The organism is Roseateles sp. GW821-FHT09H10 (assembly GCF_059415865.1).
Window position 1 is genome coordinate 163,588 of the sequence record NZ_JBWKOB010000006.1, and the last position, 54,705, is coordinate 218,292.

A 54,705-nucleotide genomic window follows, 5' to 3' on the forward strand; every position below is an offset into this window, starting at 1 on the left:
TCGTCGTCAACAAGATCGACTGCCCGGAGGTCGATCTGCCCGGCCTGCTGGCCCAGTTGCGCGAGGTCTTCGGCAAGGAGTGCTTGCCACTGAACTTGCCCGCCGACGGCGCCAAGCGCGTCGCCGACTGCTTCTTCGCGGCGTCTGGGGACGCCGATTTTTCGTCCGTGGCCGAAGCCCACAGGGCCCTGGTGGAGCAGGTTGTCGAGGTCGATGCCGCCTTCGTCGACCGCTACCTGACCGACGGCGACGTCGACCCCAAGGAGCTGCACGCACCGCTGGAGCAGGCACTGCGCGAAGGCCATCTGATCCCGGTCTGTTTCTGCTCTGCCAAGACGGGGGCCGGCATCGCCGAGCTGCTGGGCGCCATCGAGGCCTTGATGCCCAACCCGGCCGAAGGCAACCCGCCGCCCTTCCTGGAGGGCAAGGGGCCCGAGCCCCAGCCCTACCCCGCCAAACCCGACCCGGCCGCCCATGTGCTGGCCCATGTGTTCAAGATCGTCGCCGACCCCTATCTGGGCAAGATGGGCATGCTGCGCGTGCACCAGGGCCGCGTGGCCAAGGGCGGCATGCTCTTCGTCGGCCATGCGCGCAAGCCCATCCGCGTCGGCCATCTCTTCATGCAGCAGGGCGCCAAGCACGTCGAGGTGGACGAGGCCCTGCCGGGCGATCTCTGCGCGGTGGCCAAGGTGGACGACATCGCCTTCGATGCCGTGCTGCACGATGCCCAGGAAGACGAGCACATCTTCCTGAAGCCGCTGGCCTTCCCGACGCCGGTGCATGGCGTGGCCATCAGCCCGGCGCGACGCGGCGACGAGCAGAAGCTCTGGGAGGTGCTGGCCCGGCTGGTGGACGAGGACCCCTGCCTGCGCATCGAGCAGGCCGGCGAAACTCACCAGACCCTGGTCTACGGCCTGGGCGAGCTGCATCTGCGCCTGCTGCTGGACCGGGTGCGCGAGCTCTACAAGGGCGAGGTCGTCACGCAGCCGCCGCGCATCGCCTACCGCGAGACCATCTCGGCGCCGGCGGAAGGCCACTACCGCCACAAGAAGCAGAGCGGCGGCGCCGGCCAGTTCGGCGAGGTCTATCTGCGCATCGAGCCGCTGGAGCGCGGCGCGGGCTTCGAGTTCGTCGACGCGGTCAAGGGTGGCACCATCCCGGGCCAGTTCATGCCTGCCGTGGAGAAGGGCGTGCGCTCGGCCCTGGCCACAGGCGCCATCGCCGGCTATCCACTGGTGGACCTGCGCGTCGTCGTCTACGACGGCAAGCACCACTCGGTGGACAGCAAGGAAATCGCCTTCGTCACCGCCGGCCGGCGCGCGCTGATCGAGGCCGTTCGCGAGGCCCGGCCCCTGGTGCTGGAGCCCATCGTGCAGGTCGAGATCACCGCGCCCGAGCACAGCATCGGCGACATCACCGGCGACCTGGCTTCACGGCGTGGCCAGGTGAACGGCACGCGCGCCGCCGTGCCCGGCAGCCTCATCGTGCAGGGCCTGGCGCCGTTGGCCGAACTGGCCAGCTACCAGTCGCGGCTGAATGCGATCACGGCCGGCGAGGGGCGCTACACCCTGCTGCTGTCCCACTATGAGCCGGTGCCGCCGAACACGCAGAGCGCCCTGGTAGGCGCGTACAAGGCCGGCGAGGAGGAGTAAAAGCCGCCTCAGTGCGAGGACGACTTCTTGGCCGTCTTCCTGGCGGCCGGCTTCTTCTGGGCCTCGACCTCGGTCTCGGTGTGCATCACGCACTGCCACTCGCCGTCCTTGCGCATCCAGACCGATGAATCGGCCATCTCCTGGGCCACCGGCTTGGCATCGCTGTCGCGCTGGGCCATTTCCTGCTTGACGCGATAGGTCAGCACGGCCGTGTCCTCGCTCGGGTGCATGACCTGCATGTCGCTGAGCTCGAAGGACTTGATGACCATGCTGCCCTTCTCGGCCATCTCGCGGTACTGGGCATGGTCAAACTGCATGGCGCCATGGGAGCTGACCATCAGCGAAGGTTCGGCCAGCATGCCAAGGGCGGTGTCGGTGTCCTCGTCCACCATGGACTGCCAGAACTTCTTCTCGAGGGCGATGAGGGTGGTGTCGGCGCTGTGCATGTCGATCTCCTGATCGGTTGGGATCAGTTCAATATGGGCGCCAACGCGAGCGGCCACCGTAGGAACTGCGACCGCATGCCGGTCGGCGTGCGCCTACGGGTGAAATGCTCTTGGTTAAGGCTCATTTATCATTGCGCCATGCCTGCCGCTCCCCGCGACGTCGCGCAGATCCGATTGGACAACGCGATGCGGCTGTTCGAAGAGTTCGTCAGCGCCACCGTCAAACATGCCGATGCCGCCACCTTGCGTGGCCTGGAGCGGCGCTTTGCCGAACGACTGCAGATCCAGCCCAGCTACTGGAGCCAGATCAAGGGCCGCTCGCGCCAGATCGGCGAGCGCCTGGCGCGCCAGTTCGAACAACTCTGCCACAAGCCGCCGGGCTGGATGGACCTGGAGCACGGCGCAGCCGCTGCGCCGCCCCCGCTGACCAGCATGGCCGCGGCCCTGGCGCCTGCAGCGCCGCCCGCCGAGGCATCGCCCAGCCTCCCGAAGGACGATGACGAGCGCTTCATCATCGGCCTGGTCCTGACCTACTACCGCCGCCACCCGCAGCGCGCCCGCACGCGGCTGCTGGACCTGCTCGGCGAGGTGCTGACGCCAGAACCCGCCGCGCCGCCCCGTGCCGCGCCCAAGGCCGCCCCCAGCCCGCAGGCCGAGCTGGACGAATGGCGCAAGCTGCAGGCGGGAATCGCCCCGCTCAAGCCCAAAAAGCGCTGACGCCGGACCGAGGACAGCGCCTGCGCGCTGTTCGACGCATCCGTCATTGGACGGCCGCATCCTCAACGTTAGGGGTGTTGGATAAAAACCGCTTGCGCAAGAGCAACGTTTGTTTATCATTTGCGCAAGTCGTGACGCAGAAGTCCTCAAGCGTTACGGCGACGCAGCACCCCTCAAGCCCCTGACCGCCCGGCCCGCTTGTCTCGAGCGCAAGCCCCGGGCACTCCCAAACCTCGAATGCCAAAAGCAGGCCCATCAGGGTCGCGCCGCCGCATTGCCCGCCGCCCCCGCGCGGTACCCACCGGAGCACGCCATGCCCCAATTCACCTCCCCCCGCCCGCTGCAGATCAAGACGCTGAAGCCGCGCAATCCACTGGTCGCACCCGCCATGAAACGCCAGGCCGGTGCCCACCAGAGCGCCCACAGCGCCCATGCCCAGCGCCAGCAAGCCCGCCTCGAACTGCGACGCCTGCTGCGCGACCGTTTTCCGGACGACAGCCCCTGACAACAGCGCACCGCCAGCCCCTCGATCCATGTGATGAGGGCCGCCGGCCAGGTGCCAAGGAGACCCTCATGAGATTGATCGAATTGCGCGGCCCCGACGCCGCCGAAACCCACGACGCCTGGGCCTTGCGCTTCAAGCGCATCAAGCGCGCCGCCCGCGCCATCCGCCTGGTGTTCTCGCCGGCCTACCGCCGGCGCAAGGCCCGCAGCCATCTGGAGTTCTATGCCGAAGCCGGCGCGCCCGAAGGGGCGCTCTATATCGACGGCAAGCTGACCGCCCAGCTGGAAGGGGTGCGCAGGCTCTGACAGGCGCCCCTCGTCCACGCTTGCTTCGGTTGAACGCCGGCAAGCGTGGCCGGGACCACGCTGCGGCCAGAGGCCGCAGCGCTTCGGCAGGCATGGCGAGTCCACAGGACTCACCATGTCCGGCCTCAGCCCCCGAGGGGACGGCGATGCTTGCCGGATCAACCGGCAAGCACATCGCCAACCGGGCCGGCTGGGGGCGGCCCGGCGCTCGGCCCGAAATCGAGCAGCCGTCAAAGCCGAAATGGTTGGCAAAACGGGGCCGCCTCCGACGAGCGGGCAGCCCCGCTCAGGCCTAGCATCGGACCATCATGTCCGCCCGCCTGCGCCTGACCTCCCCCCTGTCCAGCCTGGACGGCTGGGTCAACGCCTTTGCCCAGGCTGATATCCCCGTGCTGTCCGAGACCGCCGAGTCGCTCGAGCACATGCGGGCGACCGAGGACGACGTCGACGCCCACGGCCTGGGCGAGATGATCGCCAGCGACCCGCTGATGACGCTCAAGGTGCTGGCCCACGCCAGCGAGCTCAAGCGCAGCCGCAGCGCCGGCCTGCAGGCGGCCCCCGAGACGGTGACGGCCGCCATCGTGCTGATGGGCATCACCCCCTTCTTCCGCGACTTCGGCCCGCAGCCGACGCTGGAGATGGTGCTGGCCGACAACGATGAGGCCCTGCTGGGCCTGTCGCGCGTCATGCAGCGCGCCGAGCGCGCCTCACGCTTCGCTTTGGGCTTTGCCGCCCACCGCGCCGACCCCGACGCCGCCGTCATCCACAGCGCCGCCCTGCTGCATGACTTCGCCGAGATGCTGCTGTGGGTGCACGCACCCGACCTGGCCCTGAAGATCGCCACCCTGCAGGACGCCGACCGCCATCTGCGCAGCACGGCCGCCCAGCGCCAGGTGCTGGGCATCGAGCTGCACGAGCTGGAGCAGGCGCTGATGCGGCGCTGGCGTCTGCCCGAGCTGCTGACCCGCATCACCAGCGAGAAAGACGGCCGCGACCCGCAGGTGCGCTGCGTCCACCTGGCCGTGCGCCTGGCCCGCCATACCGCGCGCGGCTGGGACGACGCCGGCGTGCCCGACGATCTGCACGACATCGCCGAGCTGCTCAACCTCAGCGAAGCCCACGCGCTGAAACTGCTTCACGAGTTCGATTGACGGCGCCGCTGGACGGGCCCACCCCGTACCGGCTTCGCCGGCCCCCTCAAGGGGCGCTGCCGATGGCCTGGCAAAGCCAGTTCCATGGCAGCCGCTTGAGGGACGGCGTCGCTGCGCCCGCCGTTCAACGCTGAAGACGGCGGCGACCAGCAAGCGCAATCATGCCCAGGCCACTCAGGAGCAGCGCCGCACCGGCCGGCTCCGGCACCGGCGTGGCCGTGAAGTTGGCGTTGTTGGGCGCGAAGTCCGAGATGGCGGCCGTGCCCGAGAAGGCGCCGTCGCGTGGCCACAGGTTGAAGGTGTAGTCCAGCTTGTTGGTGAAGCCGGTGCTGGGCAGCAGGCTGCCGCTGATGGTGCCGGTGATGACATTGCCGCTGACGGCGACAGAACCTGCCGGCAGGGCCCCGACGCCGCCGATGGTGCCGGTCAGGTCGGGACGCAGGATGATGACGCGGTCGAAGCGCACGCCCGTGATGCCGAGGCTGGCAAAGCCCGCCGTGCCCGCGCCGCGATTGACGCCCCAGACATAGAAGCCCGTGGCCGTGCTGCCGATGGCGCCATCCAGCGTCGCCGTCAGCGTGAAGATGTCGGTCGTCGGGTTGTAGAAGACGCTGGCGGCCAGCACGTCCAGGTCGTGGCTGGCGCTGCTGCCGGCAAAGGTGGCGAGGAAGTCGCCCCGGGGATCGGTGATGCCGTCCAGGGCCTGGCTGGCCAGGGGCAGGCCGAGCAGGGCCAGGGCGGCGGAAGCGGAAACGAGCAGGCGCATGGGAACTCCGTGGCAAAGGGTTTGCTGCGTGGACGGTGGCGGGGCCGGCGTATTCCCCGGCCCCCTAGGAATGAGGGCGGCGCGACGGCTCCGCGATCAGGCCGCGCAGGCGATCGCGGCCGCGCGACAGCCGCGACATGACAGTGCCGATAGGGATGCCCAGGGCCTGGGCGATCTCCGCATAGGCCATGCCGTCCAGGGCGACGAGGAGCAGCACCTCGCGCTGCTCCTCCGGCAGCGCGGCCAGGGCCTTGTGCAGATCGCGCAGGGCCAGGCGTTCGGCCTGGGTTGCGGCGACGGGAATCTCGGGGACCTGCTCGTCCAGATCGACGATGTCCAGGCGGCCGCGCCGCAGGGCGTCGACGTGCAGGTTGTGCATGATGCTGAACAGCCAGGTGCGCATGTCACCCACGCCCTGCCAGAGCCCGGCGCGCGACCAGGCGCGCTCCAGCGTGTCCTGCACCAGGTCGTCGGCGTCCTCGCGGTTGCGGCGCAGCACGCGGGCATACAGACGCAGGCGCGGCAGCCAGCCCAGCATCGTGCCGGCGTCGGGCGATGGGAAGGGTTGCAGGCTGGCCATGGCCGGTGAATACCGGCCACGCGGTCAATGGTTCAAACCGGCATTGCCGTCGTGTTCTTGAGCCGCTCCAGCACGAAGCTGGTCTTGCAGTCCTGCACGCTGGGGTGCATCAGCAGGGTGTCGCTGATGAAGCGGGCGTAGTGCTGCATGTCCTGCACCAGCACGCGCAGCAGATAGTCCATCTCGCCCGTCAGCGCGGCGCATTCGACGACCTCGGGCCAGGTCTGCACGGCGGCGCGGAACAGGTCGCGCGGGTTGCGCAGCGGGTTGTCGGTCTGCTTCTCCAGCCTGACATTGATGTAGGCCGTCAGGCCCAGGCCGACACGCTCCGGCGCCACCAGGGCTACATAGGCCGCGATCACGCCCGCTTCCTCCAGCCGGCGCACGCGGCGCAGCACGGCCGACGACGACAGGCCGGCCTCGGCAGCCAGCGCGTCATAGGTCAGGCGGCCGTCGGCCTGCAGCGCACGCAGGATGCGGCGATCGATGGCATCGAGATCGATGGAAGCGTCCATTGGATGTATTTTGCAGTTTTCCTGCACAAATTCCAATGTCGACGCCCGAGATTGCATGAAAACTGCGCCCAGCGCGCCGCAGAATTTTCAGCTTCCAAAGCTTTCTTGCGCGAGGTCCGCATGGCCAAGTTCACTCCCTGGGACAACCCGATGGGCACCGATGGTTTCGAGTTCATCGAGTTCGCCGCGCCGGACCCGGCCGCACTCGGCAAGCTCTTCGAGACCATGGGCTTCAAGGCCGTGGCCAAGCACCGCCACAAGAGCGTGACGCTCTACCGCCAGGGCGGCGTCAACTTCATCATCAACGCCGAGACCGACTCCTTCGCCCAGCGCTTCGCGCGCCTGCATGGCCCGTCGATCTGTGCCATCGCCTTCCGCGTCGACAATGCCGCCCACGCCTACAACCGCGCGCTGGAACTGGGCGCCTGGGGCTTCGACAACAAGGCCGGCCCGATGGAGCTGAACATCCCGGCCATCAAGGGCATCGGCGACTCGCTGATCTATTTCGTCGACCGCTGGCAGGGCAAGCATGGCGCCAAGGCCGGCGCCATCGGCAACATCAGCATCTACGACGTCGACTTCGTGCCGCTGCTGGACGCCCAGGGCCAGCCGGTCGACCCGAATCCGGCCGGCCATGGCCTGATCGAGATCGACCACCTGACGCACAACGTCTTCCGTGGCCGCATGAAGGAATGGTCGGAGTTCTACGAGCGCTTCTTCAATTTCCGCGAGGTGCGCTACTTCGACATCGAGGGCAAGCTGACCGGCCTGAAGAGCAAGGCCATGACCAGCCCCTGCGGCAAGATCCGCATCCCGATCAACGAGAGCTCCGACGACAAGAGCCAGATCGCCGAATACCTGGACCTGTACCACGGCGAAGGCATCCAGCACGTCGCCCTGGGCACGACCGACATCTACAAGTCGGTCGAAGGCATGAAGAGCACGGGCGTGGTGTTCCAGGACACCATCGAGACCTATTTCGACCTCATCGACAAGCGCCTGCCGGGCCACGGCGAGAACGTCGACGAGCTGCGCCGCCTGCGCATCCTCATCGACGGCGCCACCCACCTGGGCGTCGACAACGAGTTGCTGCTGCAGATCTTCACCAAGGAAGTCATCGGCCCGATCTTCTTCGAGCTGATCCAGCGCAAGGGCAACGAGGGCTTCGGCGAGGGCAACTTCAAGGCCCTGTTCGAGAGCATCGAGCTGGATCAGATCCGCCGCGGTGTGCTCAAGGACGAGCCGGCCAAGGCAGTCTGAAGACACTGCCAGGCCTCTTCCGAATGGACGAGGCCCATGTGGCCCACGCCATCCAGCCGGTGAGCGCGTGAGCCCGGCAGGATGGCCGTCTCGGCCGGGTTGACGATCTGGTCGCAAGGCGTCCAGAAGCAGTCGACATCGGTCAACTGGGTGAGTTCCTTCACCCAAGGACTACCCAGGCGCATCTGCCTGGCGTTGCGCCCCTGGCCGAAGCGCGCCATGCGCGTGCCGCCATGCGGCGACCCCAGCGTGATGACGCGCGGCGGCACCGCATGCCCCGCGCCATGCATGCGCCACCACGCCCGCAGCGCCAGCCCGCCCATGCTGTGCGCCACCAGCAACGGCGGGCGACCGGTGGCCGCTTCCAGCTGGCGCACGCCCGCCTCGATCTCGTCGGCATAGTCGTCGATGCTGCCGAAGGCCGGCTCCATCGTCGGCGCCACGAAGGCGGTGCCCTGCGCGCGCAGCCGCTGCATCCAGCCGTTCCAGCGCCCGCGGTTGCAGGCGAAGCCGTGCACCAGCAGCACGCCGGTCTGCGCACCCGCGGGCAAGTGGTCCGGCTCGGCCCATTCGCGCCAAGGCTGCCGCCACGAGAAGGCCAGCTCGCTGGCCACCACCTCGCGTCGCCAGGCACGCAGCAACTGCGCCCAGGTCGGCCTCGCCGCGCCGCGGTTGACCCACGGCAGCTGCGCGAACCCCAGCGCCAGCACCACGGCGTGCAGGCCCAGCGTCAGCACGCCCCACAACACGCCGAAGCGCCAACCCACCCACAGCGCCACGGCCAGCCGGGCGATGAACCAGATCCTCTGCAGCCTCCCATTCATCCGACCAGTCTAAGCGGGCAGAATTCCGCCGACCCATGGATCATCTGAGTGCCGAATCCCTGCTGAAGGAGCTGCGCGCCGTCGAAGCCGAACGCGCCCGCCGCGCCGCCGACCCCGAGCTCGAAGCCCGCGTGCAGGCGCTGAAGACCTGGCAGCAGCAGCGCTTCGCCCAGAGCTATGCCGACCTGCTCGCCGACCCGCGCTACGAGGCGGCGACGCGCTTCTTCCTGCAAGAGCTCTATGGCCCCGACGACTACCGCCAGCGCGACGCCCAGTTCGCCCGCGTCATCCCGACGCTGACCCGCCTCTTCCCCGAGGAGGTGGTCGACACCGTCGCCAAGCTGGCCAAGCTGCACGCCCTGTCCGAACGCCTGGACACGCGCATGGCCGAGCATCTGCTGTCCGATGACATCACGCTCGCCGAGTACGCCATCGCCTGGCGGGCCTGCGGCGAGCCGGCCTCGCGCCAGCGCCAGATCGACCTGACCATGGCGGTGGGCCAGTCGCTGGACAAGCTGACCCGCAAGCCCCTGCTGCGCCAGACCCTGAGGCTGATGCGCGGCCCGGCCCAGATGGCCGGCCTGGGTGCCCTGCAGGCCTTTCTCGAAAGCGGCTTCGACACCTTCAAGGCCATGCGCGGCGCGGGCGAGTTCCTGGCCACCGTGAAGCAGCGCGAGGAGGCGCTGGCCCTCACGCTGTTCAACGGCGGCTGAGCTGCGCCCTGTCACCGGCGCGACTTGCGCTCATAGGGCAAGTCCCCTAGCCGGGTTACACGCGGGAACTCAAGATCGGAGACCTTCTCTCGCCGAGGCCTGCCGATGACCGCCGCCGTTGCCGCCCTTGATGACGCTCCCGTGCTGAGCTCGCGTGACAAGCCCTGGCTGGCCAGCTATCCGGCCGGCGTGCCGGCCCAGATCGACACCAGCGTCTATGGCTCCCTGGTCGAGCTGCTGAACGAGGCCTTCCGCAAGCATGCCCAGCGCGACGCCGCCATCTGCATGGGCCAGCGCATGCGCTTCTCGGAGATGGACCAGCTGTCGCTGCAGCTCGGCGCCTGGCTGCAGGCCCAGGGGCTCAAGCAGGGCGACCGCGTCGCCATCATGATGCCCAACCTGCTGCAGTACGGCGTGGCCATCGCGGCCATCCTGCGCGCGGGCTTCGTCGTCGTGAACGTGAACCCGCTGTACACGCCGCGCGAGCTGGAGCATCAGCTCAAGGACTCGGGCGCCCGCGCCATCGTCGTGCTGGAGAACTTCGCCCACACCTTGTCCGAGGTCATCGCCGCGACCGAAGTCAAGCATGTCGTGCTCGCCTCCATGGGCGACCTGCTGAACTGGTGGAAGGGCCCGCTGATCAACTTCGCCGTGCGTCACCTGAAGAAGATGGTGCCGGAGTTCCGCCTGCCGGTGGGCGAAGGCCGCACCGTCGTGCGCTTCAACGAGGCGCTGCGCCACGGCGACCGCCTGACGCTGAAGAAGCCCGAGCTCGGTCCCGACGACGTCGCCTTCCTGCAGTACACCGGCGGCACCACCGGCGTCTCCAAGGGCGCCACCCTGCTGCACCGCAACATCGTTGCCAACATCCTGCAGGTCGAGGCCTGGTTCCAGCCCATGCTGGCCCGGCTGCCCGACCAGAACATGCAGTTCACCAATGTCTGCGCGCTGCCGCTGTATCACATCTACGCGCTGACGGCCTGCTTCATGCTGGGCGCGCGCATGGGCCACCTCAACATCCTGGTGCCCAACCCGCGCGACATCCCCGGCCTGATCGAGACGCTGCGCGGCCACCGCATCCACATGTTCCCGGCCGTCAACACGCTGTTCAATGCGCTGGCCGCCGAGCCGGCGTTCGCGCGGCTGGACTTCTCCGAACTGGCCATCTCCAACGGCGGCGGCATGGCCGTTCAGCAGGCCACGGCCGAGAAATGGCTCAGGGTCACCGGCTGCCCGGTCATCGAGGGCTATGGCCTGTCCGAGACCGCCCCGGCCGCCACCATCAATCCGCTGGACCAGCGCACTTTCAACGGCAGCATCGGCCTGCCCATCTCGTCCACCGAGATCGCCATCCGCGACGACGACGGCAAGGACGTCGCCATCGGCGAACGCGGCGAGATCTGCATCCGTGGGCCCCAGGTCATGGCCGGCTACTGGAGGCGACCCGACGAGACCGCCAACGTCATGTGCGCCGACGGCTTCTTCAAGAGCGGCGACATCGGCATCATGGACGCGCGCGGCTATGTGCGCATCGTCGACCGCAAGAAGGACATGATCCTGGTCAGCGGCTTCAACGTCTACCCGACCGAGATCGAGCAGGTCGTCAACATGCACCCCGGCGTGCTGGAATGCGCCGCCATCGGCGTGCCGGACGCCAAGTCGGGCGAGGCGGTCAAGCTCTTCGTCGTCAAGAGCGACCCGGCCCTGGCCGAGGAAGACCTGGCCGCCTACTGCAACCAGCAGATGACGGCCTACAAGCGGCCCAAGTTCATCGAGTTCCGCGACGAGCTGCCCAAGAGCAACGTCGGCAAGATCCTGCGCCGCGAACTCAGAACCAACACGGCCTGACGCTGACGCGGCCGCCGCAGGCGGGCGGCGTCAGAACGGGTTGTTCTTGGCGCGCGACAGGAAGGCCCTGCCGGTGTCCAGCTGCGCCGTCTGGCCCATCAGCAGGTCGCCGGCCCACATCCACTGCGTCGCGCTGGCGTCGGGCACCAGCGTCTCGGTCGTGCAGTCCTGCGGTGCCACGTCGGTGCGGCAGGCCGCGTCCGTCACGTTGGTGAAGCCGCCGATGGACGGGAAACGCACGCGCTGCTGGATGTACTCGTCGGTCAGCACCAGGGCGATCAGGCGGCCGTCGTTCAGCAGGTTCAGGCGCAGCGTCGTGTTGAAGGCCGAGCTCAGGTCGTTCAGGAAGATGGCGCGGTCGATGTCGGTCTGCTGCAGCTTTTCCTTCTGGCCGAAGGGCGACACGCCGACGTCGAAGATGGTGCTGACGATGACGCGGCCATTGGCATTGGCGATGCGGTTGACCTGGTCGGCCAGCAGCTTGCCGCGCGCCTTGGCCTCGTTGATGAGCGAGTCGCGGCTTTGCGCCGGGAACTGGCGGTACAGCTCGACGATGTCATTGACGCCGACCATGATGCCGACGATGTCCTTGGGGCCGAAGCGGTCGTTGGACAGATGCTGGTCTATCTTGTCGCGCACGTCGGCCACCTTGGCGCCCGGCGTGGCATACATGACACCTTGGGGCAGGGCCACGAAGTCGGTGTTGCACTGCGGGTAGACGAAGCCGAAGGCCGTGGTCGCGAGCAGCTGGCTCCAGATCGGGCCCAACTTGCAGTCCACCTGCTTGGTGTCGGCGTTCACGCCGTTGACCGTGTACTTCTTGCCGCTTTGCAGGATGACGCCGCTCTCGTCGCCGAAGGCGATGGCGCGGGTGGGCGCAAAGGGCTCGATCTGCGAGGTGCCCCCGCCGCAGCCGGCCATCAGCGCCGCAGCCGCCACCGCGGCCAGGCCGCGCTTCAGATTCTTGGAGACAACACGTTGCATGGCGATCAATTCAGGACAGGAGACAACAACAAACTCAATCTTCGAAGGCGGCGGCGGCCCGGCTGAGCCGGTCACGCACACCATCCCAGGCGGGGTCGCGCGGAGGCGCCTCGACCCAGATCTCACGGGCGCCAGCCGCATCCAGGGCTCGCAGCACCGCGAACAATTCGTGGGCCGCTGCCGCCGGGTCGGCCGGCATGGCCTGCCAACGCCAGGCTGGCAATTGGGCGCGTGAATATACCGCCACCCCCTCCAGCCCCCCGCTGGCGGCCCCTGTGGCCAAACGTAAAGCCAGTGCCTGGGCGTCCAGCAGGCGCACATGGGCGCGCGGCGCGTAATGCGCGGCCAGGGTGCCCGAGGCCTTGGGCGCGGTGGCGTCGGGGTCGGCCAGGGCCTCGCCCAGGGCGGCCTCGATGCGGGCGCGGCTGATCAGCCCGGGGCGCAGCAGGGCCGGGCGCTCGCGGCTGCAGTCGACGATGCTGGATTCGATGCCCACCTCGCAGGCGCCGCCGTCCAGCACCATCAGCTCGGGGCCGAATTCCTCGACGACATGCTTCGCCAGCGTCGGGCTGACGCGGCCGAAGCGGTTGGCGCTGGGCGCGGCCACGCCGTCGACGCCCAGTGCCCGCGCCGCGGCCAGCACCGCGCGGGCCAGCGGGTGGGCCGGCGAGCGCAGCGCCACCGTGGCATGCCCACCCGCGGCGGCCTCGGCCATGCCGGGCTGGCGGGGCACGATGACGGTCAGCGGGCCGGGCCAGAAGGCCTTCATCAGCCGCCGCGCCATGGCGGGCAGGTGGGCGGCGAACGGCTCGGCGCCGGCGGCATCCAGCACATGGACGATCAGCGGGTGGTCGCCGGGCCGGCCCTTGGCGGCAAAGATCTTGGCGACGGCCGCATCGTCGTCCGCCCGCGCAGCCAGGCCATAGACGGTCTCGGTCGGCAGGCCCAGCAGTTCGCCATCGGCCAAGCGCCGTGCGGCGGCCTGGATGGCTTCGGGATCGTTGCCGGGCAGCAGCAGCATCAGAAGTCTGTCGGCAGGCCCAGCAGGGCGGCGGCCCGCAGGGCCACGGCGTGGGCGACGGCGGGCGTCTCGGCCGTGATGTTCAGATGGCCCATCTTGCGGCCATGGCGGGCGTCGCTCTTGCCGTACAGGTGCAGATGCGTCCCTGGCAGGGCCAGCACGCGGTCCCAGGCCGGCGGCGTCGGGCCGCCTTCGTCCGAGAACCACAGGTCGCCCAGCAGGTTCAGCATGACGCTGGCCGAATGCTGGCGCGGATCGGGCAGCGGCAGGCCGGCCAGGGCGCGAACCTGAAGCTCGAATTGCGACACGTCGCAGCCGTTCATGGTCCAGTGCCCGGAATTGTGCGGGCGCGGGGCCATCTCGTTGACGACCAGGCGGCCATCGTCGAGCCAGAAGAACTCGATGCACAGCACGCCGACATACTTCAGCGCCTGGGCGACCTGGCGGGCGGCCGAGACGGCCAGCTTGTCGACCTCGGCCGGCACGTCGGGCGCCGGCACCTCGGTGACGGCCAGGATGCCGCCGCGGTGCAGGTTCTGCTGCACGGGGAAATTGACGATCTGGCCGTCGGCGCCGCGCGCCACCAGCACGCTGAGCTCGCGTTGAAGCGGCAGCAGCTGCTCGAGCACGCAGGGCACGCGCTTGAGGTCCTCCCAGGCGCGGGCCAGCTCGGCGGTGCTGGAAACGCGCACCTGGCCCTTGCCGTCATAGCCCATGCGGCTGGTCTTCAGGATGCCGGGCAGCAGGCCGGGGTCGACGGCGGCCAGTTCGATCTCGTTGGTGATGACGGCATGCGGCGCGCAGGGCACGCCGGCGGCCTCGAAATGCGCCTTCTCGACGGCACGGTCCTGGCAGACGGCGACGGCCGCGCCCGAGGGCGCGACGGTGCGCATGCCGGCCAGGGTGTCCAGGGCCAGGGCCGGCACGTTCTCGAACTCGGTCGTGATGGCGTCGCAGTCGCGGGCGAGCTGGGCCAGGCCGAGGTGGTCGAGGTAGTCCGCCTGGATGTGCTTCTCGGCCACGGCGCCGGCCGGGCTGATGGCATCGGGGTCCAGCACGATGCAGCGATAGCCCAGGGCCTGGGCCGCATGGACGAACATCCGGCCGAGCTGGCCGCCACCGAGAACGCCGAGGGTCGCGGCGCCGGGGAGCAAGGGCGTCATCAGCGCAGTTCCTCGCTCATCGCGCGGGCAACTTCCGTCTGTTTCACCCGAAACGCGTTCAGCTTGTCCAGCAGGGCCGCGTCGCCGGTGGCCAGCATGGCGACCGCGAACAGCGCCGCATTGGCCGCCCCGGCATTGCCGATGGCAAAGGTGGCGACCGGGATGCCCTTGGGCATCTGCACGATGGAGTGCAGGGAATCGACGCCCTGCAGATGGCGGCTGGCGACGGGCACGCCGAGGACGGGCACCGTCGTCTTGGCGGCCAGCATGCCCGGCAGGTGGGCGGCGCCGCCGGCGCCGGCGATGATGGCCCTGAGCCCGCGGCCGGATGCGGCCTCGGCATAGGCGAACATCTCGTCGGGCATGCGGTGTGCCGACACGACCCGTGCCTCGAAGGCGACACCGAACTCGGTCAGAATCTCGGCCGCCAGCTTCATCGTCTCCCAGTCGCTGCTGGAGCCCATGACGATGCCGACGACGGCATCAGGGGTCAAAGAGGCTGACGTAGAAGACAAAGCGCGCTCCGAGGCTCAGGAAAGCCTTGAATTGTAGGTGGCGCCCCTCACTCTCCCCTCCGCCATGATCGACATCACCCTCCAGAACTTCGAAGCCGAACTCATCGTCGCGTCCCAGACCCAGCCGGTGCTGCTGGACATCTGGGCGCCCTGGTGCGGTCCCTGCCGCACCCTCGGCCCCATCCTGGAGAAGCTGGAAACGGCCTACGCCGGCCGTTTCACGCTGGCCAAGCTGAACAGCGACGAGGTGCCCGAGATCGCCTCGCAGTTGAGCCAGATGTTCGGCGTGCGCAGCATTCCCTTCTGCGTGATGTTCGCCGGCGGCCAGCCGGTGGACGGTTTCGTCGGCGCCCTGCCCGAGGCCCAGATCCGCGAATTCCTGGACAAGCATGTGCCGCCCGGCGAGGAGCTGGAAGCCGAGGCCGACCTGGCCGACGCCGAGGACCTGATGGCCGACGGCGACCTGGAGACCGCCCTGGCCAAGCTGGCCCATGCCGTGCAGGCCGACCCGGCCAACGATGCCGCCCGCTTCGACTATGTGAAGGCCCTGCTGGAGCTCGGCCTGCTGCAGGACGCCCAGGCCGCCTTCGCCCCGGTGGCGGCCAAGGCCGCCGACACCTTGGTGCCCTCGCCCCGCCTGGCCGCCCTGGCCACCTGGCTGAGCGCCTTCGAGGCCAGCGCCGGCGCCGATCCGAGCGTCCTGCAGGCCACGATCGCCGCCAACAAGCGCGATTTCGACGCCCGCTTCACCCTGGCCCAGATCCATCTGGCCGGCCAGCGCTTCACCGAGGCCATGGACGAGCTGCTGGAAATCATCATGCGCGACAAGGCCTGGAACGGCGAGGCCGCGCGCAAGACCTATGTGGCCATCCTGGAGCTGCTGACCAAGCCGGCGCCGAAGCCGGCCGCCGAAGCCAAGAGCGGCACGCTGGAACTCGCCGGCAAGGCCGCCGTCGTGCACAGCGACCCCCTCATCGACAGCTACCGCCGCAAGCTGTCGATGGCGCTGTTCTAAGTCCGGGCGCCAGACTCGGCGCTCAGGGCACGCCGCTGTTGCCGCGGTTGCTGCGGATGTCGCGCAGCCTCACGCATTCGGGGTCGTTGCGATAGATGGGCTTCTCGCACTGCCGGTCGATGCACCAGGCGCGGGCGAACAGCACGCGGCCACCGCAGGCCTCGTTGGCGGTGCGCGGCTCGCCGGAGGATGCGGGCGTCGAGGCGGGGGCGGGAGCCGCCTTGCTGGACGGCGTCGCCGGGCTGGAAGCCGCCGGCTCGGGGGCCGCGAAGACGGGGCTGCGCGGCACGGGCCGGAAGTCGCCGGCCTTCTCGGTGACGATGGGCTTGGCCGGCTCGCGGCGCGTTGGCGCCGAAGCCGGGCGGGGTGCAGGCACGACCGCCGCGGACGCCGGCGCGGGCTTGACGGGCACCGGCACCAGTGCCGGCGCGGAAGCCGGTTGCGGTGCCGGGGCGCTGGCCACGGGGACCTGGGGTTCGGGTTGGGGCTGCTGGACCGGCGCGGGCGCAGGCGCCGGCGCGGCCACGGACGCCGCGGGTTCAGCCGGGACGGGCTCGGGCTTGTCGGGGCCGCCACGCAGCTGCATGACGAAGAGGCCGAGCAGCACCAGGGCGGCAATGCCGCCGCCGATCATGGCCGGCTTGTGCCAGGCGGGCGGCTGCGCTGCGGCGGGCTGGGCGGCCGGCGTGCCTGCACGCGGCGGCGCTGCTGGCGGAGGCGGCGGTGGCGGCTTGGGCGCGGACTTGCGCAGCGGCACGACGACGGTGGCGCCGTCATCGTCGTCCAGCATCGGGCCCTGGACGGTGTCGGCGAACTCGAGATCCAGCGGCGCGGCCGGCGCCGGGGGCGGAGGCGGCGGCACGAAGCGCGGCGGCGCGGCCTGCAGTTCCGGCACGGCGGCGCGGCCGTCCAGCACCTCGCGCCAGGCGCCGACGGTCTGCGGCCGCTGATGGGGCGCGACGCGCAGTGCCCAGTCCAGGCCGGCCAGGAAGGCCGGCGAATAGCCGGGCACGTCCAGCGGCGCCAGTTCGTCACTCATGGCGCGGGCCGTGGCCGGCGGCGGCGGCCGGCCGGTCAGCAGCTCGTGCATGGCCGCGGCCAGCGCGTAGAAATCGGTCCAGGCCCCCTGGCGCAGCGTCGTCGCCTCGGCGTATTGCTCGATGGGCGCGAAGCTGGGCTTCAGGATGGCCGTGAAGACCTGGGTGCGGTCGCTGATGGCCTGGCGGGCGGCGCCGAAGTCCAGCAGGATGGGCGGGCTGCCGTCGGCCGGCATGAAGATGTTGTCGGGCGCGACGTCGCGGTGCCAGACCTGCTGGGCATGCAGGGTCTCCAGGCCGCCGAGCACGGAGTCGAAGATGCGCCTCACCCAGGCCTCGGGCGGCGGCGTCGGGCGGGCCCTGCGCGCCTCGCGCAGGTTCTGGCCCACCAGCCGCGGCATGGCCATGTAGGCGGTGCCATTGGCTTCCCAGAAGCGGTAGACCTTGAGCAGCGAGGGATGGTCGAAGCGGGCCAGCAGCTTGGCCTCGTTGACGAAGCTGCGCCGGCCGAGGTCGAAGGTCTCCTTCATGGAGACGGAGCGCACCGACACATGGGACTGCCCGTCGCGCAGCGCGAACTGGCTGGGCATGTACTCCTTGATCGCGATCTCGCGTTCCAGGGAGTGGTCGCGCGCCAGGTAGACGATGCCGAAACCGCCCACGCCCAGGGTGCCAGTGATCTCGAGCTCGCCAAAGCGGGTGCCCACCGGCAAGGCGTTGATGGCGTCGTCGTCGCGGGAGTCGGCGGTCATAGGCCGGCGAGGGTACCCCAGCCGGGGCGGGTCGACTCTCCGGAAAAAGCCGGTCAGCGTGGCGGAGTGCCCAGCCCGGCGGCTCTCAGGCGCTCGGCCCAGAGGCGGCGCTGGGCGGCGTCATCGCGCCAGGCGGCCTGGGCGGCGTCGGCATGGCGGGCCGACAGCCCGTCCTCGTGCAGCCGGGCATAGACCTGGGCCAGGCGGGCATGCAGGGCGGCGCATTCGTCGAGGTCGCAATGGGCCGCGTCCTCGGCCTGCACCTCGACGGCAGCCTGGTCCGCCAGCGCGCGGGCGCGCAGCGGGTCGCCGGTGTTGGCCCAGCACCAGGCCAGGTCGGCCAGCAGGCTGATGCCGGTACGCGCCAGGCCGGCCGCCACGGCCTCGGGCAGGTGGGCTTCCAGCAGCGCGGCCGCGGCCTGGAAGTCACCCTGCGCGGTGAGCAACTGGGCACGCAGCAGCGGCGTCAGGTCGGCGCGGGCCGAGCCGCCGACGGCGTCGTCGAAGTGGCCGATGGAGTCCACCCCCAGCAGCACGGCCGGCGCCTCGCCGGGTTCGCCGGCCAGCGCGGCATGGCGGATGCGCAGCGCGCGCATCTGCATCTGGTTGTAGAGCAAGGCGGCCAGGCCGGCGTCGTCGCCCTCGGCGCTGGCGGCGCGGCGGCCCCAGGCGTACCAGGCGGAGGCGGCGGCCTCGTCCTGCGCCATGTCCCAGGCCATGCCGAGGGAGGAGGCCACGCGGCAGGCCGCCGCGTTGTCTGCCGGTGCGGCCAGCACGGCCGCCGCATGGCCGACGAGGCGGTCGATGTCGCGGTCGACAAAGGCCATCTGGGCCAGCCAGGCGTCGCACAGGGCCTGCAGGGGCGGCAGCTTCGCAGCCTGGGCCATCACCAGGGCGCGGCGCACGCGTTCGCGTGCTCCACCGCCAAAGGCACTGAAATAAGCCGTCAATCCTTCGGCCAGATGCAGCCAGGCGGCCAGTTCGACGCGCGGCTGCGCCAGCACGCGGGCCTGCAGCCGGTTCAGCTCCTCGCGGGCCTCGGCCTCGCGGCCATGGCGCAGCCACAGGATGGCGCGCTGGACCTGCAGCACGGCGGCACGCGCCGGCATGGCGGCGACGGCGGCGATTTCCCCGTCCAGCCTTTGCGCCAGGCGGCTGCGCAGTTTCACATTCATGCGGTCAGCCGCTGCAAGGCTTCTTCGTACTTCTGCACGGTGTTGGCGATGACCTCGGCCGGCAGGGCCGGCGCGGGCGCCTTCTTGCCCCAAGGCTGGCCATCGACGCGCACGGCCTCGAGCCAGTCGCGCACGAACTGCTTGTCATAGCTGGGCGGGTTGCTGCCCGGCGCATAGCTCTCGACCGGCCAGTAGCGCGAGGAGTCGGGCGTCAGCACCTCGTCCATCAGCGTCAGCGTGCCGTCGGCGTCCAGGCCGAACTCGAACTTGGTGTCGGCAATGATGATGCCCTTGGTCAGCGCGAAATCGGCGGCGCGCTGGTAGAGCCGGATGGAGATGTCGCGCACGCGGGCGGCGAGGTCGGCACCGATGATGCCGGCGGCCTGCTCGAAGCTGATGTTCTCGTCGTGGTCGCCCATCTCGGCCTTGGTGGCCGGCGTGAAGATGGGCGCGGGCAGCTTGTCGGCGTTGCGCAGGCCGGCTGGCAGCTGGACGCCGCAGACGCTCTGGCTCTGCTGGTACTCGGCCCAGCCGCTGCCGGCGAGGTAGCCGCGCACGACGGCCTCGATGGGCAGGGGCTTGAGGCGCTTGACCAGCATGGCGCGGTCGCGGATCTGTTCGCGCTCCTCGCCGCTGACGACGGACAGCGGATCTTGGCCGGTGAGGTGGTTGGGGACGATGCCGTCCAGCTTGTCGAACCAGAACAGGGCCATCTTCGTCAGCAGCGCGCCCTTGCCGGGGATGGGCTCGCCCATGATGACGTCGAAGGCCGACAGGCGATCGCTGGCGATCATCAGGATGCGGTCCTCGCCGACGGCGTAGTTCTCGCGCACCTTGCCGCGGCCGAGCAGGGGAAGGGACTTCAGGCTTGATTCGTAGAGGGCTTGGGGCATGGCGGCGCGACTCGGGGAGAAGGCCGGGATTTTAGGTGCCGCCTCCATCCAGATAAGCGCGAACGGTGTCCGCGAAGCTGTGGACGTCGATGGGCTTGGTCAGATAGCCATCGCAGCCCGCCGCGCGGAAGCGCTGTTCGTCGCCCGGCATGGCAAAGGCCGTGAAGGCGATGACGGGCAGGTCGGCGAGGTCGGGGGTGGCCTTGATGGCGCGCACCAGGCTCAGGCCGTCGGCGCCGGGCAGCTGGATGTCGATGAGGGCCAGGGCGGGCCGGCAGGCACGCAGCCTTGCCCAGGCCTCGTCCACATGCAGGGCGCGGTCGACGATGAAGCCTTCGGCCTCCAGCACGTATTGCGCGAGGTCGATGTTGAGCTCGTTGTCGTCGACGATCAGGATGCGGTTGCCAGTCATGTCAGCCTCCCCGACGCCGGCCGCGCCGTTCCTGGCGGGCGGCGTTCAGCAGCGCGTCGCGCACTTCGGCCAGTGACTGGGCCTCGCCGCCCTTGGCGATGGCCGTCGCCGAGCGGGTCAGGGCCTCGATGTCCTCGACGCTGAGGGTCAGCGCCGTCCAGACGATGACGGGCAGGTCGGCCCAGCGCGGGTCGCCGCGCAGCTCGTGCAGCACCTGGAAGCCGTCGATGCCCGGCATCATCAGGTCCAGCACCAGGGCTGCGGGCTGCAAGCCCGGCAGGCGCTGCAGGGCCTCGGCGCCGCTGGCTGCCGCGACCGCCTCGACGCCGGCGGCCTGCAGGGCGCCGCACATCAGCTCGCGCGCCGTGAGCTCGTCGTCGACGACCAGCACCGGCCGCCCGGGGCCCAGGCGCTCGCGCAGTGGCAGCAGGGCGCGGGCCAGGGCCGGGCGGCGCAGCGGCTTTGCCAGCACGTCGGACACCGGGAAGGCCACGCCCGCGCTGCCCGCCGGCGGCGTCAGCGCCAGGGCCTTGACGGCGGCATGCATGGAAGGCCCGCCGCTGCGCAGGGCCGCCAGCAGCGACAGGCCCGGCGCATCGGGCAAGCCGAGGTCGATGGCCAGCTCGGTGTAGCGGCGCACGCGGGTCAGGCGCAGCACCTCGCCGGCGGTGGCCGCGGTGTCGGCCGTGACGCCGGCCTGGGACAGCTCGCGGGCCAGGCCGTCGCGCAGCGGATGGTCGCGCAGCGCGATGAGCTGCTGGTGGACGGCACGGTCCAGGGACGGGCTCTCGTCCAGCGGCTGGCGCGGCAGCACTGCGTAGAAGCGGCTGCCGCGGCCCGGCTCGCTGTAGACGCCGACCCGGCCGCCCTGGGCCTCGACGAGGCGGCGCGTGAGCGCCAGACCCAGGCCGGTGCCCTGGTGGCGCTTGGTCAGGCCGTCGTCAAGCTGCTGGAATTCGACGAAGAGATGGCCCAGACGGTCGGCCGGGATGCCGATGCCGTTGTCCTCGACCTCCAAACGCCACAGCCGCGGGCCCTCGCCCACCATGCGCAGCTCGACATGGCCGCCGGTCAGCGTGAACTTGATGGCATTGGACAGATAGTTCAGCAGCACCTGCTTGAGCCGCGCCGGGTCCAGCACCAAGCCCTGCAGCCCGGGCTCGATGGACGCGCTGAGGCTCAAGCCGCGCTGCTCGGCGAGCACCGCGACGGTGGCCATCACGTCGTCGACGACGGCGGACAGCACGACGGGCTCGGCATGGAAGTCCATCTTGCCGGCCTCGATCTTGGACAGGTCGAGCACGTCGTTGATCATGGTCAGCAGATGCCGGCCGCTGCTGGCGATGTGCTGCAGCCACTCGCGCTGGCGCGGCGAGTCGACCGGCTGGGTGCTCATGGCCAGCAGGTCGGCGAAGCCAATGACGGCATTCAGCGGCGTGCGCAGCTCATGCGACATATTGGCCAGGAAGAGGCTCTTGAGCCGGCTGCTCTCCTGCACGCGGCGGTTCTCGGCGGCCAGCCAGATGGACTGCTGGCGGGCCTGCTCGGCGGTGCGCATGGCGGTCACGTCGGCGGCGATGCCGACCAGGCGTGGCGAGCCGGCGTCGTCGTGGGTGACGCGGGCGTCCAGGCGCAGCCAGTGCACGCTGTCGTCCGGCCAGACGACGCGGAACTCGGCATGCCAGGGCCGGTGGCCCTCGGGCAGAGAGGCCAGGCCCGCCTCCACCATGGCGCGGTCGTCGGGATGGACGACGGCCAGCATGCGCTCGCGATCCCAGGCGCCGGTGGCGTCGGGCAGGCCAAAGCATTGGTCGTAGCGGCGCGAGCGATGGATGGCGCCACTGTCCAGCTCCAGCTCCCAGTCGCCGATGGCCGCGGACTCGAGGGCGAAGCGCAACCGCGCCTCGCTCTGGCGCAGGGCGGCCTCGATCTGGCGCTGGTGGGTCAGGTCGCGGGCCGACTTGATGCCGCCGATGATGCGGCCTGCGGCATCGCGCAGCGGCGAGACCTGGGCCGAGATCTCGACGCGGCGGCCGTCCTTGGCGATGCGCACCGTCCGCAGCGGCGGCACATGCTGGCCCTGTGCGATGCGCGCCAGGATGCCCATTTCCTCGGCCTCGCGCTCGGGCGGGATCAGCATCTGCACCGGCTGGCCGACGATCTCCGCGGCGGTGTAGCCGAACATCTTCTCGGCGGCCGAATTCCAGTTGGTGATGCGGCCGTCCAGCGTCTTCACGACGATGGCGTCAGCCGAGGACTCGACGACGGCGGCCAGGCGGCGCACCTCGGCCTCGGCCTCGGTCAGGCGGCCGACATCGCGCACGACGATGGCGACGCCGCGCGGGCGGCCGTCGGCATGGTGGGTCAGCTCGGCGTGCACCTCGACGGGACGCTGGCTGCCGTCGCGGGCCACGCAGACGGCCTGGCGGCGAAAGCCTCCCTCGCGCACCACGGCTATGGGGTTGCGCGTCTTCAGGTCGGCGGGCATGCCCTCGCGCTGGAAGACCTCCCAGACCGGCTGCCCGAGAGCCTCGCGCGCCGGCCAGCCGGTGATGCGCTCGGCCACCGCGTTGATGCGCGTGACGCGCCCCTCGCCATCGGTCGTGATGAAGCCGGCGTCGATGGCCTGCAGCGTCGTGGCCAGGCTCTGCTCGGCCTCCAGCTGGTGGTCCTCGGCGCTGTGCCGGCGGTCCATCTCGCAGCGCAGGGCCTCGTTGGCGCTGCGCATCTCGTCGATGGACGGCAGGGCCAGCAGCGTCGGCATCAGCCGCCAGGCGATGGCGGCCGTCAGCACCGAGGCGCAGGCCGTGAAGACCTTGCCAGCCGTCTGCAACTCGTAGTCGGGGCGCCAGATGGTCCAGACATCCAGCACATGGGTCACGCCGCAGGCGAAGATGAAGACGGCGAACAACGTGGCGATGCTGCCCAGGTTGACCTGGGGACGCTGGCGGGCGTAGCTCGCGATGGCCAGCGGGATGGAGAAATAGGCCAGGGCTATTGCCATGTCGGCGCCGACCATGGTCCAGAGCAGGCCCGGCGACCACTGGAAGCAATAGCCGTGGGGCAGGAAACCTGCCCGCGCGACGATCCCCGTCAGCTCGTCCATCCGACACTCCCGCCCCCTAACGACTGAGGGGTTATGCCGATGCATTGTGACCCCGCGAACGGGGGGTGCATCCGCAGGAATGTGGCTTATTCCCGGGAGTTGATCAGCTCGAAGCCCACATAGCGGGCAATGAAGCGCTCGCGGCCTTCACGCTCGAAGGCTTCGACGTCCCAGGGCCCGGCCATCAGGCGGTCGGCGAAGCCGGCGCGGAAAAGGTAGACCTGGGCCGGCAGCTTGCGGCCATCGGCCAGCGCGACGAGGACGTCGGCGCGCTCGTACTCGGCGCCCTCGAAGGCATCGAGCCGCGCCCAGGCGTCTTCCGTCACGTCCAGGTAGAGCCGCCCCGGCACCGTGCCGCCCACCACGGCGCGCAGGCCGGGGTAGTCCTGGCCGCGCACCGGGTGGCGCTGATGATCGGCCAGCGAGGCCGGCTCGCTGGCGAATTCATGCCCGCAGACGCGGGCCATGATGTCGGCCCACATCAGCGAGCCGTAGGTGAAGCAGTGACGGGTCACTGCACCCTTCACTGGATCTTCTGGGCCAGCTCGCCGCGCGCATAGGCACCGGCGATATCGCTCAGCGTGCGGCCCTTGATCTTGGCGGCCTGGCCTTCGCAGCCGAATTCCATGTAGCGCTGCTTGGCGATGACCTTGGCGGCTTCGCGGGCGGGCTTGAGCCATTCGCGGGCGTCGAACTTGTCGGGGTTCTCGTGCAGGAACTTGCGCACCGCGCCCGTCATCGCCAGGCGGATGTCGGTGTCGATGTTGATCTTGCGCACGCCATGCTTGATGGCTTCCTGGATCTCGCTGACCGGCACGCCGAAGGTCTGCTTCATCTTGCCGCCGTACTGGTTGATGATGGCCAGCAGATCCTCGGGCACGCTGGACGAGCCGTGCATGACCAGGTGGGTGTTGGGGATGCGGGCGTGGATTTCCTTGACGCGGCCGATGGCCAGGATGTCGCCCGTGGGCTTGCGGCTGAACTTGTAGGCGCCGTGGCTGGTGCCGATGGCGATGGCCAGGGCGTCCAGCTGGGTGGCCTTGACGAAGACGGCGGCTTCCTCGGGGTCGGTCAGCATCTGGGAATGGTCCAGCTTGCCTTCGGCGCCGATGCCGTCTTCCTCGCCGGCTTCACCGGTTTCCAGGTTGCCCAGGCAGCCCAGCTCGCCCTCGACGGTGACGCCGACCTTGTGGGCCATCTCGACGACCTTGCGGGTCACGTCCGTGTTGTACTCAAACGAGGCCGGCGTCTTGCCGTCTTCCATCAGCGAGCCGTCCATCATGACCGAGCCGAAGCCCAGGTCGATGGCGCCGGCGCAGACCTTGACGCTGGTGCCGTGATCCTGGTGCATGACCAGGGGGATGTGGGGGTACATCTCTGCCGCGGCCTGGATCAGATGCTTGATGAAGGGCTCGCCGGCGTATTTGCGGGCGCCGGCCGAGGCCTGCAGGATGACCGGTGCGCCGACTTCGTCGGCAGCGGCCATGATGGCCTGCACTTGTTCCAGGTTGTTGACGTTGAAGGCTGGAATGCCGTAGCCGTTTTCGGCGGCGTGGTCCAGCAACTGGCGCATGGAAACGAGAGGCATGGGATGTCCCCGGTGTAGTTGAGAAATCTGGGCCGACTGCGGTAGCCACCCTAGGCTGTAACCGCGTCGTAACTGGTTGGGGATTCTATGGAGTCCCGGGCATGCCCCACCCCCACGGATGAGAGTAGTCAGCACAATGCGCGCTCATGACAAGACTGGTGTTCGACCACCTGACGAACTGGATCACGGCCGCGGCGAGCGAGCATTCGCATGATCTGGCCACCCATATCGAGGAGCGCACCGGGGCCAGCCACCGGGCGGTGCTGTCGGCGTTGAAGCGCCTGATGGACGCCGGCTGGCTGACGCGCACGGGCAGCGGCCGCCGGCCCGTCTACGCGCCCGGCGCACTGCGCCAGGTGGCGCGCAGCTACACCCTCTACGGCCTGCAGGAAGACCTGCCCTGGCAGCGCGACTTCGCGCCCCACTTCGCCCTGCCCAAGCATGTCGAGCGCATGGTCCAGCATGGCTTCACCGAGCTCGTGAACAACGCGGCCGACCATTCCGGCGGCAGCAGCGTCACCGTGTCGCTGCGCCAGACGCCCACCCATGTGCAGCTGCTGGTCAGCGACGACGGCATCGGCGTCTTCGACAAGATCTGCAGCGCCTTCGCCCTCGAGGACCCCCAGCACGCCATGCTGGAGCTCAGCAAGGGGCGGCTGACCAGCGCGCCCGACGCCCATACCGGCCGCGGCCTGTTCTTCAGCAGCCAGCTGGCCGATGTCTTTGACATCCACGCCAACAACACCGCCTACCAGCGCCGCGCCTGGGAAAGCGCCGGCTGGAAGAAGGGCCGAGCCCTGCCTCGCCAGGGCAGCTCCATCTACATGGCCATCGCGCTGAATACGACGCGCACGCTGGACGGCATCATGGAGACCTGGAGCCTGGCGGGCGACGGCATCGAGTTCGACCAGACCCGGGTGCAGCTGCGCCTGCTGACCAGCGAAGGCCAGGCCCTGGATTCCCGCGCCCAGGCCCGCCGCGTCGGGTCGCGGCTGGCCACCTTCAAGCGCGCGGAGATCGACTTCGACGGCGTCACCGACGTCGGCCATGGCTTCACGGACGAGCTCTTCCGCGTCTTCGCCAAGGCGAATCCGCAGATCGAGCTGGTGGCGGTGAATGCGACGCCGCGCATCGAAGCACTGGTGAAAAGCGCGCGGGCTGGATGAGGTTCGCCATCGCGCTGCTGCTGGCAGCTTTCACCAGCGGGGTTCGGGCAGGCAGCGAAGCCTGCACCGAAGACATCGAAGCCGCGCTGCGCGCGGTGGGCGGCAAGAACAGGATTCGCGGCGATGTCGCGGCCAGCGACTGCCGCCCCTGGCCGGCCGGACCGGGACGCACCATGGCGGCCGTGATGGCTTTCCAGAAACCCGGCAGCGGCAGCAGCAACGACACGGCATGGCAGGTCGTCGTCGCCCTGGTGGACCCGGCCCGCGGCAAGGCCCTGAGCAGCCACCGCGTCACGCTGCAGGAGGACGCCACCACCTGGCTGACCGGCCAGAGCCTGAGCCTGGATCTCGCGCCGTATTGGATCAAGGCCGGGGTGCGCGCCCTGGGGCTGCGCTTCAGCAGCGACCGCTCCAACAACGTGGCCAACAGCCGCAGCAGTTCCTGGCTGCGTCTGTATGTTGCCGAAGGCCGCCGCCTGCAACCGGTGTTCTGCCAGGCCATGAGCTGGCAGGACGCCGGGCTGGGCGTGATCGGCCAGGATCCCTGGAACGAGGCGCAGACGAGCCTGAGCCTGCTCGACCCGCAGACCTCGGGCTGGCGCCGGCTGCGCCTCACCGACCAGATCACCCACCAGGCCCCCGCCGGCGAAGCAAGCCCACCGAAGGCCTTGCACCGCGAATGCCGCTTCGACGGCGGCGCCTACCGCTGCGATCCGCCCAAGAGCGACGCCATCACGGCCTGCGATCCCGCCAGCCTGTGAGCCCGCCTCAGGGCTTCCTGAGCGCTGGCACCGGCGGCACCGCGATGCGCGGGCCGTCGTAGCCCTGCACAACGCCGAAGCGCCCGCCATCTTCGCGGGCCCAGTCGAGCGCCCAGGCCTGCATCTCGGCAGGCTCGCGGCCGACGAAGTTCCACCACAGCAGCGGCGGCTGAGCCCAGGGCTCGCCGCCCAGCAGCAGCAGGCGCGACGCGCCGGCGCAGCGCAGCTCGACCGACTCGCAGCCGCGGCCGACATAGAGCAGCGTCCCCGGCGTGATCGTCTCGACGGCGTCATGGCCGGCAGGCGCGGCCTCGACCTCGCCTTCCAGCAGCATCAGCCCATGCTCGAAGCCGGCATCCAGCTTCAGCACCGCATCGGCCGGGCCGTCGGCGACGAGGTCGACGCCCAGCAGCGGCGTGAAGCTGGGCACCGGCGAACGCAGGCCGTCGAGCTCGCCGACCAGCAGGGTGCCGTCGAAACCGCCGACCGAGCAGCGCGGCAGCTCGGGGAAATGCTGGAAGCTGGCGCTGCGCTCGCGCTCGGCGTCCGGCAGCGCGATCCACAGCTGGGCCAGGTGGATGCGATCGGACAGCGACTCCTCGCTGTGCGAGATGCCCTGCCCGGCCGTCATCAGATTGACCTGGCCGGGGCGCAGCACCTGCTCCGAGCCCAGGCTGTCGCGGTGCAGGATCTCGCCTTCGATCATCCAGCTGAAGGTCGACAGGCCGGTGTGCGGATGCGGGCCGACCTTCATGCGCCGCTCGGGCGGCAAGGTGGCCGGGCCGGCGTGGTCGGCAAAGCACCAGGCGCCGATGATGCGGCGCGCCTTGCTGGGCAGGGCGCGCTGGATGGGAATGCCGCCAACGTCGCCGATATGGCTGGCGATGCGCTCGACGGGCACGTTCATGACGTCCTCTGGCGAACGAAATCGACAAAGCCTTGGACGAAGGCCTGCAGCTGCCCGCGCACCTTGTCGTCCACCAGCTTGCCGTCGGCATCGAAGACCGTGCCCGCCCTGGACACCATCAGCCGCCCGCCCATCCAGAAGTCGTTGCCGAAGGCCCGCAGCACCGACAGCAGCGCGTCCTGCGATTGCACGGTGCCGAAGCCGCCGGGCGTGGCGCCGATCAAACCGGTGGGCTTGGCCCCGAACAGCTTGGCGCCCTCGCCGCTCGGACGCGACAGCCAGTCCAGGCCGTTCTTCAGCACGCCCGGGATGGCGTTGTTGTACTCGGGCGTGCTGATCAGCAGCGCATCGGCGGCGCGGATCTCCTCGCGCAGCTTGGTGACGGCCTCCGGGATGCCCTCGGCCTCGACGTCGCCGTCATACAGCGGGATGCCGTGCAGGGTGCGCAGCTCCATCGTGACGCCCTCGGGCGCCATCGCGAGGGCCGCACGCAGCAGGGCCGTGTTGTAGGAGGCGCGGCGCAGCGCGCCGCTGAGGGCAATGATGTGCATGGCAGTCGGAGGGGGCGGGGTTGAAGGCATGATGCCAGCATGCACAGCTTCTCCCTGCCCGACATGAGCTGCGGCCATTGCGTGGCCGCCATCACCGAGGCGCTGAAGGCCGTCGACGCCCAGGCCCGCATCGAGATCGATCGCGAGGCCCGGACCGCCCAGGTCGACAGCGCCCTGCCCCGCCAGGCCCTCGAAACCGCGCTGACTGCGGCAGGTTACACACCTGGCCCCGCCAACACCCCCATTTGAGGGGGGCGGAGACCGATGCCGGGGACATTCAAGGTTAGCGCCTCCCCCTAGCATGCTGCCGATTGCGCCCAAGGAGCCTGTTGTGTCCAATTTCAAGAAAATCTGCCTGACCGCCGCCCTGACGGCCCTGACCGCCCCGGCCTGGGCAGGCCTGACCTACACGGCTTCCGCCACCTACAACGTCGGCAGCTTCACGCCGCCCGGCGGCACGGCCGCCCCCAGCAGCAGCTGCGGCAATGTCTTCGGCCAGGATGCCGGCGACGTGACCGGCTCGGGCGACAACAACATCGCCGTGCGCGCCTATTCCTGCGACGACAGCGCGTCCAATTTCGGCGCCCGCACCTCCGGCGAGGCCGTCTTCTACGCCCAGGCCACATCGTCCATCCTGGGCACCTTCGGCGGCAGCGACGCCACCGACTTCTCCTTCTTCATCAATCCCGGCGAGATCGGTGCCTTCGGCAGCACGGCCTTCGGCGCCGGCGAGTTCCAGAAGGCCCTGCTGACCCTCAAGCTGGTCATCGACGGCACCGTCTACCTGGACCAGGCCTGGAGTGCCGAGATCGGCGCCGGCGGCCTGCTCACCAACAGCCAGAGCAGCACCGGCCTGCTGTCGGTGGGCTGGACCAGCACCGGCGGCGCCGGCTTCTTCAGCTACGGCATCGACGGCGGCGCCTTCTCGGTCGCCCTGGGTTCGCTGCCGCCCGGCCAGGAACACACCATCTCCTATGTGATGGAGTCCACCTCCTCCGGCAACCTGACGTCGCAGGCCGCCTGCACGGGCGTGCTCTTCAACGGCGTCAACACCGAAGGCGAGGCCGGCACGGCCACGCCCGGCTCGCCCTTCGCCGCCTACTGCGGCGCCGGTGGCCGCCTGGGCGACCCCATGCCCAATGCCGACCCGATCGCTCGCGCCCTGCCCAACCAGGTGCCGGAACCGCTGAGCGCCGGCCTGGTGCTGGCGGGCCTGCTGGCCGCCGGTGGCGTGCGCCGCCGCAGCGCCAAGCGCTGAAGCGCAGCTCCCCCAAATGACAAGGCGGGCCCGAGGGCCCGCCTCTTTCATGCCCGCTCGCCTCAGGCGAAGCTGAAAGGCAGCTCGCGCTGGCGCTTGCCGGTCAGCCGCGCCACGGCATTGGCCAGGGCCGGCGCCAGGGCCGGCAGGCCCGGTTCGCCCATGCCCTTGGGCGGATCGTTGCTGGGCACGATGCTGACCGTCATGACCTTGGGCGCATCGGTGATGCGCGGCATGGCCATGTCGTAGAAGTTGTTCTGCTCGACGGCCCCGTCCTTGAAGGTGATGCGGTGGCTGGGCATGGTCGTCGCCAGGGCCATGATGGCCGCGCCCTGCACCTGCGTCTCGACGGCCTTGGGGTTGATGCAGAGATTGCAGTGCACGCCGGCATGCACTTCCTGCAATACCGGCTGGCGGTCCTTGCCCTTGCCCTTCATGCTGGCCACCACGACATAGGCGACGACGGACTCGAAGCTTTCGTGCACGGCCACACCCCAGGCCTGGCCGGCCTTGAGCTTGCGCTTGCCATAGCCGCTCTTGTCGACGGCCGCCTGCAGGGCCGCGCGATGGCGGTCGGCCTTGGCATTGCCCTCCATCAGCTTCATGCGGTAGGCCACCGGGTCCTGCTTGGTGGCAAACGCGATCTCGTCGAGCAGGGTCTCCATGACATAGGCCGTGTGCGTGGCGCCGACCGAGCGCCACCACAGCACCGGCACGTTGATGTCCGGATGGTGGACGCTCAAGTTCATCGGGATCTCGTAGGGATCGCGCATGCCCTCGGTTGTCGTGCCATCCACGCCCTTCTGGTAGCCGAAGCCCTCCAGCGGCGAGCCCTTCAGGATGCTCTGGCTGACGATGCGGTGCTGCCAGCCGGCGATCTTCCCCGTGGCGTCGAAGCCGATCTCGGCGCGGTGCACGGTCATGGGCCGGTAGTAGCCGGACTTGAGGTCGTCCTCGCGGCTCCAGATCACCTTGACCGGCATGGGCTTGCCGGCCTGGGCCAGCGCCACCGCCACGGCCGCCGCCTCGCGCGGCCATTCGGTCGCGGGCGTGGCACGGCGGCCGAAGCCGCCGCCGGCCATCTGCACATGGATCTGCAGCTGCTCGGGCTTGAGCCCGACGGTCTTTGCCAGATTCATCGCGTCGATGCCGGGCATTTGCGCCGCGTAATAGAAGTCGCAGCGGTCGGCCTTCAGGTCCACCGTGCAGGCCAGCGGCTCCATCTGGGCGTGGTTCAGATAGGGGAAGACGAAGTCGGCCGTGATCTTGCGGGGCGCCTTGCTCCAGCCCGCCACGTCGGCCTGGAACTCGGGCTTGGGCGCCGGCGTGCCGGCCGTCTTCGCGAGGGCCAGGTATTGCTTGGTCAGGGCCGCGGTGTCGGGCTTGGCGACGCCGGCCAGGTCCCAGTCGACCTTCAGCGCATCCCGGCCCTTCTTGGCCGCCCAGTAGCCGCTGGCGACGACGGCCACGCCCTGGCCGCCGCGGTCCAGGGTCACCGGCAGCACGGCCTTGACGCCCTTGACCTTCAGCGCCTCGGCGGAGTCCAGCTTGGCGATCTTGCCGTTGAAGACCGGCGGGCGCTGGATGACGGCGACCGCCATGCCAGGCAGCTGCACATCCATGCCATAGGCCTGGGTGCCCGTGCTCTTGGCCTGGCTGACGACCAGGCCCGTGGGCCTGCCGATGATCCTGAAGTTCTTGGGATCCTTCAGCGTGACGGCCTCGGGCACCGCGCCCTTCATGGCGGCGTCGAAGAACTCGCCATAGCCGGCGCTCTTGCCGCCGCCGCTGATGATGCCGTTCTCGGCTTTCAGCGAGGACGCCGGCACGCCCCAGCTCTCGGCCGCGCTGGCCAGCAGCATGGCCTTGGTGCGGGCGCCGAGTTCGCGGTATTGCTGGTAGCTGTTCTTGACGGAGTTGGAGCCGCCGGTCAGGTGGATGCCGAACAGCGGGTCCACATAGGCGGCCTTCTGGTCGCCGAAGCCGGTGCGCACCTTGCTCCAGTCGGCGTCCAGCTCCTCGGCGCAGATCATGGCCAGGCCAGTCTCGATGCCCTGGCCCATGTCCATGCGGTTGCACAGGATGGTGGTGGTGCCGTCCTTGGCGATGGTGACGAAGGCCAGTGGCTGCTCGGTGGGCTTGGAGCCGGGCTTGGGCGCCTGGGCCGAGGCGACGCCTGGCAGCAGGGCGAGGCCGACGGCGCCGCCCACCGTGGTGGTGACGAAGCTGCGGCGGGACAGGCCGGCGCGAGCCTGGCTCAGGACCTGGTCGATGCGACGTGGGTTCAGCATGTCGTCCTCCTCAAGCCAATTGAGCCGCGGCCGCGTGGATGGCGGCGCGGATGCGGGTGTAGGTGCCACAGCGGCAGATATTGCCGGCCATGGCTTCGTCGATCTGGGCGTCGCTGGGCTTCTTGTTGCCTTTGAGCAGGGCGACGGCGCTCATGACCTGGCCGCTCTGACAGTAGCCGCACTGGGCCACGTCATGCTCGACCCAGGCGGCCTGCACGGCCTGCCCCACCTTGTCGCCGGCCAGGCCCTCGATGGTGGTCACCGGGCCGCTCACCGAGGAGATCGGCGTCAGGCAGGAGCGGATGGCCGTGCCGCCCACATGCATGGTGCAGGCGCCGCACTGGGCCGCGCCGCAGCCGAACTTGGTTCCGGTCAGCTTCAGTTCCTCTCGCACCGCCCACAGCAGGGGCATGTCGGGGTCGGCGTCCAGCGCGACGGCGCGACCGTTCACGGTCATGTTGATCATGGATTCCTCCGGGGGGGTGGGACGCGGCGACTCTAGCCAGAAGCAGCGTCCCAGTACATCAGTCAGGCATTAGCCGCTGATGCATGGATGGCCCGGTCCAGGGCCTGCAGGCCCACCGGCTTGACCAGATGGCCGTCGAAACCGGCCGCGGCCGAGCGCTGCAGGTCCTCGGGCTGGCCATAGCCGGTCAGCGCCACCAGGCGCAGGCGCGCGCCCTCGGGCGCCGCGCGCAGCCGCCGCGCCACCTCGTAGCCGTCCATGCCCGGCAGGCCGATGTCCAGCAGCACGACATCGGGCTGCCAGGACAGGGCCAGGGTCAGCGCGTCCTGGGCGCCGAAACCGGTCTGCACCTCGTGGCCATCGGCGCGCAGCATCATGGCCAGGGACTCGGCGGCGTCCTCGTTGTCGTCGATCAGCAGCACGCGGCGCGGCGGCTGGCCGGCCGGGGCCGCCGCCGGCGCTGGCGCGGCGACCTGCTGCAGCAGCGGCAGCCGGATCTCGAAGCAGGCACCCTGGCCGATGCCGGCGCTGCTGGCGCTGACGCGGCCGCCGTGCATCTCCACGAGGCGGCGCACGATGGCCAGGCCCAGCCCCAGGCCGCCGTCGGCGCGGTCCAGGGTGCGGTTGCTCTGCACGAAGAGCTCGAAGACGGCGGGCAGCATGTCCGGCGCGATGCCGGCGCCGCTGTCCGTCACGCGCAGGACGGCCTCTTCGCCCTCGCGCAGCAGCTCGACGAGGACGTCGCCGCCGATGTCCGTGTACTTGGCCGCGTTGGACAGCAGGTTGACCAGGCATTGCTGCAGGCGCGCCGCATCGCCCAGCACCGTGAGCGCCTGGCCGGTGGCCAGCTTCAGGTGGTGGCGGCGTTCCAGCAGGGCCGGGCCGACGGCCTCGACGGCCGCGGCGATGACGCCCGCCAGCTCGACCGGCCGTCGTTCCAGCTCGATGCGGCCATGGGTGATGCGCGACACATCCAGCAGGTCGTCCACCATGCGGGACATCTGCCTCACCTGGCGATCGAGGATCTCCACGGCGCGGCGCTGCGGCGCCGCGGCGGCCGTCGTGCGCAGCATCAGCTCGGCAGCCGTGCGTATCGGCGCCAGCGGATTGCGCAGTTCGTGGGCCAGCATGGCCAGGAACTCGTCCTTGCGGCGGTCCGATTGCCGCAGCGCCTCTTCCATGCGCTTGCGCTCCGTCATGTCGAAGGAGATGCCGCTGAGGCGCACCGCGTCGCCGGCATCGTTGCAAACGGCCTGGGCGCGCGTTTCCAGCCAGCGCAGCTCGCCGTTGTCGGGGCGCACGATGCGCTGCTCCAGGGTGAAGCCGCCCTGGCCACGCGCCGCCTCGTCGATGCGGTGGCGGATCGCGCCGACATCGTCGGGGTGGACCAGGGCGAAGCCTTCCTCGAGATGGCGCAGCGAGGCGCCCAGCACGTCGACGGCGTTGTCCGACACCCGCAGCTTGCGCGACGGCAGGTCGATCTCCCAGGTGAACATGCGCGCGTTGGCCAGGAAGAGATGCAGCTGCTGCTCGCCCGAGCGGCGCGCCAGGTCCAGCTCGATGAGGGCCGACACGCGTGCCAGCAGCTCGCGCGCCGTGAAGGGCTTGATGAGGTAGTCGTCGGCGCCGGCACCCAGGCCTTCGATGCGGGCCTCCTCGCCGGCGCGGGCCGACAGCAGGATGACGGGCAGCGTGTGCAGGCCGTCGTCCGCGCGCAGGGCGGCCAGCAGGCCGAAGCCGTCCAGGCGGGGCATCATGACGTCGGACAGCAGCAGGGCCGGCCGCTCGCGGCGCGCCGCCGCCAGGGCCTGCTCGCCGTCGGCCGCCTGCTCGACGCGGAAATACGGCGCCAGCAGGTTGTGCAGATACTGCCGCATGTCGGCGTTGTCATCGGCTATGACGATGCGGGCGCCCAGGGTCGCACGGTAGCGCTCGCCGATCTCAGCCAGGCTGCCGGTCGGCGCGTCGCCGGTCACCTCCTGCTGCGGCAGCCAGCGCAGCGCCTCCTGCACATAGGACGAGGCCTGGCCGGTGCCCGGCGCCTCGGCGCCCTCCTGCCTGACCTGCTCGGGCGGCAGATGGGCATGGCCGAAGGGCAGGCGCAGCGTGAAGCGGCTGCCGCGCCCGAGTTCGCTGTCCACGTCGATGCGGCCGTGATGCAGGCGCACCAGCTCCTGCACCAGGGCCAGGCCGATGCCGCTGCCCTCATGGGTGCGCGCCTGCACGCCCTCGACGCGGTGGAAGCGCTCGAACAGCCGCGGCAGCTCCTCGGCGGCAACGCCGATGCCCGTGTCCTCGACCTCGACGACGGCCCAGCCCGCCTCGGCGCCAACGCGCACGCTGACCTCGCCCTGCAGCGTGTACTTCAGCGCGTTGGACAGCAGGTTCAGCAGGATGCGCTCCCAGTGATCGCGGTCGACATAGACCGGCGCCGGCAACTCGGGGCAGGTGACGCGAAAGACCAGACCCGCGCTCTCCATCGCCGAGCGGAAGCTGCTCGCCAGCTCGCCCGTCAGCGCCGCCAGATCGGTGGGCCGGAACACCGAGGTGGCCCGGCCGGCTTCGATGCGCGAAAACTCCAGCAGCGCATTGACCAGCTTGGACAGGCGCAGCGTGTTGCGCTCCACCATCAGCAGCCGGCTGCGCGCCGAGGGCGGCAGCTGTTCGTGGTCGAGGGCATCGCGCAGCGGCCCGGTCATCAGCGTCAGCGGCGTGCGGAACTCGTGGCTGATGTTGGAGAAGAACTGGGTCTTGGCCCGATCCAGGCGGGCCAGTTCCTCAGCCCTTTGCTGCTGCATCTCATAAGCCTCGGCGTTGCCGATGGCGGCCGACAGCTGCTGGGCGACCAGGCGCAGGAAGTCGGTGTAGTGGTCGCGCGGCAACCGATAGGGGTTGAGGCCGACGATGAGCACGCCCTCCTGCCCGGCATCGCCGCTGGGTCGGATGGGCAGCACCATGGCCATGCGGGCAGGCTCTTTCCAGTCACCGCGAGGCCAGGAGATGCCGGCCGGCAGCGCTGCGACAACGCGGGGGCGCTGCGTGCGCAGCACCTCACTGGCCTGCCAGGGCTCGCCACGCACGTCGAGCGCGCGCACCGCGTCCAGCCACGGGCCTTCGCCACCGGCCGCGCCCGCCAGCGAGAACGCGGCCTCGCCATGCCCTCGCAGCAGCACGGCAGCGCACAGCACGTCCTTGCGGTTGGTCTCGAGCGCCTCGGTGCAGCGCCGCACGGCGTCGGCCACGGTGCGCGCATCGGCCGCGCGCGCCGCGAGCTCGCGCAGCAGGTCGAGCTGGCGTTCACCGACGACGCGCAACGTCTCATCGGAGTTGGCGCAGATGATGCCCGCCGGCACGCCGTCGTCGCCCGGGATGGGGCTGTAGGAAAAGGTGTAGTAGGTCTCCTCGGGGTAGCCGTTGCGCTCCATGATGAGCAGCTGGCTCTCCATGAAGATGCCGTCGCCGTTCATCGCCGTCTCGAGCAGCGGGGCGATGTCGAGCCAGATCTCGCGCCAGACCGTCGCGGTCGGCTGGCCCAGGGCCCACGGATGCCGGCCGCCGATGATGGACTGGTAGGCGTCGTTGTAGAGGTAGATGAGCTGCGGCCCCCAGCCGATCCAGATCGGCTGGCGCGAGGTCAGCATGATGCGCACGACCGTCTTCAGGCTGCGCGGCCAGCCGCTCGGCTCGCCCAGCGGCGTGGCCGCCCAGTCGTGGGCGCGCATCAGCTCGCCCAACTCACCCCCGCCGGCCAGGAAAGAGGTGTCGAGGTCGCGATGCGCGGGCAGGCTCATGCGGCGCACGATAGCGGCAACCCAGCCGCCCCTGTCGCCGCGGACAAGAAAAAAGGGACTCCGAAGAGCCCCTTGTGGCGTCAGCACCGCTGACGGGTCATTTCACTTGAACTGGTAGCTCGCCGTTGCGTACCAGAAGCGGCCGCGCGGGTCGACGAAGGAGCCGGCATAACCGGTCACATGCGAGCCGTAGCTGGACACGGCGGTGAACGGCGGATCCTGGTCGAGCAGGTTGCGGGCGCCGACGCGCAGGGCCAGCGTGGGCATGGGCTTCCAGCCCACGGCCAGGTTCCAGCGGCTGGTGTCCTTGACCTTGTAAGGCACTGCGACGCCGACATTGGCCTCCACCAGGCCGGCGGACTCCGTCCAGCCCTTGACGAAGACGTTCTCCAGCGAGACGTTCCAGTTGCCCAGGTTCCAGTCCAGGCCCAGGGTGTGCTGCCACTTGGGCACCGGCTGCACGCCGGCGCCGTCGCCGGCCGTGCCCTCGTAGGAGACGAAGGGCGTGCCCTTGCCGTTCTGCTGCTTCCACAGGTTGATGTAGCTGCCGGTGAAGCTGGCGCCCAGGCGGCCCATGCTGCCCAGCTGCCAGCTGGCCTTCACATCCAGGTCGATGCCGTTGGTCTTCAGGTCGCCCAGGTTCTCGACCGGCGTCTCGATGTAGCTGATGAAGGCGGGACTGGGCGAGGGCAGGCGGTGGACGCGCGAGATGTAGCGCTGGTAGAGGGTCGGGTCGGACATGATGGCGTCGCCGCCGATGGTGCCGATCTGGTCCTTCTTCTGGATATGCCAGTAGTCCAGTGCGATGGACAGGTCACGCACAGGCTCGAACACCGCGCCGAGGGAGTACTGGCGCGACTTCTCGGGCTTGAGGTTGGGGTCGCTGGACAGGCGCACGTTGAACTGGGTCTCGCAGCGCGGGTCGCCCGCCTGGCCGGCCGGGCAGTTGGGGTCGACCAGGGAGTTGGCCGTGTTGGTGAAGGCCGTCGGGCTGTTGACGTCCCACAGCGTCGGCGCGCGGAAGCCCGTGCCGGCGCTCCCGCGCAGCAGCACTTCGCGGCTGGGCTGGAAGCGCAGCGTCACGCCCGGGTTGAAGGTGCCGCCGAAGTCGCTGTACTTGTCGTAGCGCGCCTTGACGGTGGCCTCCCAGCCCTTGGCGAAGGGCATGGAGAGTTCGCTGAAGACCGCGTAGATCTTGCGCGAGGCCACGGTCTTGGGCACCGAGCCCTCGCCGCCGATGTGCAGGCCCGCCTCGTAGTCCGGGTTGACGGCGCGGTCGTCGGCCTTCTCCTGGCGCAGGTCGGTGCCCACGGCCAGCATCATGGGACCGCCGGCCATGCTCATCAGCTCGCGGCTGGCCTTGACGTCCAGCGCATAGGTCGTGCTCTTGGAGCGGCGCATCGGGCCTTCCATGCGGGCGCGGTTCAGCGCGGCCAGGCCGGCGTCGTCCTGCGGACCGAAGGGGTTGATGACGCCCGTGGCCAGCTCGGTGATGAAGCGGCCTTCGTGCAGATAGTTGTAGTAGTCCAGCGAGCCCTTGGCCTGCGACATCGTCAGGCCGGCGTCGTAGTCCCAGCCCTGGAAGATGCCGGTGGCGCCGGCCACGAAGCGGGTCTGCTCGTTCAACACATTGTTGGTACGCGGGCCGACCGGCACCGAGCGCATCGCGATCTCGGTGAAGCCGCCGCCCAGGGTGTCGAACTGCGCCGGCGTGTAGCCCAGGCTGGTCAGCAGCGCCGCGGGGAAGTACTTGCTCGAGATGGGCAGGGCGAAGGACGGGTAGGTGCCGTTGGGCTTCACATGGCCCGCGGTCGAGTCGATGGGCACGGCGGCCGTGCGGCCGATGGAGTCGTTGCGCGCATAGCTGGCCTCGACGAAGACCTGCGAGTCGCCGCCCGTGTCCAGCGTGAACCGTCCGAAGGCGTCGGCCTTCTTGGAGTCGGGCAGGTTCTCCTGCATGGCCGGATAGATGAAGCGGCAGCGCTTGATCGGCGTGCCGTTGGGCGTCGTCGTCGTCAGCGTCTGGATGGTGTTGTAGTTGGGGTCGCAGGGGCTGAAGGCCGCGCCCGCGTTGGCATAGGCGCCCGGCGTGATGTTGAAGTCAACCAGGCGGCCCGGGAAGGAGCGGCCCGAGGTCGGGGGATCGGAGCCGGGGATCTCGGTCAGGCCGCGCAGATACCACTTCTGGTCGAGGGCGCTGACCTTGGTCTGCTTCTTGACGTTGCCGGTGACGAGCAGGTTGTAGCCGTCGGTCTTGAGGCCGCCCATGCCGAAGGCGATGGAGGCGCTGGTCTCCTTGCCGCCGATGCTCTTCTCGGGGGCGCCGTACTTCAGCGTGATGGCGCCCTTGTCGTAGTCCTTGCGGGTGATGAAGTTGATGACGCCGCCGACGGCGTCGGTGCCGTACACGGCGGAGGCGCCGTCACGCAGCACCTCGATGCGGTCGATGGCCGCGAAGGGGATGCTGTTCAGGTCGACCGACGAGTTGCCGCCGATGGAGCCGAAGGCGAAGTTGGCCATGCGCCGGCCGTTCAGCAGCACCAGCGTGGAGTTGGGGCCCAGGCCGCGCAGGTTGGCGAAGCTCTGCGAGTAGCCGGCGCCCTGCGTGCTGTCGGACTGCATCGCCGTGTTGGCGCCGATGCGGCGCAGGATGTCCTCGACGTTGGTGGCGCCGGTCTTCTCGATCTGGTCACGCGTCATGACCGACACGGGCAGGGCCGTTTCGGATTCGACGCGCTTGATGGACGAGCCGGTGATGGTGATGCGCTCCAGCTGCTGCTGGGCCGGCGCCTGCGCGGCGGCCGTGCCGGCGATGCCGGCGGCCAGCAGGGCCAGCGCCAGTCGGGTGTGGCGGTGTTGCATGGAAGCAGTACTCCTCTGTCGGTTGGGGCTTTGTGAAGGGGGTCGCCCCGACCCCCGCCGCGGCGCGGCGTGTTGCCCTCATGCAAAGAAGTTTTGTGCGGCGTTTCAGATGACCTCCCCTGCGGGAAGTCAGGCTGTGGCGCAATCGCAGCACCAAGAACTAGGGCCTGACTTTCCGCACGGGCCGTGCATCAGCCCGACGGCCCAGACTCGCGCGTACCTGCCTCTACGGCCCTCAGGGCCGCAAGCCGTAGTCGCGGTAGATGCGCTCCACCGCGCCGGCGCGGGACAGCTGGCCGAAGGCGGCCGTGAAGGCGTCGAACACGGGCTTGTGGCGGGCCAGCCGCCGGTTGAAGAGCAGGTAGTAGCCCACCGGTGTCGCCTCCGGATAGGGTGCGAAGCTCAGCGCCTCCATGTCGGCCCGCGCGATGCCATGGCGCTCGGCTGAGGCCCGCAACTCGGCCGTGCCCAGCAGGTAGTCGCAGCGCCCCAGCATCAGCTTGGTGACGACCGCCTTCAGGCTGTGCGCGCCGGCATCCACGCCGCCGCGGATGCCCCGCTCCTGCAGCCAGGCGTAGTTGGAGCCGGACAGGCCGCACAGCCGGTACTGGCCCAGCACCGGGTAGGACGCCAGCTCGTGCGGCAGCTCGCTGCGCGCGGTGACGAACCAGGCCCCGCCCGTCAGCTGGTGGATGGGGCCGAGGAAGGCGTAGTCGGCCTGCCGCTGCGGGTTGCTGCTGGCGTAGAAGGCGAAGTCCACCGCCTCGCTGCCGGTCGCCTTGGCCTGGCGCAGGCAGCGGGCCCAGGGCAGCGGCCGCAGCACCAGCCTCACGCCGGCCTGCTGCGCCAGGGCCTTCACCAGGTCCACCGCCGCGCCGCGCCAGACGCCCTGGGCATCCGGGTGGCCATAGCCCGAGCGGTCGGCCTCGTCGAAACAGGCCGACACGACCTCCTCCGCCCCCCAGGCCGATGCCGAGGCCGCCACCAGGGCGGCGGCCAGCAGGCAGCGGCGCACGAGCGTCGTCATGGGCGGGCGTGCCTGGCCAGGGCCTGCAGCAGGGCCGCGAGGCTCAGCGGCTTGGTCAGGTGGGCATCGCAGCCCGCCGCCAGCGACTGCTGCACATCGGTGTCGAAGGCATTGGCCGTCAGCGCGACGATGGGCGTGCGCGGCCGGCCTTCGGCGGCCTCCACGGCCCGCCACTGGCGCGTCGCCGTCAGGCCGTCGGTGCCCGGCATCAGCATGTCCATCAGCACGAGGTCGAAGTCCGCGTCGCGCAGGGCGGCCAGCGCCTGTTCGCCGTCGCGCACCCGCGTGATGTGGTGGCCCAGCGGCGTCAGCATGCCGTCGATGACGAGCACGTTGACATCGTTGTCCTCGGCCAGCAGCAGCTGCAGCGGCCGGCCCGGCGCAATGCGCTCGCCGCGCGGCTCGACCAGGTCGTCGTGGGGCGGGCGCGCGTCCGGCAGGTCCAGGCTGGCCTCGAAGCGGCTGCCCTCGCCCGGGCGGCTCTGCACGCTGACGTCGCCGCCCATCATGCGCGCCAGGCTGCGCGTGATGGCCAGGCCCAGGCCGGTGCCGCCGAACTCCTGGGCGATGGCCGCATCCGCCTGTGCAAAGGGCTGGAAGATGCGCTCCAGCCGGTCTGGCGCGATGCCGATGCCGGTGTCCTGCACGGAGATCAACACCTGGCCCTCGGCATGGCGCGACAGCTCCACCGTCACGCCGCCCTTGCGGGTGAACTTGATCGCGTTGCCGACCAGGTTGGTGACGATCTGGGCGACGCGCTGCTGGTCGCCCAGCACCCAGCCGGTGGCCTCGGTGCGCGCGAACACGCTCAGCCAAAGGCCCTGGCTCTGGGCGCGCTCGCGCAGCAGCTCGAGCTGCAGCTCGACCAGGTCGACGAGGTTGAAGGGGTGGGACGCCAGCTCCAGGCGGCCGCTCTCGATGCGGGCGTTGTCCAGCAGGTCGTTGATCAGCGCGAAGACCTGGCGGCCGGCATGGCCCAGCACCTCGACGTAATGGGCCTGGTCGGGCTTGAGGGGCGAGCGGGCCAGGATGTCGGAGAAGCCCAGCACGGCGTTCATGGGCGTGCGCATCTCGTGGCTGACCTGGGCCAGCAGCTCGGTCTTGGCGCGGCTGCGCGCATCGGCCAGCTCGCGTTCGCGCGTCAGCTCGCGCTCGCGCTGGCGATGCGCGCGCTCATGCTCGATGGCCGTCAGCAGCAGGCCCAGGGCCAGCAGATACAAGGCCGGCGCCGACGTGGGCAGCAGGCCGGCCTGCACGGCACCCCAGGACGCCAGCATCAGCGCGCCCAGGCCCAGGCCGGCGGCCACGGCCTGGCGGCTCAGCAGCAGCGGCAGCAGGCCGAGGGCGAGCAGCAGCGCATTGACGGCCATGACGGACGCACCGCGCTCGCGCAGCAGGGGCAGCGGGTCCTGACCCAGGGCCTCGAAGACGGCCACGTTGAGGGCCGTGCCCGACAGCCGGCCCTCGGGCGTCATGACCTCGTCGGCAAAGAAGGCGCTGCTGCCGACGAAGACGCTGCGCCCGGCCAGCAGCCGGCCCAGCTCGGCGTCCTCCGTCTCGCCGAGGGCGGCGCGCATCAGGCGCTGCCAGCTCACGCGCGGCGGCTCGCCGCCGTTCAGCGGCAGGCGCAGGCGCAGCTGGCCGGCCTCGTCCACCGGCCAGCGGCGCGCGCCGGCGACCAGCTCGCCGCCCTCGCGCCGCCAGGCCAGGGCGCCGTCGGCGCGCAGCCGCGCGGCGAAGGCGAGGCTGGGCAGGCTGCGGCCCTGCACGCGATGCAGCAGCGGCAGATGGCGCAGCAGGCCGTCGTCATCCAGGGCCACCGAGATGACGCCGAGGCTGGCCGGCTCGGACAGCGCCTCCAGCAGCGTGTCGGCGGGCGCCGTCAGGGCGTCCCAGTCCAGGCCCGGCGCGTGGGCCGCACCCAGGCGGGCCAGGGCGCGCTGCTCGGCGGTGCTGGCCGGCGCCAGCTCGACGGCGGCGCGCTGGCGCAGGCCGGCCGCGGCCAGCACCGTGGGCGGCCCGGCGGCCAGCGTCGACGACAGCCGCGCATCGCCATCGCGCGGCCCGGAGAAGACGATGTCGACCACCACCAGGCGGGCGCCGGCCTGGCCGAGATAGTCCAGCATCAGCGCATAGACCTCGCGCGAATACGGCCACTCGCCCAGGGCCTGGCGCAGCGCCCGCAGCGAGGCGTCGTCGATGTCGACGATGACGCTGGTGGCGGGCGCGGGCGGCGGCGCCGCGGCGCGCAGCAGCAGGTCGCCGACGGCGCGGTCGATGCGCGGCTGGGCGCCGGTCAGGCTCAGCAGGGCCCAGAGCAGCAGCGCTGCGGGCAGGGCGAGCCAGGGCCAGCGTTTCAAAGCAGGGGGATGAGCAGCAGCGGCAGCAGCCAGAGCCAGCGCGGATAGGGCTGCTCGATCATCTGCGTCTGCCCCCAGGGGCTGGGCGCGCCGGCGGCATTGAAGGCCCGGGCGCGCAGGAAGTATTTGCCCGGCGAGGGCTTGGGCAGCGCGACCTCGGCCTTGTCGGTGTTGAAGCGCTGCACGTCGCTACCCCCCGTACTTTCGAAGGATTCCGTCTTGCTCCACTCCAGCTCGTAGCGCACGACGCCGGGGTCGGCGCGCCAGCGCAGCTTGAGCTGGTCGCCATCGACTTCGGGCTCGGCCGGCGGCGGCGCGGGCGGCGGGGGCTTGATCTCGAAGCTCTGCGGGTCGCCGAAGGGGCCGGAGCGGCCGCCGGCCTCGACCGAAGCGATGCGCCAGTGATAGACACCATCCGGCAGGCGGGCGTCATGGTTCGCGCCGTCAATGGGCGACGGCTGCACAACCACATCCTTGAAGCCGGCGTCACGCGCAATCTGCAGGCGCACATTGGGCGCTGCCGTGTTGCGCGTCCACGCCAGGGGCATGCCGCCGTTGTAGCTGACCGCGCCCTGGGCCGGCGACTGGATGAAGGGCGGCTCGGGCCGGGCCTGCAGGCGGATGTCCTTGTCCGCCGCGACGCCTTCCTGGCCACGCGCATCGATGGCGCGCACGCGCAGCGTGTAGTCGCCGTCGGCAAGATCGCGGGCCTCGGCCCAGTTGGTGGTCGGCTCGCCGACGACGTCATCCAGCAGCAGGCGGTCGAAGTCACCACGAACGTAGAGCTGGGCACGCCAGGTGGCCGCGCCGGTCGGCCCGCCCACCCAGGACAGATGCAGCGGCAGGCGCTCGGCCACGGGCGAGAGACCGCTGAGGTCGGGCGCGGGCAGCAGCGGCGCGACGCTGAGGGCCTTGCCTTCGGCCAGCAGGCCCTGGCCGGCCGCCACGTCGGGGCCGAGGCCGTCGGCATGCACGGCGCCGGACAGCACCTGCATGCGGCTTTGCGCCTGCGCCGTCTGGACGCGGAATTCGGTGCCGCGCACGCCCAGGTTCACATGCGGCGTGCGCACCTCATACAAGGGCACGCGCTGGGCATTGGGCGTCACGCGGCTGTCGGCGCCGCCCTGCTGCACGCCGATGCGCACGGCCGGCAGGGCGCCACGGCCCAGCACCAGCAATTGCTCGAGGGTGATGTCGCTCTCGGGCGGGATCAGCAGGCGCGAGTCGTCGGCAAAGCGCAGCGAGGCGCTGGACTGGGCGCCGGTGCGGATGCGGTCGCCGCTCTGCAGCGTGGCGCCTGCCGCCAGGGGCTCGCTGCCGGCACCGCGCTGGCGGGTGACCTGGCCGCGCGCGAACACGGCCTCGGCGACGCTGGCCTCGCGCCTCAGCCAGGCCACCGGCATGCGCAGCGTCGAGCCGGGCTTGAGGCGCAGCGGATCGGGCACGCGGTTGAGCTTCTGCAGGTCGCGCCAGGTCTTGGGCGGCGCCAGCCAGGCGTCGGTCAGCGTGATCAGGGTGTCACCAGGCTGGATGCGGTAGCGCCAATCGGCGTCGGCCGCCTCGGTCTGCGCGTGCGCGCCGACGCAGGCCCACAGCAGGACCATGGCCAGCCAGACTCTCATTGCTTTCATAGCAGCCTCCCCTTCCCTTGCAGGATGCCGAATACTAGCCACGCTGGCCCAGGCCGAACATTGGAGGAGTGCCCACGATGCTGACGATTTCCGGCTTCACGGCCTGGCTGCGCCGCCACCGCATCGCCTGCTTCGGGCTGATGGTGCTGTGCTTCATGGCCTTCGGCCTGCTGACCCTGGACCTGGTGCGCCTGGTCGGCGCCAATGCCGCCCTCCTCTCCGACCATGGCTGGCAGGGCCTGCAGGACGGCGGCCTGCGTCAGCTGCTGGAGCTGCTGGCCTCGTCCGTCGGCGCCATGGCTGCCTGGCTGCTGTTCAAGGTGTGCGAGACGGTGCTCGTGCAGTCCTGGACCCGTTAGGCCTGGGCCAGGGCGTCCTGCAGCTGGCCGCGCAGCCGGCGCAGCCTCTGCAACTCCTGGTCGGGCGCCTGCAGGGCCGGCCACAGCAGGGCGACCAGGTCGCGCGCGCTGGCCTCGACGTCGATCTGCCGGCCGGTGATGACCACCTCCCACAGCATGTGCTCCATGGGCCCGAAGACCAGGGAACGCAGCAGGCGCAGCGGAATGTCGCGCCTGACCTCGCCGGCCTCCTGGCCGCGGGACAGCAGGTCCATCAGCGGTGCCGTGTAGCGGCGCTGCAGCTCGACAAAGCCTTCGCCCAGGTCCTGGCCCTTGGTCCTCCCCTCGGACAGCACCAGGGCGCACAGCCCCGTCCCCTGGATCAGGAAGAGGCGCAGATGCGTCAACACGACGAACTCGAGCTGCTCGCGCACGCCCGCCTCGCGCGGCAGGCCGGCTTCAATGGCGTCGATGATCTCGTCATACCAGTCCTGGATGACGCGCATGCAGAGCTCGCGCTTGCCGCGGAAATAGGTGAAGACGGTGGCCTCGGAGATGGAGAGGCGCTGGGCGATCTCGGTGGTCGTGGCGCGCTCGTAGCCGCGCTCGGCGAACACCTCGCGGCCGACGCGCAAGATGTCGCGCACGCGCTGCTCGGCCTTGGGGCCGGCGGGCGAACGGCGTTGCGGGGCGGCGGCGACAGTCATCGGGCTGTATTCTGCGCAATTCTTGAGTAACACTCAAGTCGGCATTGCATCCGTGTTCACCCTGGATTATTCTGGCGCCCCTTGCGCGGCTCACGAGGCCGATCACCAATTAGTTGAGTCCTGCTTAAGCAGCACTCGCCGGGAGACAACATGCCGGTTTTGAACACCCAGCTCAACCCCCGCTCGGCCGACTTCAAGGCCAATGCCGACGCGATGCGCGGGCTGATCACCGACCTCAACGCCAAGCTCGAGAAGATCGCCCAGGGCGGCGGCGACGCCGCGCGCGCCAAGCACACCGCCCGCGGCAAGCTGCTGCCGCGCGACCGCGTCGAGATGCTGCTGGACCCGGGCACGCCCTTCCTCGAACTGGCCCCGCTGGCCGGCCTGAACATGTACGAGAACGCCGCGCCCGGCGGCGGCGTGATCGCCGGCATCGGCCGCGTGTCGGGCGTGGACTGCGTCATCGTCTGCAACGATGCGACCGTGAAGGGCGGCACCTACTACCCCATCACCGTCAAGAAGCATCTGCGCGCCCAGGAGATTGCCCAGCAGAACCGCCTGCCCTGCATCTACCTGGTGGACAGCGGCGGCGCCAACCTGCCCAACCAGGACGAGGTCTTCCCCGACCGCGACCACTTCGGCCGCATCTTCTTCAACCAGGCCAACCTGAGCGCCGAGGGCATCCCGCAGATCGCCGTCGTGATGGGTTCCTGCACGGCCGGCGGCGCCTATGTGCCGGCCATGAGCGACGAGACCATCATCGTCAAGAGCCAGGGCACCATCTTCCTGGGCGGCCCGCCGCTGGTGAAGGCGGCCACCGGCGAGGTCGTCACGGCCGAGGACCTGGGCGGCGGCGACGTGCACACCCGCCTGTCGGGCGTGGCCGACCACCTCGCCAACAACGACACCCATGCCCTGGCCATCGCCCGCAACTCGGTGGCGCGCCTGAACTGGAGCAAGGCCAATCCGCTGGCCATGCAGGAGCCCAGGGCGCCCTTGTTCGACGCCAGCGAACTGCACGGCGTCATCCCGACCGACACGCGCAAGCCTTTCGACATCCGCGAGATCATCGCCCGCATCGTCGACGGCTCGGAGTTCGACGAGTTCAAGGCCCGCTACGGCAACACCCTGGTCTGCGGCTTCGCCCATATCGAGGGCATGCCGGTGGGCATCGTCGCCAACAACGGCATCCTGTTCGCCGAGAGCGCCAACAAGGGCGCCCACTTCATCGAGCTGTGCTGCCAGCGCAAGATCCCGCTGGTCTTCCTGCAGAACATCACCGGCTTCATGGTCGGCCGCAAATACGAGAACGAGGGCATCGCCCGCGCAGGCGCCAAGATGGTGACGGCCGTGGCCTGCGCCCAGGTGCCCAAGTTCACCGTCATCATTGGCGGCTCCTTCGGTGCCGGCAACTACGGCATGTGCGGCCGCGCCTACAGCCCGCGCTTCCTGTGGATGTGGCCGAACGCGCGCATCTCGGTGATGGGCGGCGAGCAGGCGGCCAGCGTGCTGTCCACCATCCGCCGCGATGGCATCGAGGCCAAGGGCGGGGCCTGGTCGGCTGATGAGGAGGAGGCCTTCAAGGCCCCCATCCGCCAGCAGTACGAGGACCAGGGCCACCCCTACTACGCGTCGGCCCGGCTGTGGGACGACGGCGTCATCGACCCGGCCGACACGCGCCGCGTGCTGGCCCTGGGCCTGAGCGCCTCGCTGAACGCGCCCATCCCCGAGACCAGATTCGGCGTGTTCCGGATGTGATGGCCATGCGCCTTTCCCGCCTGCCCTCCCTGGTGGCCGCCGCAGCGCTGGTGCTGGCCCAGCCCGCAATGGCGCGCGACGACGCCATCACCCATCCCACCGGGCCGCTGCTGAACGGCGACGGTCGCGCCCTGATGGGCGAGCTGCACATCGCGTTCGGCGCGGCGACGGCGGGCGACGGCAGCCTCGTCAGCAAGAATGTCCAGGCCCACGGCGTGGGCTGGACCACGGACGTCGGCTACCGCAAGCCGACCGACGCGGAGGTCTGCGACCGTGCGCTGCTCGACGCACTGGCCAAGCTCGCGCTGGCCGCCCGCAAGGCCGGCGCCAACGGCGTTGTCGGCATCGTCTCCAATTACAGGGGCAACAGCTTCGATGATCCCCAGCACGTCGAATGCCACGCCGGCACCCTCAAATCGCATGTGGTGCTGAAAGCCAGCCTCGTGCGCATCGTCACCCCCGCCACTCCCTGAGCCATGCCTGACATCAGCGTTCGCCCCCTGTCCGCCACCGACTGCCTGCAGACGCTGACCGAGCTGCTGCACGCAGCCTATGCCAGCCTGGCGGCCCAGGGCTGGAACTTCACCGCCGTGGACCAGAGCGTCGAGGTCACGCGCGAGCGCGTGTCGGCCGGCCAGGCCTGGGTGGCCGAGCGCGAGGGGCGGCTGGTGGGCACCATCGCCATGTCCGGCCCCAAGCCCGTCGACGGCAGCTATCTGCGCGACCCCGTGCCCGAGTGCTACACGCAGCCCGGCCACGCCATCCTGGCCCAGCTGGCCGTCCATCCCGACGAGCGCGGCCAGGGCCTGGCCGAGAAGCTGATGGACGCCGCCGAGGCCTGGGCCGCCGAACAGGGCTATACCCATGTCGCCCTCGACACCGCCGAACCGGCCGTCGCACTGCAGCGCCGCTATGCGCGCCGCGGCTACGCCCCGGTCGGCGACGTGCAATGGGCCGGCAAAACCTATCGCAGCGTGCTGATGCTCAAGCCCCTGAACGCAAAGCCATGAACACCCTGAACATCACCGTCGACGGCCACGTCGCCCGCGTCACCCTGAACCGCCCGGAAGTCCGCAACGCCTTCAACGAGGCGCTGATCGCCGAGCTGACCGGCACCTTCAATGCCCTGGGCCAGCGCAGCGACCTGCGCGCCATCGTGCTCGCCGCCGAGGGCAAGGCCTTCTGCGCCGGCGCCGACCTGAACTGGATGAAGGCCATGGCCGGCTACAGCTGGGACGAGAACCATGCCGACGCCAGCAAGCTGGCCGACATGCTGTGGGCCCTCTATAGCTGCCCCGTGCCCGTCATCGCGCGCGTGCAGGGCGATGTCTATGCGGGCGGCGTGGGCCTGGTGTCCTGCGCCGACATCGTCGTATCGGTCGAGACCGCCGGCTTCTGCCTCAGCGAGGCCAAGCTGGGCCTGCTGCCGGCCACCATCGGCCCCTATGTGGTCAAGGCCCTGGGCGAGCAGGCCTCGCGGCGCTATTTCGTGACGGCGGAGCGCTTCTCCGCCGCCGAGGCCAGGCGCCTGGGCCTGGTGCATGAAGTGGTTGCCGCCGAGGCCCTGGATGCCAAGGTCGACGAACTCGTCGCTGCCATCTGCGCCAACGGCCCCGCCGCCGCGCGCGCCTGCAAGCAGCTGGTGAAGGACGTCGCCAGCCGCGAGATCACGCCCGAGCTGCGCGACAACACGGCGCGCCGCATCGCCGATATCCGCGCCAGCGACGAAGGCCGGGCCGGCGTGCAGAGCTTCCTCTCCAAGACCCCTGCCCCCTGGACACAAGCCTGATGAGCACCCAGACCCTTGCGCAAGCCCAGGCCGACATGCGCCAAGCCTACTGGCATGGTGCCTTCGGCGTGCTGGCCTCGGCCCTGGCCTGGAGCATTGCCGCCGGCATCGCGGCTGCGGCCAAGCCGCAGCAGGCCGTCTGGGCCCTGCTGATCGGCGGCATGTTCATCTTCCCGGTCAGCATGGGAATGGCCAAACTCGCCGGCCGCCGCGGCATGCACGAGAAGACCAACCCGCTGGGCCGCCTCGCCATGTTCAGCACCTTCGGCCTGTTGGCGGGCTGCGGCCTGGCCCTGGCGGTGGCGACGCAGAAGCTGGAGTGGTTCTTCCCGACCATGCTGCTGGTCATCGGGGGGCGCTACCTGGTGTTCACAGCGGTCTATGGCCTGCGCATCTACTGGGCCGTCGGCTTCACGCTGGCCGCGGCCGGCCTGGTGCTGGGCGCGCTGCTGGCGGCGCCGTCGCCCGAACTGAAGGCCAGCGGGCCTCTGCTCGGCGCCCTGGCCGGCGCCCTCATCGAAACCCTGTTCGGCACCCTGCTGCTGCAGCAGGGCCGCTCAGCCGCCCGCCAATGAAGCTTGACGTCATCCAGCTGCTCGCCCTGGCCGCCGCTCTCGGCTGGGCCAGCGGCCTGCGCCTCTACCTGACGGTGCTGCTGGTCGGCATGGCGGGGCATTGGGGCTGGATCGCCCTGCCGCCGGGCCTGGAGGTGCTGGCCTCGCCGCTGGTGATGACCGCCGCCGCCGCGCTCGCCTTCGTCGAGTTCCTGGCCGACAAGGTTCCCTTCGTCGACAGCGCCTGGGACGCGCTGCACACGCTGATCCGCATTCCTGCCGGCGCCGCACTGGTGGCGGGCCTGGTCAGCGGCTGGGCCGGCGACCAGGGCCAGGCCTGGGGCGTGGTGGCGGCCCTGATCGGCGGCGGCCTCGCGGCGACGGCCCATGCGGCCAAGGCCAGCACGCGGGCGGCGGCCAACACATCGCCCGAGCCCTTCTCCAATATCGGCCTGTCACTGGCCGGCGACGTGGCCGTGCCCACCATGCTGTGGCTGGCCTGGGCCCATCCCTTCATCTTCTTCCCGCTGCTCGTGACGTCCCTGGCCGTCATGGGCGTGCTGATCTGGTTCTGCTTCAAGTTCGTGCGCGCCCTCGTCCGGCGCCTGCGTGCCCCCTCTCCCGCATGACTTCCCTCCAAGACCGCAGCCGTGCCGCTGTCTGGCATCCCTGCACGCAGATGGCCCGCCTGGCCGACGTGCCGCCCCTGCCCATCGCGCGTGGCGAGGGCCCGTGGCTGTTCGACACCGACGGAAAGCGCTACTTCGACGCCAACTCGTCCTGGTGGGTCAACCTCTTCGGCCACAGCGACAAGGCGCTGCATGGCGCCATCAAGGCCCAGCTCGACACCCTGCCCCATGTGATGCTGGCCGGCTGCACCCACGAGCCCGCCGTGCGCCTGGCCGAAAGGCTGTCGGCCCGCACCGGCGGCGTCCTCGGCCACGCCTTCTTCGGCAGCGATGGCGCCAGCGCCGTCGAGATCGCGCTGAAGCAGAGCTTTCACTCGTGGAAGAACCGCGGCCTGACGACCAAGCGCGAGTTCGTCTGTCTCAAGAACAGCTATCACGGCGAGACCCTGGGGGCGCTGAGCGTGACCGATGTGCAGGTCTTCCGCGACGCCTACGACCCGCTGCTGATGCGCGCCCACATCGTGGCCTCGCCCGACGCGCGCCTGGCCAACGAGGCCGAGGCGCTGGATGCGATGCGCACCCTGCTGGCAGAACGTCATGACCACATCGCCTGCGTCATCGTCGAGCCGCTGATCCAGGGCGCGGCCGGCATGGTCATGTATTCGCCGAGCTATCTGAAGGGCCTGCGCGAGCTGACGCGCGAGTTCAATGTCCATCTCATCGCCGACGAGATCGCCGTCGGCTGCGGTCGCACCGGCACCTTCTTCGCTTGGGAGCAGACCCAGGCCGCGTGGCCCGACTTCATCCTGCTCAGCAAAGGCATCACCGGCGGCACCCTGCCGCTGTCGCTGGTGCTGACGACCGACGACGTGTTTGCCGCCTTCTGGAGCGAGGACGTCACGCGCGGCTTCCTGCATTCGCACAGCTACACCGGCAATCCCCTGGCCTGCGCCGCGGCCAATGCGGTGCTGGACCGCTTCGATGCCGGCCAGCTCGAAGACAACCAGGCGCAGGCGCAGCGGCTGACCCGCGCCTTTGCGCCCTTGGCCCCGCGTGTGAAACATCTGCGCCAACGCGGCATGATCCTGGCCTTTGATGTGCCCGAAGCGCCACCGCGCTTCGCTGAAGCCTTCCACCTCGCGGCGCGCGCACACGAGCTGCTGATCCGACCGATCGGCGCCACCGTCTACCTGATGCCACCTTATCTGATCGACGACGCGACCGCGGCCTGGCTGGCCGGGGCCGTGACGGCGACCTTGAACGATGTCCTTGCTTGATCACCTGAGCGCCAAGCTCGCCGCCATCTCGGCGCAGAGCCTGACGCGCAAACTGCGCACCGCCGACAACGGCACGGCGCCCCGCCAGACCATCAACGGCCGCGAGCTGCTGATGTTCTGCTCCAACGACTATCTGGGCCTGGCCGCCGAGCCTGCCATCGCCGCGGCAATAGCCGAAGGCGCGCGCCTGTGGGGCGGCGGCTCCGGCGCCTCGCCCCTGGTCAGCGGCCACAGCGCTGCGCATGAGGCCGTCACCGACACGCTGGCCCGCTGGTATGCGCCGCACATCCCGCAGGCTCGCGCCATCGGCTTGTGCACCGGCTACATGGCCAACCTGGCCGTCGTCACGGCCCTGGGCGACGAGCACACCGAGATCTTCTCGGAGCAGCTCAACCACGCCTCGCTGATCGATGCCGCACGCCTGGCCAAGGCCAAGGTCACGCGCTATGGCCATGCCGACGTGGCCGGCCTGCGCACGCTGCTGGCGGCCAGCACCGCCAAAGTCAGGCTCATCGTCACGGATGCCGTCTTCAGCATGGACGGCGACCTGGCGCCGCTGCCCGCGCTGCTGGCCCTCGCTGAAGAATTCGACGCCTGGCTGGTCGTCGATGACGCGCATGGCTTTGGCGTGCTGGGCGCGCATGGCCGCGGCTCGCTGGAGCACTTCGGCTTGAACAGCGAAAGGCTGATCCTCGTCGGCACGCTCGGCAAGGCCGCGGGCCTGGCCGGCGCCTTTGTGGCGGCCCACGCCACCATCGTCGACTACCTGCTGCAGGCCGCCCGCAACTTCATCTTCTCGACCGCCTCGCCGCCGGCCATCGAGCATGCGCTGCTGACCAGCTTTGCGCTCATCGAAGGCCCGCTGGGCGCCGCCCGCCGTGCCCAGCTCGTCGCGCTGCAGTCCCGGCTGCGGGAGGGCCTGCTGGCGCTGATCGACCACCACCCGCGCCTGGGCTGGTCGCTGATCGACTCGGCCACGCCCATCCAGCCCCTGATCGTCGGCGGCAATGCCGAGGTCATGGCCCTGGCCGCCGCGCTGGAGGGCGCCGGCCTGCGCGTGCCCGGCATCCGCCCGCCTACCGTCGCGGCTGGCACAGCGCGGCTGCGCATCACGCTGTGCGGCACGCACACCGCGGCCGATGTCGACGCGCTGCTGACTGCTCTCGAGCGCGCGGCGGCCGCCCAGGAGCGGGCTGCATGAGCCGCGGTTTCTTTGTCACCGGCACCGACACCGAGATCGGCAAGACCTTTGTCACCGCCGCCCTGACCCGCGCGCTGATCGCCCGCGGCCTGCGCGTGGCGGCCATCAAGTCGCTGGCGGCCGGCCAGGACTTCGTCGAGGGCCGCTGGGTCAACGAGGACGTGGCCACGCTGCAGGCGGCGCAGAACGTCAACCTCAGCGACGGCGAAGTCGGCCCGCTGCAACTCCGCGAGCCCTGCGCGCCCCATATCGCCGCGCGCCTGGAAGGCAAGTCCATCGAGCGGGAGCCGCTGCTGGCCGCCATTCGCAGGACGGCGGCCAAGGGCGACATTGCCCTGGTCGAAGGCGTGGGCGGTTTCCGCGTGCCGCTGGCCGGCAGCTGGGACACCGCCGACCTGGCCGTGGACCTCGGCCTGCCCGTCATCCTGGTCGTCGGCCTGCGCCTGGGCTGCATCAACCACGCCCTGCTGACGGCCGAGGCCATCCGCGCCCGCGGCCTGCGCCTGACGGCCTGGGTGGCCAACACCGTCGACCCCCACCAGACCCATGTCGCCGACAATCTGGCCTCTTTGCAGGCCGGCCTGAAGGCGCCCTGCATCGGGCATCTGCCCCGACTTTCCGACCCGCTGGCCGCGCCAGCCTGTCTCGACATCTCAGCCCTGCTGCTCGACCACGCATGAACCAGATCCAGACCCTCACCCCCACGACCGACGCTGACCGCCGCCAGGCCACGCCCTGGACGGTCAAGGACGTCGTGGCCCTGTTCGACCTGCCCTTCAACGACCTGCTGTTCCGCGCTCAGCAAGTGCACCGCGAGCACTTCGACGCCAACGCGGTCCAGCTGTCCACGCTGCTGTCCATCAAGACCGGCGGCTGTGAGGAGGACTGCGCCTACTGCCCGCAGTCGGCCCACTTCGACACCGGCCTGAAGGCCGAGAAGCTGATCCCCCTCGAGGAAGTCATGGAAGCCGCCCGCGCCGCCAAGCTCAACGGCGCCACGCGCTTCTGCATGGGTGCCGCCTGGCGCTCGCCCAAGCCGCGTCACCTGGAAGCCATCGGCGAGATGATTTCCGAGGTCAAGGCCCTGGGCCTGGAGACCTGCCTGACGGCCGGCATGCTGGAAGACGGCCAGGCCGAGCAGCTCGCCGCCGCGGGCCTGGACTACTACAACCACAACCTCGACACCGCGCCCGAGTTCTACGGCCAGATCATCACGACGCGCACGTATCAAGACCGCCTGGACACGCTGGAGCGCGTGCGCCAGCAAGGCCTGAAGGTCTGCAGCGGCGGTATCGTCGGCATGGGCGAGACGCGCCGCCAGCGCGCCGGCCTCATCGTGCAATTGGCCAACCTCGATCCCTATCCCGAGAGCGTGCCCATCAACAACCTGGTGCAGGTCGAAGGCACGCCGCTGGCCGGCACCGCGCCGCTGGACCCGCTGGAGTTCATCCGCACGATTGCGGTGGCCCGCATCACCATGCCGCGCGCCATGGTGCGCCTGTCGGCCGGCCGCGAGGAGATGCCCGAGACCATGCAGGCCCTGTGCTTCCTCGCCGGCGCCAACTCCATGTTCTACGGCGACAAGCTGCTGACGACGAGCAACCCTCAGGCCGAGAAGGACCGCGCGTTGCTGGAGCGCCTGGGCATGCGCTGCTCGACCGAGGCCGAACTGACGCCGTCGGACGCTGCCGCCAAGGTGCAGGTCTGCACGCACTGACGCGCCGGGGCCGCCCATGCATGAAGAACAGCTTCCTCGCAGCGATGCCTCGGGCGACGCGGGCAAATCGTTCTTCGTCGCCTTTTTGGTGGGTGGCATCGCCTGCATCGTTGCGCTTCTGAACTGGTTGGCACCTTCGCGGGTGCCGCATGACGTGAAGCCCGAGACCGGTGCATTGAAAGCCCGCTACCTTGTCATCGCCAACGCGCTCTTTGCGCAGGTGGGCGAGAGCGCCCAAGTTGCGGACTGCCACTACTACCCAAAGTTCAAGCAGCTCATCTGCCCTCTACCTGCCAACGCCGTGGCGCCGTTGGCGCATGTGATGGCGGCGGATGGCTGGCGGTTCAAGGACGGCGATGCCTCTCGCGCCGCAAGAGCGGGCGTCCCCCTTGCCGAGGGCCTCGCCGATGGCCAGGACGATGTCTGGTTGCGTTGCTCGGGCGACGTTAAACCTTGCGAGTTCCGGCTGAGCTACAACATTTGATCAAGTTGCCTGGAGACCAAGAAGAATGCTCAGAAAGATCCCGATCGCCAACCGTGACGAGATCGCCTGCCGAGTGGCGGCATCGGCCCGCCGCATGGACGCGGCCCTGCTGGAGCGCCTGGGCATGCGCTGCTCGACCGAGGCCGAGCTGACGCCGTCGGACGCGGCGGCCAAGGTGCAGGTCTGCACGCACTGATCCCTGCGACACCCGCGCGCTGACGGCCCATCGACCTGCAG

At 70.0% G+C, this 54,705-nt stretch carries 52 protein-coding genes (1 of these 52 only partly in view); 26 read left to right on the plus strand and 26 right to left on the minus strand.

Annotated elements, in window-relative coordinates; translation table 11 throughout:
• Window positions 1–1,652, plus strand: partial view of an elongation factor G gene (fusA, locus tag AC07OY_RS24595; protein WP_495045219.1) — the 3' portion only. It extends 406 nt beyond the left edge of the window; the window shows 1,652 of its 2,058 coding nt (coding positions 407–2,058); its start codon lies off the left edge, out of view; the stop codon is at window positions 1,650–1,652.
• An 8-nt stretch (window positions 1,653–1,660) separates the two neighbouring features.
• On the opposite strand, the gene AC07OY_RS24600 is transcribed toward fusA, so the two are convergent.
• On the minus strand, window positions 1,661–2,098 hold the full coding sequence (locus tag AC07OY_RS24600) for a nuclear transport factor 2 family protein (protein WP_495045220.1): 438 nt from the start codon (window positions 2,096–2,098) through the stop codon (window positions 1,661–1,663).
• A 138-nt stretch (window positions 2,099–2,236) separates the two neighbouring features.
• Here AC07OY_RS24600 and AC07OY_RS24605 point away from each other — a divergent pair, with 138 nt between their 5' ends.
• The 4 genes from AC07OY_RS24605 to AC07OY_RS24620 all read left to right on the plus strand — a co-directional run bounded on the left by AC07OY_RS24605 (window position 2,237) and on the right by AC07OY_RS24620 (window position 4,776).
• Window positions 2,237–2,815: a hypothetical protein gene (locus AC07OY_RS24605; protein ID WP_495045221.1), complete on the plus strand. Its 579-nt coding sequence runs from the start codon at window positions 2,237–2,239 to the stop codon at window positions 2,813–2,815.
• A 313-nt stretch (window positions 2,816–3,128) separates the two neighbouring features.
• Window positions 3,129–3,320 carry a hypothetical protein gene (locus tag AC07OY_RS24610; protein ID WP_495045222.1) on the plus strand — a complete coding sequence of 64 codons (192 nt, stop codon included), beginning with the start codon at window positions 3,129–3,131 and terminating at the stop codon, window positions 3,318–3,320.
• Between the two features lie 68 nt (window positions 3,321–3,388).
• Complete coding sequence (locus tag AC07OY_RS24615) at window positions 3,389–3,625, plus strand: hypothetical protein (RefSeq protein ID WP_495045223.1); 237 nt, start codon at window positions 3,389–3,391, stop codon at window positions 3,623–3,625.
• A 308-nt stretch (window positions 3,626–3,933) separates the two neighbouring features.
• Complete coding sequence (locus AC07OY_RS24620; RefSeq protein WP_495045224.1) at window positions 3,934–4,776, plus strand: HDOD domain-containing protein; 843 nt, start codon at window positions 3,934–3,936, stop codon at window positions 4,774–4,776.
• Window positions 4,777–4,900: 124 nt separating this feature from the next.
• On the opposite strand, the gene AC07OY_RS24625 is transcribed toward AC07OY_RS24620, so the two are convergent.
• The 3 genes from AC07OY_RS24625 to AC07OY_RS24635 all read right to left on the minus strand — a co-directional run bounded on the left by AC07OY_RS24625 (window position 4,901) and on the right by AC07OY_RS24635 (window position 6,637).
• A complete protein-coding gene (locus AC07OY_RS24625) occupies window positions 4,901–5,542 on the minus strand; it encodes a PEP-CTERM sorting domain-containing protein (protein WP_495045225.1) in 642 nt (213 codons plus the stop codon).
• 64 nt (window positions 5,543–5,606) lie between these two features.
• The gene (locus AC07OY_RS24630) at window positions 5,607–6,122 is read right to left on the minus strand and encodes an RNA polymerase sigma factor (RefSeq protein WP_495045226.1); all 516 of its coding nucleotides are present in this window, start codon (window positions 6,120–6,122) and stop codon (window positions 5,607–5,609) included.
• A 32-nt stretch (window positions 6,123–6,154) separates the two neighbouring features.
• Window positions 6,155–6,637: an Lrp/AsnC family transcriptional regulator gene (locus AC07OY_RS24635; RefSeq protein ID WP_495045227.1), complete on the minus strand. Its 483-nt coding sequence runs from the start codon at window positions 6,635–6,637 to the stop codon at window positions 6,155–6,157.
• A 120-nt stretch (window positions 6,638–6,757) separates the two neighbouring features.
• Here AC07OY_RS24635 and hppD point away from each other — a divergent pair, with 120 nt between their 5' ends.
• Complete coding sequence (gene hppD, locus AC07OY_RS24640; protein ID WP_495045228.1) at window positions 6,758–7,897, plus strand: 4-hydroxyphenylpyruvate dioxygenase; 1,140 nt, start codon at window positions 6,758–6,760, stop codon at window positions 7,895–7,897.
• On the opposite strand, the gene AC07OY_RS24645 is transcribed toward hppD, so the two are convergent.
• Entirely contained in the window at window positions 7,849–8,721 is an 873-nt protein-coding gene (locus AC07OY_RS24645; protein WP_495045229.1) for an esterase/lipase family protein, read from the minus strand. The two genes, hppD and AC07OY_RS24645, sit on opposite strands and share 49 nt — an antisense overlap.
• Window positions 8,722–8,756: 35 nt before the next feature.
• Here AC07OY_RS24645 and AC07OY_RS24650 point away from each other — a divergent pair, with 35 nt between their 5' ends.
• A complete protein-coding gene (locus AC07OY_RS24650) occupies window positions 8,757–9,434 on the plus strand; it encodes a DUF8198 family protein (RefSeq protein ID WP_495045230.1) in 678 nt (225 codons plus the stop codon).
• A 105-nt stretch (window positions 9,435–9,539) separates the two neighbouring features.
• Window positions 9,540–11,282: a long-chain-fatty-acid--CoA ligase gene (locus AC07OY_RS24655; protein WP_495045231.1), complete on the plus strand. Its 1,743-nt coding sequence runs from the start codon at window positions 9,540–9,542 to the stop codon at window positions 11,280–11,282.
• Window positions 11,283–11,312: 30 nt separating this feature from the next.
• On the opposite strand, the gene AC07OY_RS24660 is transcribed toward AC07OY_RS24655, so the two are convergent.
• The 4 genes from AC07OY_RS24660 to purE are packed head-to-tail and all read right to left on the minus strand — an operon-like array spanning window position 11,313 to window position 14,914.
• The gene (locus AC07OY_RS24660) at window positions 11,313–12,266 is read right to left on the minus strand and encodes an SGNH/GDSL hydrolase family protein (protein ID WP_495045232.1); all 954 of its coding nucleotides are present in this window, start codon (window positions 12,264–12,266) and stop codon (window positions 11,313–11,315) included.
• 34 nt (window positions 12,267–12,300) lie between these two features.
• Window positions 12,301–13,287: an L-threonylcarbamoyladenylate synthase gene (locus AC07OY_RS24665; protein WP_495045233.1), complete on the minus strand. Its 987-nt coding sequence runs from the start codon at window positions 13,285–13,287 to the stop codon at window positions 12,301–12,303.
• On the minus strand, window positions 13,287–14,450 hold the full coding sequence (locus AC07OY_RS24670; RefSeq protein WP_495045234.1) for a 5-(carboxyamino)imidazole ribonucleotide synthase: 1,164 nt from the start codon (window positions 14,448–14,450) through the stop codon (window positions 13,287–13,289). Before AC07OY_RS24670 ends, AC07OY_RS24665 begins: the two co-directional genes overlap by 1 nt.
• Window positions 14,450–14,914, minus strand: a complete 465-nt coding sequence (gene purE, locus AC07OY_RS24675) for a 5-(carboxyamino)imidazole ribonucleotide mutase (RefSeq protein WP_495045510.1) — start codon at window positions 14,912–14,914, stop codon at window positions 14,450–14,452. Before purE ends, AC07OY_RS24670 begins: the two co-directional genes overlap by 1 nt.
• Before the next feature lie 115 nt (window positions 14,915–15,029).
• On the opposite strand from purE, the gene AC07OY_RS24680 reads away from it, so the two are divergent.
• A complete protein-coding gene (locus AC07OY_RS24680) occupies window positions 15,030–15,980 on the plus strand; it encodes a tetratricopeptide repeat protein (protein WP_495045235.1) in 951 nt (316 codons plus the stop codon).
• A gap of 22 nt (window positions 15,981–16,002) precedes the next feature.
• On the opposite strand, the gene AC07OY_RS24685 is transcribed toward AC07OY_RS24680, so the two are convergent.
• The 7 genes from AC07OY_RS24685 to fba all read right to left on the minus strand — a co-directional run bounded on the left by AC07OY_RS24685 (window position 16,003) and on the right by fba (window position 24,943).
• The gene (locus tag AC07OY_RS24685; RefSeq protein ID WP_495045236.1) at window positions 16,003–17,769 is read right to left on the minus strand and encodes a serine/threonine protein kinase; all 1,767 of its coding nucleotides are present in this window, start codon (window positions 17,767–17,769) and stop codon (window positions 16,003–16,005) included.
• 53 nt (window positions 17,770–17,822) lie between these two features.
• Entirely contained in the window at window positions 17,823–18,944 is a 1,122-nt protein-coding gene (locus AC07OY_RS24690; protein ID WP_495045237.1) for a hypothetical protein, read from the minus strand.
• Window positions 18,941–19,837 carry a phosphoribosylaminoimidazolesuccinocarboxamide synthase gene (locus AC07OY_RS24695; RefSeq protein ID WP_495045238.1) on the minus strand — a complete coding sequence of 299 codons (897 nt, stop codon included), beginning with the start codon at window positions 19,835–19,837 and terminating at the stop codon, window positions 18,941–18,943. Before AC07OY_RS24695 ends, AC07OY_RS24690 begins: the two co-directional genes overlap by 4 nt.
• A 31-nt stretch (window positions 19,838–19,868) precedes the next feature.
• A complete protein-coding gene (locus tag AC07OY_RS24700; protein ID WP_495045239.1) occupies window positions 19,869–20,249 on the minus strand; it encodes a response regulator in 381 nt (126 codons plus the stop codon).
• A 1-nt stretch (window position 20,250) separates the two neighbouring features.
• Window positions 20,251–23,355: a PAS domain S-box protein gene (locus AC07OY_RS24705; protein WP_495045240.1), complete on the minus strand. Its 3,105-nt coding sequence runs from the start codon at window positions 23,353–23,355 to the stop codon at window positions 20,251–20,253.
• An 86-nt stretch (window positions 23,356–23,441) separates the two neighbouring features.
• On the minus strand, window positions 23,442–23,870 hold the full coding sequence (locus AC07OY_RS24710; RefSeq protein ID WP_495045241.1) for a gamma-glutamylcyclotransferase family protein: 429 nt from the start codon (window positions 23,868–23,870) through the stop codon (window positions 23,442–23,444).
• A gap of 8 nt (window positions 23,871–23,878) precedes the next feature.
• Window positions 23,879–24,943: a class II fructose-bisphosphate aldolase gene (gene fba / locus AC07OY_RS24715; protein WP_495045242.1), complete on the minus strand. Its 1,065-nt coding sequence runs from the start codon at window positions 24,941–24,943 to the stop codon at window positions 23,879–23,881.
• Between the two features lie 146 nt (window positions 24,944–25,089).
• On the opposite strand from fba, the gene AC07OY_RS24720 reads away from it, so the two are divergent.
• Both AC07OY_RS24720 and AC07OY_RS24725 read left to right on the plus strand, forming a co-directional pair.
• Window positions 25,090–26,109, plus strand: a complete 1,020-nt coding sequence (locus AC07OY_RS24720) for an STAS-like domain-containing protein (RefSeq protein WP_495045243.1) — start codon at window positions 25,090–25,092, stop codon at window positions 26,107–26,109.
• Window positions 26,106–26,870 carry a PA3715 family protein gene (locus tag AC07OY_RS24725; protein ID WP_495045244.1) on the plus strand — a complete coding sequence of 255 codons (765 nt, stop codon included), beginning with the start codon at window positions 26,106–26,108 and terminating at the stop codon, window positions 26,868–26,870. The genes AC07OY_RS24720 and AC07OY_RS24725 overlap by 4 nt, the downstream gene beginning before the upstream one ends.
• A 7-nt stretch (window positions 26,871–26,877) precedes the next feature.
• Here the strand turns inward: AC07OY_RS24725 and AC07OY_RS24730 are convergent, their stop codons facing one another.
• Window positions 26,878–27,777 (minus strand): pirin family protein, encoded by a 900-nt coding sequence (locus AC07OY_RS24730; RefSeq protein ID WP_495045245.1) that lies wholly within the window; start codon window positions 27,775–27,777, stop codon window positions 26,878–26,880.
• Window positions 27,774–28,328 carry an NADPH-dependent FMN reductase gene (locus tag AC07OY_RS24735; RefSeq protein WP_495045246.1) on the minus strand — a complete coding sequence of 185 codons (555 nt, stop codon included), beginning with the start codon at window positions 28,326–28,328 and terminating at the stop codon, window positions 27,774–27,776. The genes AC07OY_RS24730 and AC07OY_RS24735 overlap by 4 nt, the downstream gene beginning before the upstream one ends.
• A gap of 39 nt (window positions 28,329–28,367) precedes the next feature.
• On the opposite strand from AC07OY_RS24735, the gene AC07OY_RS24740 reads away from it, so the two are divergent.
• Together AC07OY_RS24740 and AC07OY_RS24745 are read left to right on the plus strand one after the other, a co-directional pair.
• Window positions 28,368–28,577: a heavy-metal-associated domain-containing protein gene (locus tag AC07OY_RS24740; RefSeq protein ID WP_495045247.1), complete on the plus strand. Its 210-nt coding sequence runs from the start codon at window positions 28,368–28,370 to the stop codon at window positions 28,575–28,577.
• A gap of 82 nt (window positions 28,578–28,659) precedes the next feature.
• A complete protein-coding gene (locus AC07OY_RS24745) occupies window positions 28,660–29,586 on the plus strand; it encodes a hypothetical protein (protein WP_495045248.1) in 927 nt (308 codons plus the stop codon).
• A gap of 62 nt (window positions 29,587–29,648) precedes the next feature.
• Here AC07OY_RS24745 and AC07OY_RS24750 read toward each other — a convergent pair whose 3' ends face one another.
• From AC07OY_RS24750 to AC07OY_RS24780, 7 genes are all read right to left on the minus strand, one after another.
• On the minus strand, window positions 29,649–31,877 hold the full coding sequence (locus AC07OY_RS24750; RefSeq protein WP_495045249.1) for a xanthine dehydrogenase family protein molybdopterin-binding subunit: 2,229 nt from the start codon (window positions 31,875–31,877) through the stop codon (window positions 29,649–29,651).
• Window positions 31,878–31,887: 10 nt separating this feature from the next.
• Window positions 31,888–32,343: a (2Fe-2S)-binding protein gene (locus AC07OY_RS24755; protein ID WP_495045250.1), complete on the minus strand. Its 456-nt coding sequence runs from the start codon at window positions 32,341–32,343 to the stop codon at window positions 31,888–31,890.
• 62 nt (window positions 32,344–32,405) lie between these two features.
• A complete protein-coding gene (locus AC07OY_RS24760) occupies window positions 32,406–36,134 on the minus strand; it encodes an ATP-binding protein (RefSeq protein WP_495045251.1) in 3,729 nt (1,242 codons plus the stop codon).
• A gap of 102 nt (window positions 36,135–36,236) precedes the next feature.
• Window positions 36,237–38,996, minus strand: coding sequence for a TonB-dependent receptor plug domain-containing protein (locus tag AC07OY_RS24765; protein ID WP_495045252.1), 2,760 nt, complete (start codon window positions 38,994–38,996; stop codon window positions 36,237–36,239).
• A 235-nt stretch (window positions 38,997–39,231) separates the two neighbouring features.
• The gene (locus tag AC07OY_RS24770; protein WP_495045253.1) at window positions 39,232–40,023 is read right to left on the minus strand and encodes a substrate-binding periplasmic protein; all 792 of its coding nucleotides are present in this window, start codon (window positions 40,021–40,023) and stop codon (window positions 39,232–39,234) included.
• Window positions 40,020–42,383 carry a CHASE2 domain-containing protein gene (locus tag AC07OY_RS24775; protein ID WP_495045254.1) on the minus strand — a complete coding sequence of 788 codons (2,364 nt, stop codon included), beginning with the start codon at window positions 42,381–42,383 and terminating at the stop codon, window positions 40,020–40,022. The genes AC07OY_RS24770 and AC07OY_RS24775 overlap by 4 nt, the downstream gene beginning before the upstream one ends.
• Window positions 42,380–44,014, minus strand: coding sequence for a FecR domain-containing protein (locus tag AC07OY_RS24780; RefSeq protein ID WP_495045255.1), 1,635 nt, complete (start codon window positions 44,012–44,014; stop codon window positions 42,380–42,382). The genes AC07OY_RS24775 and AC07OY_RS24780 overlap by 4 nt, the downstream gene beginning before the upstream one ends.
• Before the next feature lie 77 nt (window positions 44,015–44,091).
• Here AC07OY_RS24780 and AC07OY_RS24785 point away from each other — a divergent pair, with 77 nt between their 5' ends.
• A complete protein-coding gene (locus AC07OY_RS24785) occupies window positions 44,092–44,373 on the plus strand; it encodes a hypothetical protein (RefSeq protein ID WP_495045256.1) in 282 nt (93 codons plus the stop codon).
• Here AC07OY_RS24785 and AC07OY_RS24790 read toward each other — a convergent pair.
• A complete protein-coding gene (locus tag AC07OY_RS24790; protein WP_495045257.1) occupies window positions 44,370–45,059 on the minus strand; it encodes a TetR/AcrR family transcriptional regulator in 690 nt (229 codons plus the stop codon). The two genes, AC07OY_RS24785 and AC07OY_RS24790, sit on opposite strands and share 4 nt — an antisense overlap.
• Window positions 45,060–45,209: 150 nt before the next feature.
• On the opposite strand from AC07OY_RS24790, the gene AC07OY_RS24795 reads away from it, so the two are divergent.
• From AC07OY_RS24795 to AC07OY_RS24850, 12 genes are read left to right on the plus strand one after another with little or no spacing between them, the layout of a single operon-like run.
• Window positions 45,210–46,817 carry a carboxyl transferase domain-containing protein gene (locus tag AC07OY_RS24795; RefSeq protein ID WP_495045258.1) on the plus strand — a complete coding sequence of 536 codons (1,608 nt, stop codon included), beginning with the start codon at window positions 45,210–45,212 and terminating at the stop codon, window positions 46,815–46,817.
• A 5-nt stretch (window positions 46,818–46,822) separates the two neighbouring features.
• Entirely contained in the window at window positions 46,823–47,290 is a 468-nt protein-coding gene (locus AC07OY_RS24800; RefSeq protein WP_495045259.1) for a hypothetical protein, read from the plus strand.
• A 3-nt stretch (window positions 47,291–47,293) separates the two neighbouring features.
• Window positions 47,294–47,827: a GNAT family N-acetyltransferase gene (locus tag AC07OY_RS24805; protein WP_495045260.1), complete on the plus strand. Its 534-nt coding sequence runs from the start codon at window positions 47,294–47,296 to the stop codon at window positions 47,825–47,827.
• Window positions 47,824–48,606 carry an enoyl-CoA hydratase/isomerase family protein gene (locus AC07OY_RS24810; protein ID WP_495045261.1) on the plus strand — a complete coding sequence of 261 codons (783 nt, stop codon included), beginning with the start codon at window positions 47,824–47,826 and terminating at the stop codon, window positions 48,604–48,606. The genes AC07OY_RS24805 and AC07OY_RS24810 overlap by 4 nt, the downstream gene beginning before the upstream one ends.
• Window positions 48,606–49,181 carry a DUF7010 family protein gene (locus AC07OY_RS24815; RefSeq protein ID WP_495045262.1) on the plus strand — a complete coding sequence of 192 codons (576 nt, stop codon included), beginning with the start codon at window positions 48,606–48,608 and terminating at the stop codon, window positions 49,179–49,181. Before AC07OY_RS24810 ends, AC07OY_RS24815 begins: the two co-directional genes overlap by 1 nt.
• Window positions 49,178–49,789 carry a DUF4126 domain-containing protein gene (locus AC07OY_RS24820; protein ID WP_495045263.1) on the plus strand — a complete coding sequence of 204 codons (612 nt, stop codon included), beginning with the start codon at window positions 49,178–49,180 and terminating at the stop codon, window positions 49,787–49,789. Before AC07OY_RS24815 ends, AC07OY_RS24820 begins: the two co-directional genes overlap by 4 nt.
• Window positions 49,786–51,066, plus strand: a complete 1,281-nt coding sequence (gene bioA / locus AC07OY_RS24825) for an adenosylmethionine--8-amino-7-oxononanoate transaminase (protein WP_495045264.1) — start codon at window positions 49,786–49,788, stop codon at window positions 51,064–51,066. The genes AC07OY_RS24820 and bioA overlap by 4 nt, the downstream gene beginning before the upstream one ends.
• Entirely contained in the window at window positions 51,053–52,267 is a 1,215-nt protein-coding gene (locus AC07OY_RS24830) for an 8-amino-7-oxononanoate synthase (protein WP_495045265.1), read from the plus strand. The genes bioA and AC07OY_RS24830 overlap by 14 nt, the downstream gene beginning before the upstream one ends.
• Window positions 52,264–52,947 (plus strand): dethiobiotin synthase, encoded by a 684-nt coding sequence (gene bioD / locus AC07OY_RS24835; RefSeq protein WP_495045266.1) that lies wholly within the window; start codon window positions 52,264–52,266, stop codon window positions 52,945–52,947. The genes AC07OY_RS24830 and bioD overlap by 4 nt, the downstream gene beginning before the upstream one ends.
• Window positions 52,944–53,984: a biotin synthase BioB gene (bioB, locus tag AC07OY_RS24840; RefSeq protein ID WP_495045267.1), complete on the plus strand. Its 1,041-nt coding sequence runs from the start codon at window positions 52,944–52,946 to the stop codon at window positions 53,982–53,984. Before bioD ends, bioB begins: the two co-directional genes overlap by 4 nt.
• 16 nt (window positions 53,985–54,000) lie before the next feature.
• A complete protein-coding gene (locus AC07OY_RS24845) occupies window positions 54,001–54,468 on the plus strand; it encodes a hypothetical protein (protein WP_495045268.1) in 468 nt (155 codons plus the stop codon).
• Between the two features lie 25 nt (window positions 54,469–54,493).
• Window positions 54,494–54,664, plus strand: a complete 171-nt coding sequence (locus AC07OY_RS24850) for a hypothetical protein (RefSeq protein WP_495045514.1) — start codon at window positions 54,494–54,496, stop codon at window positions 54,662–54,664.
• The last annotated feature ends 41 nt before the right edge of the window (window positions 54,665–54,705 follow it).

What these genes read in the sequence shown, in the direction of transcription:
- AC07OY_RS24790 (WP_495045257.1), bottom strand. Translation starts at nt 45,059, where the DNA reads ATGACTGTCGCCGCCGCCCCGCAACGCCGTTCGCCCGCCGGCCCCAAG.
- AC07OY_RS24690 (WP_495045237.1), bottom strand. Translation starts at nt 18,944, where the DNA reads ATGAATGTGAAACTGCGCAGCCGCCTGGCGCAAAGGCTGGACGGGGAA.
- AC07OY_RS24635 (WP_495045227.1), bottom strand. Translation starts at nt 6,637, where the DNA reads ATGGACGCTTCCATCGATCTCGATGCCATCGATCGCCGCATCCTGCGT.
- AC07OY_RS24800 (WP_495045259.1), top strand. Translation starts at nt 46,823, where the DNA reads ATGCGCCTTTCCCGCCTGCCCTCCCTGGTGGCCGCCGCAGCGCTGGTG.
- AC07OY_RS24725 (WP_495045244.1), top strand. Translation starts at nt 26,106, where the DNA reads ATGAGGTTCGCCATCGCGCTGCTGCTGGCAGCTTTCACCAGCGGGGTT.
- AC07OY_RS24615 (WP_495045223.1), top strand. Translation starts at nt 3,389, where the DNA reads ATGAGATTGATCGAATTGCGCGGCCCCGACGCCGCCGAAACCCACGAC.
- AC07OY_RS24605 (WP_495045221.1), top strand. Translation starts at nt 2,237, where the DNA reads ATGCCTGCCGCTCCCCGCGACGTCGCGCAGATCCGATTGGACAACGCG.
- AC07OY_RS24720 (WP_495045243.1), top strand. Translation starts at nt 25,090, where the DNA reads ATGACAAGACTGGTGTTCGACCACCTGACGAACTGGATCACGGCCGCG.
- hppD (WP_495045228.1), top strand. Translation starts at nt 6,758, where the DNA reads ATGGCCAAGTTCACTCCCTGGGACAACCCGATGGGCACCGATGGTTTC.
- AC07OY_RS24850 (WP_495045514.1), top strand. Translation starts at nt 54,494, where the DNA reads ATGCTCAGAAAGATCCCGATCGCCAACCGTGACGAGATCGCCTGCCGA.
- AC07OY_RS24705 (WP_495045240.1), bottom strand. Translation starts at nt 23,355, where the DNA reads ATGGACGAGCTGACGGGGATCGTCGCGCGGGCAGGTTTCCTGCCCCAC.
- AC07OY_RS24625 (WP_495045225.1), bottom strand. Translation starts at nt 5,542, where the DNA reads ATGCGCCTGCTCGTTTCCGCTTCCGCCGCCCTGGCCCTGCTCGGCCTG.
- AC07OY_RS24810 (WP_495045261.1), top strand. Translation starts at nt 47,824, where the DNA reads ATGAACACCCTGAACATCACCGTCGACGGCCACGTCGCCCGCGTCACC.
- AC07OY_RS24765 (WP_495045252.1), bottom strand. Translation starts at nt 38,996, where the DNA reads ATGCAACACCGCCACACCCGACTGGCGCTGGCCCTGCTGGCCGCCGGC.
- AC07OY_RS24795 (WP_495045258.1), top strand. Translation starts at nt 45,210, where the DNA reads ATGCCGGTTTTGAACACCCAGCTCAACCCCCGCTCGGCCGACTTCAAG.
- AC07OY_RS24645 (WP_495045229.1), bottom strand. Translation starts at nt 8,721, where the DNA reads ATGAATGGGAGGCTGCAGAGGATCTGGTTCATCGCCCGGCTGGCCGTG.
- AC07OY_RS24740 (WP_495045247.1), top strand. Translation starts at nt 28,368, where the DNA reads ATGCACAGCTTCTCCCTGCCCGACATGAGCTGCGGCCATTGCGTGGCC.
- AC07OY_RS24670 (WP_495045234.1), bottom strand. Translation starts at nt 14,450, where the DNA reads ATGACGCCCTTGCTCCCCGGCGCCGCGACCCTCGGCGTTCTCGGTGGC.
- AC07OY_RS24680 (WP_495045235.1), top strand. Translation starts at nt 15,030, where the DNA reads ATGATCGACATCACCCTCCAGAACTTCGAAGCCGAACTCATCGTCGCG.
- AC07OY_RS24830 (WP_495045265.1), top strand. Translation starts at nt 51,053, where the DNA reads ATGTCCTTGCTTGATCACCTGAGCGCCAAGCTCGCCGCCATCTCGGCG.
- AC07OY_RS24630 (WP_495045226.1), bottom strand. Translation starts at nt 6,122, where the DNA reads ATGGCCAGCCTGCAACCCTTCCCATCGCCCGACGCCGGCACGATGCTG.
- AC07OY_RS24820 (WP_495045263.1), top strand. Translation starts at nt 49,178, where the DNA reads ATGAAGCTTGACGTCATCCAGCTGCTCGCCCTGGCCGCCGCTCTCGGC.
- AC07OY_RS24735 (WP_495045246.1), bottom strand. Translation starts at nt 28,328, where the DNA reads ATGCACATCATTGCCCTCAGCGGCGCGCTGCGCCGCGCCTCCTACAAC.
- AC07OY_RS24730 (WP_495045245.1), bottom strand. Translation starts at nt 27,777, where the DNA reads ATGAACGTGCCCGTCGAGCGCATCGCCAGCCATATCGGCGACGTTGGC.
- AC07OY_RS24760 (WP_495045251.1), bottom strand. Translation starts at nt 36,134, where the DNA reads ATGAGCCTGCCCGCGCATCGCGACCTCGACACCTCTTTCCTGGCCGGC.
- AC07OY_RS24650 (WP_495045230.1), top strand. Translation starts at nt 8,757, where the DNA reads ATGGATCATCTGAGTGCCGAATCCCTGCTGAAGGAGCTGCGCGCCGTC.
- AC07OY_RS24660 (WP_495045232.1), bottom strand. Translation starts at nt 12,266, where the DNA reads ATGCAACGTGTTGTCTCCAAGAATCTGAAGCGCGGCCTGGCCGCGGTG.
- AC07OY_RS24695 (WP_495045238.1), bottom strand. Translation starts at nt 19,837, where the DNA reads ATGCCCCAAGCCCTCTACGAATCAAGCCTGAAGTCCCTTCCCCTGCTC.
- AC07OY_RS24805 (WP_495045260.1), top strand. Translation starts at nt 47,294, where the DNA reads ATGCCTGACATCAGCGTTCGCCCCCTGTCCGCCACCGACTGCCTGCAG.
- AC07OY_RS24780 (WP_495045255.1), bottom strand. Translation starts at nt 44,014, where the DNA reads ATGAAAGCAATGAGAGTCTGGCTGGCCATGGTCCTGCTGTGGGCCTGC.
- bioB (WP_495045267.1), top strand. Translation starts at nt 52,944, where the DNA reads ATGAACCAGATCCAGACCCTCACCCCCACGACCGACGCTGACCGCCGC.
- AC07OY_RS24815 (WP_495045262.1), top strand. Translation starts at nt 48,606, where the DNA reads ATGAGCACCCAGACCCTTGCGCAAGCCCAGGCCGACATGCGCCAAGCC.
- fba (WP_495045242.1), bottom strand. Translation starts at nt 24,943, where the DNA reads ATGCCTCTCGTTTCCATGCGCCAGTTGCTGGACCACGCCGCCGAAAAC.
- AC07OY_RS24700 (WP_495045239.1), bottom strand. Translation starts at nt 20,249, where the DNA reads ATGACTGGCAACCGCATCCTGATCGTCGACGACAACGAGCTCAACATC.
- AC07OY_RS24600 (WP_495045220.1), bottom strand. Translation starts at nt 2,098, where the DNA reads ATGCACAGCGCCGACACCACCCTCATCGCCCTCGAGAAGAAGTTCTGG.
- AC07OY_RS24620 (WP_495045224.1), top strand. Translation starts at nt 3,934, where the DNA reads ATGTCCGCCCGCCTGCGCCTGACCTCCCCCCTGTCCAGCCTGGACGGC.
- AC07OY_RS24610 (WP_495045222.1), top strand. Translation starts at nt 3,129, where the DNA reads ATGCCCCAATTCACCTCCCCCCGCCCGCTGCAGATCAAGACGCTGAAG.
- AC07OY_RS24845 (WP_495045268.1), top strand. Translation starts at nt 54,001, where the DNA reads ATGCATGAAGAACAGCTTCCTCGCAGCGATGCCTCGGGCGACGCGGGC.
- AC07OY_RS24755 (WP_495045250.1), bottom strand. Translation starts at nt 32,343, where the DNA reads ATGATCAACATGACCGTGAACGGTCGCGCCGTCGCGCTGGACGCCGAC.
- bioD (WP_495045266.1), top strand. Translation starts at nt 52,264, where the DNA reads ATGAGCCGCGGTTTCTTTGTCACCGGCACCGACACCGAGATCGGCAAG.
- AC07OY_RS24665 (WP_495045233.1), bottom strand. Translation starts at nt 13,287, where the DNA reads ATGCTGCTGCTGCCCGGCAACGATCCCGAAGCCATCCAGGCCGCCGCA.
- purE (WP_495045510.1), bottom strand. Translation starts at nt 14,914, where the DNA reads ATGGGCTCCAGCAGCGACTGGGAGACGATGAAGCTGGCGGCCGAGATT.
- AC07OY_RS24685 (WP_495045236.1), bottom strand. Translation starts at nt 17,769, where the DNA reads ATGACCGCCGACTCCCGCGACGACGACGCCATCAACGCCTTGCCGGTG.
- bioA (WP_495045264.1), top strand. Translation starts at nt 49,786, where the DNA reads ATGACTTCCCTCCAAGACCGCAGCCGTGCCGCTGTCTGGCATCCCTGC.
- AC07OY_RS24770 (WP_495045253.1), bottom strand. Translation starts at nt 40,023, where the DNA reads ATGACGACGCTCGTGCGCCGCTGCCTGCTGGCCGCCGCCCTGGTGGCG.
- AC07OY_RS24655 (WP_495045231.1), top strand. Translation starts at nt 9,540, where the DNA reads ATGACCGCCGCCGTTGCCGCCCTTGATGACGCTCCCGTGCTGAGCTCG.
- AC07OY_RS24785 (WP_495045256.1), top strand. Translation starts at nt 44,092, where the DNA reads ATGCTGACGATTTCCGGCTTCACGGCCTGGCTGCGCCGCCACCGCATC.
- AC07OY_RS24750 (WP_495045249.1), bottom strand. Translation starts at nt 31,877, where the DNA reads ATGCTGAACCCACGTCGCATCGACCAGGTCCTGAGCCAGGCTCGCGCC.